Raw genomic sequence first — 56,770 nt, 5'->3', positions numbered from 1 at the left:
CGAACAGGTCTCTTAAGATCAAAGGACGTCAATTCGCCCCTTCGCGCGACACAAAAAACCGGGCCAAATTGCCCGGTTTTTTGTTTTGGGACGTCAGTTGTTGCCTAGACGGTCCGCGTATGAGCTCTAGAGAACGATGACCTTGGCGCCGACGGAGGTGCGGTCGTAAAGGTCGATGATGTCCTGGTTCATCAGCCGAATGCAGCCCGACGACATCGCTTTGCCGATCGAGTTCCACTCCGGGCTGCCATGCAGGCGGTAGCCTGAATCGCCGCCCTTGTTGAACAGATACAGGGCGCGCGCGCCGAGCGGGTTGGTCAATCCGGGGTCCATGCCCCCGGCAAATTTGGCGAGTTCCGGCTGGCGCTTGATCATCGCCGATGGCGGCGTCCAGGTCGGCCATTCGCGCTTCGCCGCGATGCGGGCGGTGCCGCGCCATTCAAAACCCTCGCGGCCGACGCCGATGCCGTAACGCATCGCCTCGCCGCCGCCCATGACATAATAGAGAAACTTGTTCTGGGTATCGACGACGATGGTGCCCGGCTTTTCATCGCTGTCGTAGCTAACGATCTGCCGGCGGTACTTGAACGGCACCTTTTCGATCGGAATGCGCGGCAGTTGATAGCCTGCGTCGGTCATCGGGCCATAGTTGTTGGTGAAGATCTGCGAGCCGATGGTGCTGCAACCGGCAATTGCCGTCGACAGCGCAAGTGCCGCGACGATTGCGAATGACTTCATGCGCATGAAAAGGTCCGATGCCCCGCCCGAAAGGTAGCGGCACGAGACGGCCGCCTTGTCGCTATCATTCATGCTGGCATTTGCTTTGCTTGCCAAGCGGGCGATGCCTATATGCAGGGGCTTACATGCCGGTAAGTCCATAGCTGTGGCTTTTCGGCAACGGCTCTCATAAGATTATCTAGGAAATTCAATGGGCGATCCGCCAGGCCGCCCGAAGTTAGGGAACCAATCATGAATGTCGGAGATGCCGCCCAGCGTTCCGGCCTACCGGCCAAGACCATTCGCTACTATGAGGAGATCGGCCTGATCCGTCCGGCGCGGGCCGGCAACGGCTACCGCGATTATTCGGGCGACGACATCCACCGGCTGACGTTTCTGCGCCGCGCGCGCAATCTCGGCTTTTCCATCGACGACTGCCGCCAGCTGATGGCGCTCTACCAGGACCGCAGCCGCGCCAGCCATGACGTGCGCGAGATCGCCGCCGCGCATGTGAGTGCGATCGAGGAGAAGGTGCGCGAATTGCAGTCGATGCGCTCGACCTTGCAGAAGCTGATCCATGCCTGCCACGGCGATGACCGGCCGGACTGCCCGATCCTGGACGATATCGCGGGGGCGGTTTTGCCATCTGGCAAAGTCGTTCCCGCACAGGTGTGAAGGTTGCGTGGCGTCGCCAGCCGTTTTCCAGGTTAGGTTTCAGCGATCAATCGGCACCATCGATACGCTCAAGGCGACAATCGAGAAGAACGCCGCACGGGCGATTTCCTTCTTTGACGCGTTCGGGTTCCTGGCCGCTTTGATCAATTGCCTGGGTGCCATGTCAGGCGTCACGACCGGATAGGCGTCGGCCACCGCCTGCATCTCGTCCGCGTTCATCATCCAAACTCCCTAAACCCACCCGCATTCGCACAATATCTCATATTACTAATGTATGAAGACGTGAATTAGGAGCCATTGTTCTCTTTGTCCGCTCACTGAGTCGAACGCGCTAAACTGTCGGGTCTTTGATCAAATATACAATCACCTTAGGAAAGGCGCTTATTTGTTCGACAATACGCCTTGGCACCGGCAACAAATCATGATTCAAGTGCGGTTGTCTTGGGGGAAACACATGATCCGCATAGCCACCGCTATAGCCGTTGCCGTCGGTGCATCGGCATGCACCAGTCAGGCGAACGTTCCTTATGATACGAGTAAAAAAACCTGTCGAATCTATGTTGAGCCAGGGACAGGTGAAAAGCGTGAACTTTGCCTGCCAGACACTCCAAATAAATACTGCGTGCGGGCTTATTATATAAATACACCGGGCGTAGAGCGGATAATGTGCGGCCCACTAACTGTCAAATCACCAACTGCCGCTGGCCGCGCTAGGCAGCTTGGAGGCAACAGATACCCGTAGGAAAAGGCGGGGCGACTATGGGGCTTTGGCAGTTCATCAAACGGCAGTTTCATGGCCGTCGACTTGGGTTATGTCTATGTGTCGCTTCGCGGAGCCCATTCGTTTAGGTTCTTCATCAAGCTGGATAGAGCCGACAACAAGAAATTCGTAGAATTCAAATTTTGCCATTACGGTGCGGCCGAGGCCCTGTGCAGTTTAAGCGTTGAGGAGTTCAATGACCTGGTTGACGGCGTTCTGAAAGTTAAGGCAGAGCTTGAAACGCCCCTACCCGACAGCGCGACCCAGCCATCGGGGAATGGCAGGGGTAGCGCTTAGGAAACGATGGCTCCTAAAGGAGCCATTTGATAGCTCCTAGAATTAGCACGACGATAGCTGCGATTGCGTATTCCCGCCCTGGCTTAAACCTGGGCACGAAATCGCGGGGAAATCGACCTGCCAGCAGGACGCCAACCCCGCCCCGTTCTGCAATACAGGTTGTCAAATGCACAGCTGCCATCAAGAAACGGGTTCAAACCGTGAACAAAGTCTGGCATGGTGAGCCCATGCCAATCATCTCACCTGTACCCCTCAATCCGCTGATCGACGGCCGCCAGTCGGAGCGCGCGATGCTGGTTCGGCGTGGCGTGCAGCGGCTGCTCAGGGAGATGGGCGCGCATGTGCTGCCGGAACTGTCGCTGGCGACCGGGCGCCGCGCCGACCTCATCGCGCTGACCCGCCAGGGCGACATCTGGATCATCGAGATCAAATCCTCGATCGAGGATTTCAGGGTCGACCGCAAATGGCCGGACTACCGGCTGCACTCCGACCGATTTTTTTTCGCCACCCATCCCGGTGTGCCGTCGGAGATCTTTCCGCAGGAATGCGGCTTTATCCTTTCCGACGGCTACGGCGCCGAAATCCTGCGCGATGCGCCCGAGCACCGCATGGCGGCGGCGACGCGCAAGGCGCTGATGCTGAGGATCGCGCGGGCCGGAGCAGCGCGGCTGCTCGCGGCGGAACTTGCCGGCGTGGCGGTGCCGGCGCTGGAGGGCGAGAGCGAGTAGAGGGTTTTCGGATCCCCCTGTAACCTTCGACGTTTGCGCTGCCCCTCATCTGCCTGCCGGCATCTTTTCCCCGTGAACGGGGAGAAGGGGCGCTGGCCGCAACCTCTGCACCCTTTCTGCAATGCTGGAGATTGGCGAAATCTTTTGCGAAGGCGTCTTTCTCCCCGTCTCTAAACGGGGAGAAATGATCGGGCATTGCAATGAGGGGCGGCGCAACGTTCGTCGGCTACTCTTCCTCTTGGTCCATCCCATTCGCTGCCGGCGCCATCAGCAGCACGGCGGCGCCGAGGATGGCGGCGATGAAGGAGCCGGCGAGGATGCCGACTTTCACCGCGTCCTGGAGCTCGACATTGCTGGCGAAGGCGAGCAGGCCGATGAACAGGCTCATGGTGAAGCCGATGCCGCAGAGCAGCGAAATGCCGACCATGTGCAGCCAGCCGGCATTGACCGGCAGATCGGCGAGGCCGAGCCGGATGGCAAGCGCAGAAGAACCGAACACGCCGACCAGCTTGCCGGCGACGAGGCCGGCGGCGACGCCCAGCGTCAGTGGCTCGACCAGGGTGGCAGCACTGAGGCCGGCGAGCGGGACGCCGGCATTGGCGAAGCCGAAGATCGGGACGACGACGAAGGGCACTATCCTGTGCAGGCCGTGCTCGAGCCGGTGCAGCGGTGAATGGTCTGAATCCTGGCTGATGCCGGGGGTGATTTTCAAAGGTATGGTCAGGGCCAGCGCCACGCCGGCGAGCGTGGCATGGACGCCCGATTTCAGCACAAGCACCCACAGCACGACACCAAGCAGGAGATAGGGCAGCAGCGTCAGCACCTTCATGCGGTTGAGCACGATGAGCAGAGCGATGACCGCGAAGGCGGCGCCGAGATAGGCGAGCGACAGGCCGCTCGTATAGAACACCGCGATGATGATGACGGCGCCAAGGTCGTCGATGATGGCGAGCGCGGTGAGGAATACCTTCAGCGACCCTGGCACGCGGCTGCCGAGCAGCGACAGCACGCCGAGCGCAAAGGCGATGTCGGTGGCGGTCGGGATCGCCCAGCCGGACAGGGCGGCTGGATTGTCGCGGTTGATGGCGACATAGACAAGTGCCGGCACCAGCATGCCGCCGGCAGCGGCGATGCCGGGCAGAGCGCGGCGTGGCCAGGTCGAGAGCTGGCCGTCCAGCATCTCGCGCTTGATCTCCAGGCCGACCAGCAGGAAAAACACCGCCATCAGGCCGTCATTGATCCAATGCGATACGCTGAGCGGTCCCAGATAGGCGTGAAGGGCGTCGAAATAGGTTTTGGCCAGCGGCGAATTGGCGACGACCAGCGCCAAGGCCGCGGCTGCCATCAGGACGATGCCGCCTGTCGCCTCGCTGGCCAGGAATTCGCGAAAGGTGGAAGTCGGCCGCGGCTTCTGGTCCTGCATGTCGTCTCCGTCGTGTCGCCTACCAGCCGGCAGGGACAACATCACCCTGTGCGATGATGCGCAACCGCCGATGGCAGGGCAGTTCTTACAGTGCCACGCGACCTTGGCGCGCGCAAAGGACGGTCAGGCGTTAGCGCGGCGCGCGTTTGGCGAGTATCCGCTGCAGCGTGCGGCGATGCATGTTGAGACGGCGGGCCGTCTCGGAGACGTTGCGGTCGCACATTTCGTAGACGCGCTGGATGTGCTCCCAGCGCACGCGATCGGCCGACATCGGGTTTTCAGGCGGTGCGGCGCGTTCGCCCGCAGTGCGGGTAAGAGCCGCGAAAACCTCGTCGGCATCTGCCGGTTTCGACAGATAGTCGATGGCCCCGAGCTTCACCGCCGTAACCGCGGTGGCGATGTTACCATAGCCGGTGAGAATGACGGTGCGGGCGTCGTCGCGCTTCTCGCGGATGGCGGCAACGACGTCGAGGCCGTTGCCGTCGGCGAGCCGCATGTCGACCACCGCGTAGGCTGGCGGATTGGCGCGCGCCTTGGCCACGGCCTCCTCGACGCTCTCGGCCGTCTCGACCACGAAACCCCTGGTCTCCATGGCGCGGGCAAGGCGCGTGAGGAATGGCCTGTCGTCGTCGACGATCAGCAGCGAGGTGTCCTCGCCCTCAACCATTGCGCCAATCGTTTCGTCGCCATTCATCGTCTTGACATTCCTGCTGCCCGAATTTTACGCAGATATAGTTTTGGAGCGCTATTGTCCAATTCAAGCCGTGTCAAACATGGTGGCCGAAGCCGATTCAGGATTGAGGAAGACGCTGCGCGGCCACGATATCCGCACGACGGCGCCCTCGCCCGGCTCGTTTGAATTGCGAAAATCGAGCGTGGCGCCCGAGCGTTCAAGCAGGGTCTTGGCGATGAACAGCCCCAGTCCAAGCCCGCCGCCGGCCTCGGTGCCCTGGCGTGTCGACATATAGGGCTCGCCGATGCGATCGATGATTTCGGGAGGAAAGCCCGGCCCGTCGTCGGTGATCGAGAAGGTGACCGTTGCCTCGTTCCAGCTCCAGCGCACGGTGACGCTCTTGCGGGCAAAATCGACGGCGTTCTCGACCAGATTGCCGAGGCCGTAGATGACGCCGGGATTGCGCCGTCCCACCGGTTCGGGGCCGATGCGCTCGCCGGGGCGAAGCTTGATCGAGATGCCAAAATCGCGGTGCGGGGCGGTCATCTCCTCGACCAGCGAGGTCAGCGGCAGGCGGGAGAGATGCGCCTCGCCCTCGGAGGACAGGCTGGTCAGGCGTTTGAGGATCTCGCGGCAACGCTCGCTCTGCGAGCGCAGCAGCGTCACGTCCTCGCCGTATTTCGGGTCATTGCGGAGCGCCTTCTCCATCTCCTTGGCAACAAGCGTGATGGTGGCGAGCGGCGTGCCGAGCTCATGGGCGGCGGCGGCGGCAAGGCCGTCCAGCGCCGACAAATGCTGTTCGCGCTGCAGCACCAGCTCGGTGGCGGCAAGCGCGTTGGCGAGCAGCCGGGCTTCCTCGGCCACGCGGAAGGCGTAGATCGCGGTGAAGGCGATCGAGGAAAACACCGCCATCCACATGCCAGCGACGTAAATGAACGGCATCTCCAGCGGCGCGCCCTCGTACCAGGGCAGCGGCAGATGGAAGAACACCAGCAGGCTCGCCGTCACCATCACCAGCGCGCCGAGGATGGCGGTCAGGCGCAGCGGCAGCGACGTCGCCGAGATGACCACGGGCACGGTGACCAGCACTGAAAACGGGTTGGTGAGGCCGCCGGTCAGGTAGAGCAGACCGGCAAGCTGCAGGCTGTCGATGGTCAGGATGGCGAAAGCCTGCAGCGGGGTCAGCCGATGCGCCGCCGGATAACGGAAGGTCAGCAACAGGTTCATCCAGGCCGAACAGGCGATCAGCGCGAAGCAGAGACTGACCGGCAGCGGGAATTTCAGCCCGTAGGCAACGACAAGAACCGTCAGACTCTGGCCGACAATGGCAAGCCAGCGCAGCCTGATCAGCGTGTTGAGGCGCAGCCGCTGGCTTTGCTGGAAGTCGGGCGCCCGCAGGATGTTTATCATGGCCAAGGATTATAGCCGGAAAAGGAGAAAGGCTAGGTCCCCCGCGGTTTGGCGCGGCTGGTGGCGGTGGCGAGAAGCGGGTTCTCCGGCCAGACATGCCGGGGATAGCGGCCACGCATCTCGGCTCGCACATCGGCCCAGGAGCCGCGCCAGAAACCGGGCAGGTCACGCGTCGTCTGGATCGGTCGGTGCGCCGGTGACAATAGCTCGAGCGTCAGCGGCACCGCGCCGTTGGCGATCGCGGGATGCCGGTCGAGACCGAACAGCTCCTGGACGCGGATCGCCAGCACCGGCCATTCACCGTCATAGCGGATCGGCACGCGGCTGCCGGATGGAGGGTCGAAATGGGTCGGCGCCAGCGCCTCGATCCGGCGCTGCAGATTGTGCGGCACCAATGCCATGAGGCCGGCCGAAAGCACGCCCGGATCGATCGCGGCAAAGGACGCCGCGCCGGAAAGGAAGGGCAGCAGCCAGTCGTCGAGGCGGTCGATGAGCGCCGCATCCGAAACATTCGGCCAGGGCGCGCCAAGACCGCGATGCAGCCAGCCGAGCCGTTGGCGCAGCGTTTCGGCCTCCTTGCCCCACGGCAAAAGCGACAGCCCGTGTTGGCGCAGGGCGTCAAGGATGGCGCGATCGGCGGCGATGCCGGCCGGCGCCGGCAGCATCCGTTCGGACAGGGTGATGGCGCCGAGGCGAACGGTTTCACGCACACGCACCGCACGCCTGTCGCGGTCGAAACTGGTTTCGCGGTTTGTCTCGATCTTGTCGGCGAGCGAAGCGCGAATGTCGGCTTCGTCTATCGCCGCCGCTGCCGTAATGCGGGCGTTCTGCGCCTTGCCCTGCAGATCGGCGACGACAAGCCAGGTTTCGCCCGCCAGCGGGTCGGCGGCGTCAAGCATGGCGCCTGAACCGTTGGCCAGCACGAAACGGCCGCGCTCTCCGCGCGCCCTGGCGACGCGATCCGGCCAGGCGTGGATGAGGAGAGCGCCGGCGCTGCCCTCCCCCCCGAGGGGAGGGTCGGCCAGTGAGCCTTGCCCAGCGAGGCGAGGGAGACGGGGTGGGGTCGGCGATGACGTGCCCGACCCAACCCCACCCCGATCTGCTTCGCGGATCGACATACCGGGGCGAACCACGGGTCTCGCCCGTCCTTCGGCCCTCCTCGAGGGCGAGGGTGAAGCCTGTTTCGCCAGCCGCTCGGCGAGCTGCCGGGCGGCGGTGGCGCGCGGCGATCTTTCGGATCGGAACCGAAGCAGCCGCCGTTCGAGGTCGGCGCCGTCGCCGCCCAGGCCACGCTCGGTGAGCAGCACGGCGAGCATGGCCGCTTCGAACGCCCGGCCGGTGTTTGCCACCTCGGTGACCATGTTAGCCAGCCGCACCGGCAGTGCCAGCCTGCGCATCGCAGCACCCGATTGCGTCAGTCGCCCTGCCTCGTCAATGGCGTCGAGCGCACGAAGCAGCGCCCTTGCCTCGCTGAGTGCCGGGGCCGGCGGCGGATCGAGGAAGCAGAGGCTCGACGGGTCGGCGACACCGAAGGCTGCACAATCGAGCAGAAGTCCGGAAAGGTCCGCCTCGAGGATTTCCGGCGGCGTGAAGGCGGGAAGTGCCGCGGTCTGCTCGGTCCGCCACAACCGGACGGCGACGCCGGGCTGCGTGCGGCCGGCGCGGCCGGCGCGCTGGTCGGCGGAGGCTTTGCTGACCCGCACCGTCTCCAGCCGCGTCAGGCCGCTGGCCGGCTCGTAGCGCGGCAGGCGCGACAAGCCGGAATCGATGACGACGCGCACGCCGTCGATGGTAATCGAGGTCTCGGCGATCGAGGTCGCCAGCACCACCTTGCGGCGGCAGGACGGCGCCGGCTTGATCGCTGCGTCCTGCGCCTTGTTGTCGAGCATGCCATAGAGCGGCACGATGTCGGTGTCGGCACTGACGCGGCCTTGCAGCCGCTCGGCGGTGCGCTCGATCTCGCGCTGGCCGGGCAGAAAGGCGAGCACGCTGCCGCTCTCCTCGGCAAGTGCCGCGCGGATCGCCTTGGCCATCGCGTCCTCGATGGCGATGCCGGCCGGCCGCTCGTCGTAGCGGATGTCGACGGGAAAGGCGCGGCCTTCGCTCTCGATCACCGGGGCGCCGGAAAGCAGCCGAGCGACGCGCGCGCCGTCGAGCGTCGCCGACATGACCAGCAATCGCAAATCGGTCCGCAGCGCACCTTGCACATCGAGCGCCAGCGCCAGACCAAAATCGCCGTCGAGCGAGCGCTCGTGGAACTCGTCGAAGAATACCGCCGAGACACCGGGCAACTCCGGATCGTCGAGGATCATCCGCGACAGCACGCCTTCGGTGACGACAAGAATTCTGGTCCTCGCAGAAGTGCGGTTCTCCATCCGCATGGCATAGCCGACCGTTTCGCCGGGCTCCTCGCCGAGCAGTTCCGCCATTCGGCGGGCGGCTGCGCGGGCAGCGAGCCGGCGCGGCTCGAGCAGAATGATCTTCCCCGTGCCGAGCCAAGCTGCATCGAGCAGCGCCAGCGGCACCAGCGTCGTCTTGCCGGCGCCGGGCGGCGCCACCAGCACGGCACTGTTGCCATGGCCGAGCGCTTCACCGAGCGCCGGCAGGACGGCGGAGACCGGAAGCTCTGGCAAGGGTTTTCTGGTCATTGTTTCAGGGATGCATCCATCCAATCGCGGCAGGTCGGTCGCGCCCCGCATATCAGCGGTGGCGGTCGCCGCGCAACCGGGCAACGGACCAACTCAAAGTGGGTCCACCTACTCGCCATGGTCAAAGGCGGGAGCCACCGACCATGGCGCGGCCGAGGAGCGACAGGAAGTCGGGATATTTCCTGATAGAACGGCGCGGCCAGGATCACCGCCCAGATACAAGCAAATTATGCTGCGGCGCAGCGACGAATTCGCTTGCGTTGTTTAGTAAAAATTGCATCACTAAACAAATTACTAAACATCCGCCGCTTAACTGCGTCGTCATGTTTAGACCCCTGAGGAGGGGGTTGAGGTTTTGAAACCGTCATCCGGGCGCGTTTCGCAAATGGGAGGAAGGCATGAAATCGACCTTGAAACTGACGTTGGGACTGACATCGGCGATGTTTGCGTCGACCGCCGTTTCGAATGTCGCGCAGGCTGAAGATCTGACGCTTTGCTGGGCAGCCTGGGACCCGGCCAACGCGCTTGTCGAATTGTCCAAGGATTTCACCAAGGAAACCGGCATCGGCATGAAATTCGAATTCGTGCCGTGGACCAACTATGCCGATCGCTTCCTCAACGAACTGAATTCCAAGGGCAAGCTGTGCGACCTGATCATCGGCGACAGCCAGTGGATCGGCGGCTCGGCCGAGAACGGCCACTACGTCAAGCTGAACGACTTCTTCGACAAGGAGAAGATCAGCATGGACGACTTCGTGCCAGCGACCGTCGTCGGCTACTCCGAATGGCCGAAGAACTCGCCGAATTACTGGGCGCTGCCGGCCATGGGCGACGTCGTCGGCTGGACCTATCGCAAGGACTGGTTCTCCAAGCCGGAACTGCAGAAGGAATTCAAGGAAAAGTACGGCTGGGATCTCGCAGCGCCGACGACCTTCGACCAGCTGAAGCAGATCGCCGAGTTTTTCCAGAAGCGCGAGATCGACGGCAAGACGGTCTATGGCGCATCGATCTATACCGAGCGCGGCTCCGAAGGCATCACCATGGGCGCCATGGACGGGCTCTACAGCTTCGGTTTCAAATATGAGAATCCCGACAAGCCATACGAGATGGACGGCTTCGTCAACTCCGAGAAATCGGTGAAGGGTCTTGAGTTCTACAAGGCGCTCTATGACTGCTGCACGCCTCCCGGGGCTTCCAACAGCTACATGGGCGAAGGCGTCGACGCCTTCAAATCCGGCCAGGTGGCGATGCACATGAACTTCGCCTTTACCTGGCCAGGCCTGCAGAAGGACGAAAATGTCGGCGGTGACAAGATTGGTTATTTCGCCAATCCCAAGGGGCCCGACGGCGATCAATTCGCCCAGCTTGGCGGCCAGGGCATCTCGGTGGTCTCTTACTCCGACAAGCAGGAGGCTGCGCTCAAATACATCAAGTGGTTCGCCAACAAGGATGTTCAGGCCAAATGGTGGTCGCTCGGCGGCTTTTCCTGCCTCAACGCAGTCGTCAAGGATCCAGGCTTCCCGGCCAGCCAGCCTTACGCGCAGACCTTCCTCGACTCCATGGCCATCGTGAAGGATTTTTGGGCAGAGCCAAGCTATGCGCCGCTGCTGCAGGCGTCGCAGAAGCGCTTCCATGATTATGTCGTCGCCGGCCAGGGTTCGGCCAAGGATGCACTTGATGGCCTGGTCAAGGACTGGACCGAGGTCTTCCAGGACGACGGCAAGATGTAGTTGGGGCAGTATCCAATCGGCTCCTCCCGAGCCACGACCGCGTGTCCCGTGCCACCCTTGGCACGGGACACAGCTCAGATAAATTCCACTGTCGAGACGACCCAAGTGACCGAAGCGGGACTGACCATGCTCAATCGGACTGCGGACAGCGTCGCCCGGGCTACGCCTGAGCCGTTGGCCCGCAAGGTCCGAGGCATCAGCGACAAGGGCCTCGCCTGGCTGTTCATCTCGCCGACGATCCTGTTGCTGCTCGCCGTCAACATCTTCCCGCTGTTCTGGGCGATCTATCTGTCCTTCACCAATTACCGCGCCAACCGTCCCAACGAGGTGGTCAGGAACGTCGGCCTTGCCAACTACAAGCGCATCCTCGGCGACCAGGACATCTGGATCGCCATGCAGACGACGGCGCATTTCGTGTTCTGGACCATCCTGCTGCAAACGCTGATCGGTTTTACCCTGGCCTGGCTGATCGATCGAAAGTTTCGCGCCCACGCCTTCTGGACGACCATCATTCTGGTGCCGATGATGCTGTCGCCGGCAGTGGTCGGCAATTTCTGGCGCTTCCTCTACGAGCCGCAGATCGGCCTGTTCGCCTATGCCATCTCATTCGTCACCGGCATTCCGGCAACGCAGATCGGCATGCTCTCCAACGTGTCTCTGGCGCCGTGGTCGATCGTCGTCGTCGACACATGGATGTGGACGCCTTACGTGATGTTGATCTGTCTCGCCGGCCTGCGCTCGATCCCCGAATACATCTATGAGGCAGCCGAGGTCGACCGCGCCTCCAACTGGCGGCAGTTCTGGTCGATCACGCTGCCGATGGCGCTGCCCTTCATCATGCTGGCGGTGCTGTTCCGCGGCATCGAGAACTTCAAGATGTTCGACATGGTCAACCTGCTGACCGGCGGCGGACCGGGATCGACCACCGAGGTCGCTTCGATCACGCTGAAGCGGCAGGCCTTCGAAAGCTGGCGAACCGGCTATTCCTCAGCCTTCGCAATCATCCTGTTCGTTGCGGTGTTCGGGCTGGCCAACATCTATGTCAAGGCGCTCAACAAGGTGAAGCAGAGATGAGCCTGACGTCAGCCCATTCTGTTGTCGCACCCTCGGCGATTTCGAAGCGCGTCGCCGGCACAATTATCGTGCTTTACGCGCTGATCTCGATCGTGCCGCTGCTGTGGATCTTCGCCACCAGCTTCAAGACGCCGCCGGACTCGATCGCCTATCCGCCAAAAATCCTATTCCAGCCGAGCCTCGAGGGCTACTGCAATCTGTTCTCGACCCGCACCCGGCAGACACCGGAATACATCAACGCGCTGGGACCGGCGACGGGCATCTGCGATGAGACAGTGCGCAAGCGCAACATGGTGATCGCCGGCCCGTCCAATTTCATGCCGCGCTTCGTCAATTCGCTGATCATCGCCTTCGGCTCGACCTTTTGCGCGGTATTCCTCGGCACATTGTCGGCCTATGGCTTCTCGCGCTTCAAGGTGCCGCTGGCCGACGACCTGCTGTTCTTCATCCTGTCGACGCGGATGATGCCGCCGATCGCGGTCGCTATTCCCATCTACCTGATGTATCGCGAGATTGGCCTGTCGGACACCGCGCTCGGCATGATCCTGCTCTATACGGCGGTCAATGTGTCGCTCGCCGTGTGGCTGCTGAAGGGCTTCATCGACGAGATCCCGCGCGAGTACGAAGAAGCGGCGATGATCGACGGATATACGCGGCTGCAGGCCTTCTGGCGCACCGTGCTGCCGCAGGCGACCACCGGCATTGCCGCGACCGCCATCTTCTGCCTGATCTTCGCCTGGAACGAATATGCCTTCGCCGCACTGCTGACCTCGGGCACGGCGCAGACCGCACCGCCCTTCATCCCGACCATCATCGGCGAAGGCGGCCAGGACTGGCCGGCGGTCGCCGCGGGCACGACGATCTTCCTGGTGCCGATCCTGGTGTTCACCATCCTGCTTCGCAAGCAGTTGCTGCGCGGCATCACTTTCGGCGCGGTGCGCAAATGAGCATGACCCAACCCGCAAAACGCAAGTCGCGCTGGCCGGTCTGGGCGAGGCGCGGATTGATGGAGAATATCGCCACGGTAATCATTGCCATTGGCTTCCTGATGCTGTTCCAGCCGTTCGCGCTGCCGCTCTACACCTATTCCTTCATCACCATGCTGGCCGGCACGGCGATGTTCATCATCGTCTCGAAGTTTCCGGAGTAGACGATGGCGGAGATCAGGGTCGAGCATCTGAGGAAGGCATTCGGCGATTTCGTCGCCGTGCAGGATTCCAACTTCGTCGTCGGGGATGGAGAGTTCTTCGTCATGCTGGGGCCGTCGGGTTGCGGCAAGACGACGACGCTGCGCATGATCGCCGGCCTGGAATTGCCGACCGGCGGCAAGATCCTGCTCGGTGGCGAGGACGTTACCATGCGGCGTGCCCGCGAGCGCGACATCGCCTTTGTCTTCCAGCTGTTCGCGCTCTATCCGCATATGAATGTGCGCAAGAACATCGGCTTCCCGCTGCTGGCGCAAGGCACGCCAGGCATCGAAATCCGCCGGCGCGTCGAAGAGACGGCGAAGCTGTTGCGCATCGACCATCTGCTCAACAAGTCGGTCTCCGGTCTTGCCGGCGGCGATCGCCAGCGCGTGGCGCTCGGCCGCGCCATCGTGCGGCGGCCAAAATGCTTCCTGATGGACGAGCCGCTCGGCACGCTCGACACCGAATTCCGCGATCTCATGGTGCATGAGCTGCGCGAACTGCACAACCGCATCCACGCCACCACGGTCTACGTCACGCATGACCAGATGGAAGCGATGTCGATGGCCGACAAGATCGCGGTGATGAACCACGGCGTCATCGAGCAGTTCGGAAGTCCACGCGAAATCTACGACCGGCCGGCGACGATGTTTGTCGCCGATTTCATCGGCTCGCCGCCGATGAATTTTCTCGGCTTTGGCGGCGGGCTTACAAAGGGCGCCAGCGAGATTTTGGTGCAAGGCGCCAAAGTGGCGGTGCCGGAGGTGCGCGAGGACATCGCGCCGGCCGACATGGCGCTCGGCATCCGACCGGAACACATCCGCTTCGACGACGCTTCGAAGCTGCGCGGCGCCATCTATGGCACCGAATATCTCGGCACCACGCAGATCGTTGCGGTGGAGACATCCGGCGGCATCATCAAGGCGCGGGTGCCGGCCGAAATCCGGCTCAATGCGGGCGACCATGTCGGCCTGGCCCTGAGCAGCGCACGGCTGTCGCTGTTCGAGAAGGGCTCCGGCCGCGCGGTGCGAACCGCAATCCATGACGGGGCTTCCCAGGGAAGAGCGCATCATGGCTGACGTGCAGATCAATGGCGTGACCAAGAGCTTCGGCGAACATGTCGCCGTGGACACTCTCGATCTGCACGTCGCCGACGGCGAATTCGTCGTGCTGCTCGGCCCGACCGGGGCCGGCAAGACGACGACGCTCAGACTTATCGCCGGATTGGAACGGCCGGATACGGGCTCGATCCATATCGGCGGCCGCGATGCGACAATGCTGTCGCCGGCCGAGCGCGACACCGCCTTCGTCTTCCAGCAATATTCGCTCTATCCGCATCTGTCGGTCTACGACAATCTGGCCTTTCCGCTGCGCTCGCCGGCGCGGCGGCTGAGCGAGGACGCGGTGCGCCGCCGCGTCGAGGATGTGGCCAAGATGGTGCGTATCCACCACAAGCTGAACAACCGCTCCACCAAACTTTCCGGCGGCGAGATGCAGCGCGTCGCCATCGGGCGCGCGTTGGTGCGCAAGCCCTCGATCTATCTGATGGACGAGCCGTTGTCGTCGCTCGATGCCAAGCTGCGCGCCGACCTCCGGCTCGAACTGAAGCGCATCCAGGCCGAGGTCGGCGCCACCATGCTTTATGTCACGCACGACCAGATCGAAGCGATGACGATGGCCGATCGCATCGGCATTCTTGCCGACGGCGTGCTGGCGCAGATCGGCACGCCGCGCACCATCTACTCGGAGCCGGCAAACCTTCATGTCGCCGCAAGGCTCGGCCAGCCGGCGATCAATCTGTTGCCGACCGGCCTGCTGCCGGATGGCGACATGCCGGCGGGAACCAAAACGATCGGCGCGCGTACAGAACATCTGTCGATCGGCAAGGCATCGAATGGCCCCGCCGACGGCGTTGTTAACTGGGTCGAGCATCTGGGCGACCAGAACCACCTGCATGTGACGGTGGGAAGCAGAAAGCTGGTGACGCTGACGGACCCCGACATCCAATTGGAAAAAGGCGACAGGGTGATTATCCGCTACCGGGCGCCGCTGTTCTTCGACCAGGCCGGAAACAGGATTGCAAACCGATGAGCCCCGGGACATTGGAAAAGAACGGGACACTGGAAAAGAGCGGGTCACTGGACAAGACTGCGACACTGGACAAGACCGGGACGATGGACAAGTTCGACCTGAAGACGCTGATATCCGTCACCGCCGACACGATTGCCGCTCACGCCGAAGAGCTGACCAGGCTCGACCAGGCGATTGGCGACGGCGACCATGGGCTCAACATGAAGCGCGGCTTCGAGGCAGTGCGCGCCGAGGCCGACACGTTCGCGACAAAGCCGCTGCCGGACGCTCTGAAGGCGATCGGCACCAAGCTGGTAATGACCGTCGGCGGGGCTTCGGGCCCCTTGTTCGGGACGCTGTTCATGGCGCTCGGCAAGGAAATTTCCGCAGAGCCAGATCGCGCCAACCTGATGTCGGCGTTCGGCAAGGCGATCGAGGCGGTGGCAGCCAGGGGCAAGTCGCAGGTCGGGCAGAAGACCATGCTCGACGTGCTGCAACCGGTGCATGACGCCCTGCTACAGGGAAAGACCGGATCGGAAATCGCCGATGTCGCGGACAGTGCTGCCGATGCCACCGTGCCGATGAAGGCCTTGCGCGGGCGCGCCTCATTTCTCGGCGACCGCTCCATCGGCCATATGGATGCCGGGGCACGCTCGACCGCGCTTCTGGTGCGGGCTGTCACCGAGACCATCGAGGGGCAAGCATGAGCAATGTCGGCATCGTCATCGTATCGCATTCACCGCTGGTCGCCGAGGGCACGGCCGACATGGTGCGCCAGATGGTCGGCGACGAAGTGCCGCTTGCATGGTGCGGCGGAAACGGCCATGGCGGGCTGGGAACCAATGTCGAGGCGATCATGGGCGCGATCAACAAGGCCTGGTCGGAGGCAGGTGTCGCTATACTTGTCGATCTTGGCGGCGCCGAAACCAACAGCGAGATGGCGGTCGAGATGATCGGCGAGCCGCGCGCGCACAAGATCATCGTCTGCAACGCGCCGATCGTCGAGGGCGCGGTGATGGCGGCGACGGAGGCGTCCGGCGGCGCCTCGCTCAGGGAAGTGGTGGCGACGGCACACGAATTGTCGCCATCGTGAATGAACAGGAATTTTGACTCAATGTCCGCATCCGCAGAAGCCACCGTTCTGATCACCCATGAGGTCGGCCTGCATGCGCGCCCTTCGGTGAAATTCACCAAGCTCGCCAAGACGTTTTCGGCCGAAGTCGAAGTTGCGCTCGCCGCCAACGGTCCTTGGTTCGACGCCAAGAGCATCGTCAAGGTGATGGCGGCCAAGGCGCCGAGAGGCACGGTGCTGCATATCAGAGCCAAGGGCGACGGTGCCGGCGAGGCGGTCGGCGCGCTCGTCGAACTGGTGCGGCGCGACTTCGACGAGGGCGTGGACCATGCCCGAACCGCTTAAGCTGCAGGGGATCCCGGCTTCGGCCGGCTATGCCGAAGGGCCGCTGTTCAACCTCGACCCGGTCGTCGCGCGCTATAAAGGTAAAGCGACCGCCGCTGACGAGAGGCTCGCGCTCGAAACGGCAATCGGCACAGCGACAGGCCGGCTTGCCAAGCTGATCCAGGCAACCGACGGCGATGCCGCCGACATTCTCGAATTCCAGCTCGCCATGCTGGAGGACGATGCGCTGACCGGCCCGGCCTTTGCCGCGATTGCCGCCGGCCAGCAGGCCGATGCGGCATGGCGGCAGGCGCTTGACGCCGAAATTGTCGGCTATGAAACGTCGGATCAGGATTATTTCCGGGCACGCGCCGCCGACATGCGCGACATCAGAGACCAGGTGCTTCGCGCGCTGACAGCGGACAGCGCGGCTGCCGCGCCGACAGGCGCCATCTTCTACGGCGAGGACATCGCGCCGACGCGCTTTCTCGAAACCGACTGGAGCGCCGGCGGCGGCATTGCGCTGAAGGCAGGCAGTACCGCCAGCCACGTCGCCATGCTGGCGCGCTCGCGCGGCGTGCCTATGATCGTGGGGCTCGGTGCTTCGCCGGCTGATCTTGCCGGCGTCGCCCTGCTCGATGCCGAGCACGGCGGCATCGTGCTGAGGCCAACAAGGGCAGAGGTCGAGGCGTTCCGGCAATCGTCGTCGTCTTTCGCGGCACGTCGCGACAGGGCGGAAACTTTTTTGGCTCGGTCGGCGGTGACGAAAGCCGGCACTGCGGTGCGGGTGCAGGTCAACATCGCCGATCCGTCCGATGTCGATGGTATCGATGTCTCGACCTGCGATGGCGTCGGGCTGATGCGGACCGAGTTCCTGTTCGGCAAGACGCTGCCGGACGAGGAATCGCAGTATCGCGCCTACCGCAAGGTGCTCGAATGGGCCGGCGACAGACCGGTGACCATCCGCACCATCGACGCCGGCGGCGACAAGCCGGTGCCGGGTTTCACCGTCAAGGAGGGTAATCCGTTTCTCGGCCTGCGCGGCATCAGGCTATCGCTGGCGAGACCGGAGGTTTTTCGGGTGCAGATCAGGGCGCTGCTGCGCGCCGCCTTGCATGGCAATCTCAAGGTGATGTTCCCGATGGTCGCCGTGTGGGACGAGTATCAGCGAGCAGCCGCGCTCTTCGCCGAAGAGCAGGCCGCGCTTGCCGCGCGCGGCGTCGCGCAAAAAATGCCGCCGCTCGGCATCATGGTCGAGGTGCCGTCGGTGGCGATCGCTCCTGAGGCGTTTGCCGAGGTCGCCTTCTTCTCGATCGGCTCGAACGACCTGACCCAGTATGTGATGGCGGCGGCGCGCGACAATGCCTCGGTCGCGCATCTCAATTCGATCAGGAACCCGGCCGTGCTTCGGCTGATCGCCTCGGTTGCGGCGTTCGGCCGCGCGCAAAAGATTCCGGTCAGCCTGTGCGGCGACGCCGGCGGCGATCCTGCGGCGATCCCGGCGCTGATTGAGGCCGGTCTGCGGGACCTTTCCGTGGTTCCCGCCCAGCTCGCAATGGCCAAGGTGGCCATTGCGGACGTCTCGATCTAGGCACCGGCATGGCCGAAACCAAGAAGACGCCTGAAGCCGGTTCCGAAGAGGCGATCCGCGCCTATAAGACGATCCTGTCGCAGGTCCTCGACCAGCGCCCGTCCGGCATGCGCCAGCGCCTCGCCGACGCGTTGGGCAAGCATCGCAGCTTCGTCACCCAGATTTCCAGTCCGGCCTACTCGATCCCGATCCCGTCAAAACATTTGCCGGCTATTTTCGCCGTCTGTCATTTCAGCCCGGCCGAACGCGACCATTTTCTTGCCGCCTACCATCAGGCGCATCCGGGAAAAATGTCGCTGGCATCCGGCATGCGCAAGACGCGGCATGTTTCGCTGATCGTTCCCGATTTCGGCGACGACAAACAGAACGCGGCGCTCGACAGGGCGGTCAACGATTTCATCCAGAAGATCACCAGCATCGCCGGCAAGGGCGGGACATAGTCGCGCCACGTTCAGCTATTTCGGGAGAGACGGCCATGAAGAAGTTTCTGAATTCTGTGGACACGGTGCTGACCGAAAGCCTCGACGGCTTCGTTGCCGCCCATGCCGACATCCTTGTGCTTGGCGACGAGCATAAATTCGTGCGCCGCAGGACACTCAAGCCCGGCAAGGTAGCGCTGATTTCCGGGGGCGGCTCTGGCCACGAGCCGCTGCATGGCGGGCTGGTCGGGCATGGCATGCTGGATGCCGCCTGCCCCGGCCAGGTGTTCACCTCGCCGACGCCGGACCAGATGATGGCGGCCGCGGAGGCGGTCAACACCGGTGCCGGCTGCCTGTTCATCGTCAAGAACTACGAGGGCGACGTGATGAATTTCGACATGGCTGCTGAAATGTCGGAGGGTGTGATGCAAGTGGTGACCAATGACGACGTCGCGGTCGAGAACTCCTCCTACACCACTGGCCGACGCGGCGTTGCCGGCACGCTGGTGGTCGAGAAGATCCTCGGCGCCGCGGCCGAGCAAGGCATGGCGCTGAAGCCGTTGAAGGCGCTTGGCGAACGCATCAATGGCGCGACGCGCTCGATGGGCGTTGCGCTGACCAGTTGCACCGTACCGGCCGCCGGCAGGCCGACCTTCGATATCGGCGACGGCGAGATGGAATTCGGCGTCGGCATCCATGGCGAACCCGGGCGCCGCCGCGACGCGTTGAAGAGCGCCGACGCCATCGCCGAGGAGATCTGCGCGGCGATATCTGGCGATCTCGGTGACAGGGCAAAAGGCCCGGCGCTGCTTTTCGTCAACGGCTTCGGCGGCACGCCGCTGATGGAGCTCTACCTGATGTACAACAGCGCCCGGAAAATCTTCGAGAAAAACGGCGTGACGGTCGCCCGTTCACTGGTCGGGTCCTATGTGACATCGCTCGACATGGCCGGCTGCTCGATCACGCTGACCATGTTCGACGATGAGACGACCGCATTGTGGGACGCACCGGTGCATACGGCTGCGCTGCGCCGGGGGATGTAGCACGGCCAACACCGCGCCACGGCTATAGCAACAGTATTAAGCAAGCAGGCGCTTTCTACGACCTGGCCGGTTGCGGCGATAAAGCGGCGGTCACGTCCATTTCGACCAAAGCGAGGTCGCCAAGACGAATTTGCACGTGCTTGCAAAAACAGCATACGCTATTTCCAAGGACAGAAACGTTCCTGGGAGAAAGCTGGATGGCGTCACGCTACCACGAGGTCTATGACGGCTGGAAACGCGATCCGGAAAAATTCTGGGCGGATGCGGCCAAGGCCATCGACTGGTTCTCGCCGTTCGAAACGGTCTTCGATGCGAATGCCGGCGTCTATGGGCGCTGGTTTGGCGGCGCCTCCTGCAACACCTGCTTCAACGCCGTCGACCGCCACGTGGCGGGTGGCCGCGCCGATCAGATCGCGCTGATCCATGACAGCGCGATTTCCGGCACGGTCAGGAAATTCACCTATGCCGAATTGAAACGCGAGGTGATCGCGCTGACGTCGGTGCTGAAGAACCGCGGCGTCCGAAAAGGCGATCGGGTCATCATCTACATGCCGATGGTGGCGGAAGCTGCGTTTGCCATGCTTGCCTGCGCCCGTATCGGCGCCGTACATTCGGTCGTCTTCGGCGGCTTTGCTTCGCACGAGCTCGCCACACGCATCGACGACGCCAGACCGAAGCTGATCATTTCCGCCTCTTGCGGCCTGGAGCCCGGGCGGGTCGTCGCCTACAAGCCGCTGCTCGACAAGGCGATCGAGATGTCGCGGCACAAGCCCGAAGCCTGCCTCATCCTGCAGCGCGATCAGCTGCGCTGCGAGCTAAAGGAGAACCATGACATCGACTATGCCGACGCCGTCGCCCGCGAGCGGGCCGCGGGCGCCAATGTCGACTGCGTTCCGGTGCTCGCCACCGATCCGCTCTACATCATCTACACGTCCGGAACGACCGGCCAGCCCAAGGGCATCGTGCGCGACAATGGCGGCCACATGGTTGCGCTGAAATGGTCGATGGAGAACGAGTTCGGCGTCAAGCCGGGCGAGGTGTTCTGGGCGGCTTCCGACGTCGGCTGGGTGGTCGGCCATTCCTACATCGTCTACGGCCCGCTGCTGCATGGCTGCACGACCGTCCTGTTCGAGGGCAAGCCGGTCGGCACGCCCGACGCCGGAACCTACTGGCGGGTGATATCAGAGCATGGCGTGGTCGCGCTGTTCACCGCGCCGACCGCATTCCGCGCCATCAAGGGACAGGACCCCAAGGGCGAATTCGTCCCGAAATACGACCTGTCGAAATTCCGCACGCTGTTCCTCGCCGGCGAGCGCGCCGATCCGGAAACCATCAAATGGGCGGAGCAGAAATTGAACGTGCCGGTTATCGACCATTGGTGGCAGACCGAGACGGGCTCGCCGATGACGATCAACCCAGCCGGATTAGGGCTACTGCCGGTGAAATACGGCTCGCCCGGAGTGCCGATGCCCGGCTACGACATCCGTGTGCTCGACGATGCCGGCCACGAAGTGCCGCGCGGCACGTTGGGCAATGTCGTGGTCAAGCTGCCGCTGCCGGCCGGCTGCCTGCTGACGCTATGGAATGCCGATGACCGGTTTCGCCAAGCCTATCTCGAGGAATTCCCCGGCTGCTACAAGACGGCGGATGCCGGCATGATGGACGAGGACGGCTATTTGTTCGTGATGGCCCGCACCGACGACATCATCAATGTCGCCGGCCACCGGCTGTCGACCGGCGCCATGGAGGAGGTGCTGGCCGCGCATCCGGACGTTGCCGAGTGCGCTGTCATCGGCGTCGCAGATGCGATGAAGGGCCAGGTTCCGCTCGGCTTCGTCGTGCTGAATGCCGGTGTCACGCGTGACAGCGCCACTATTGAGACCGAGGTGGTCACGCTGGTGCGCGAGCGGATCGGCCCGGTCGCCGCCTTCAAGACGGTGGTCACGATCAAGCGCCTGCCCAAGACGCGCTCCGGCAAAATCCTGCGCGGCACCATGCAGAAGATTGCCGACAAGGAAGACTGGACAATGCCGGCGACTATCGACGATCCGGTCATTCTCGACGAAATCACCGCAGCGCTGCAGGGACGCGGAATCGGGCTTTAGCTGCTTTCGGAGCGCGGCAGGCGGATCGCGGCTTCGGACGAATACGAATTCATCCTGCACTGCAATCGTCTGTTGTGCAATGCAGCAATAGCCCTTAAACCTTTGCGTGGGGGGCCATTCCGAGGCACGGCATGGCTCAGCAAAAAACAACATTCGGCGGCGTCGACATCCTGCGTTTTGTCGCCGCTGTCCTCGTGATGGTCTACCACTACGGCTTCTGGGTGTGGGCGTTCCCCGAGGGCGTTTCGGCGCGTGCGACGGGCGGCATCCCGCCGCATCCGGAAATAGGCGGACTGGTCCAATTCGGATGGGTCGGCGTCCAGATATTCTTCGTCATCAGCGGCTTCGTCATCGCCTTCAGCGCCGAGCATTCCACACCGCTGCGGTTTTTCGAGGCAAGGGTGAAACGATTGGCGCCGGCCGTCTGGATTTGTGCGCCGGTCACCGCGATGGTGCTGCTTCTCGTCGATCTCAGTTGGCCGACGGACGCAGTCACCACGCTCATACGCACCGTCCTGTTCGTTCCGTTCAACCCCTGGGTCGACAGCGTCTACTGGACGCTTGGCATCGAGATCGCCTTTTACGCCATCGTCTGGATCCTGCTGCGGCTCGGCCGCTTCGACCTGATGGAAGCGGTGGCAGTTGCGCTCGGCGCTATCAGCACGATTTTCTGGTGCCTGTACTATCCATTCGACTGGACGGACCTTGCCGAGGCGCGCTGGCTCGACCTGCTCCTGGTGCATCACGGATGTTTTTTCGCGACAGGTGTGCTGTTCTGGCTGATGCGTTTCAAGGCAGTGACGCCCGCCCGCCTTGTCTTCTGCGCCTTGTTCCTGGCCGGCGGCGTGCTGCAGATCATAAGCGCTGTCGACGTCCGCAGCATCAAGGTCGAAGCCGCGATGCCCTACGGGCCGCCGATCGTCCTGTTCCTCGCTGCCATGGCGCTGATGGCGTGGTCGTTACGGCTCGATCTGTCCTGGCGCGGCTGGCGCCGGATCGGCCTGATGACCTACCCTCTCTATCTGATCCATAATGTCGTCGGCGCAGCCATTCTCGGAGCCTTGGTGCGTGCGGGAGTGCCATACCTGCTTTCGGTGGTCATCGTCGGGGCGACCATGATCGCCGCGAGCTGGCTGATTGCGATCGAGGCCGAACCGCGCATCCGGCTTCTGCTCGACCACACCATCTTCCGCTACCGTCTCAAGGCGGCGTAACGCGCCAGCGTCGTCACGCCGGTTCCTGGCTGCAAACGTCCTACGGTGGAATGTCCGGCACAAAGCAGGGTGCGAACGCTTTTGCGCGACCCGTCGTGGCTCGGCGACCTGATCAAGCGAGGAAATCGACCGGCACCCTAAGGAACGTCATTCTTCACCGACCCTACCGGCTCGTGCACAGGCTGCCTGTCATGGTCTGTTCGAGGGGCATTCGTCTTCGCTCACGACGGCCTCGGCCCGGTATCGGCCTGACGGCGCAAGACGACGATCTGCTCAATATCGGTCCTACAGACCGGCCTCAGCTGTTCACCTTCGTCCGCGCTTCCGACTTCTCCAGATAGTATGACGAATATCTGTCGAAGAATTTTTCCGAGCCGCCGATCGATCCATACTTCGCCAGCTTCTTCAAATCGACCTTGTTGAGGACGACGCCGACGATCTTGTTGGCGATATAGGATTCCGAACTCAATATGGATTGCACCATCGCACGCGGCGTGCGCCCCCACTCGGTCACGAGCACGAAGCCGTCGGCAAGCGGCGCAAAGGCCTTGGCATCGACCACGGGGCCGAGCGGCGGCAGATCGACGACGATGTACTGGAAGGTCTCCTTGGCATTGTCGATGAAACGCCGCATCCCGGCCGACGACAGAAGCTCGCTTGTGTGCGAGAAATGACCGCGCGGCACGGCGGGGACGATCGCCAGCTTGGTCTGCCGGTCGATCTTGCCGACGGACTGCCAGGTCTGCCCGCTCACCACCGCTTCCATCAGGCCTTGCTCGGCTTCCATGCCAAGGCTGCGGCTGAGGCCGGGGTTACGCAGGTCGCCGTCCACCAGCAGCGTTTTCGACCCGTTGGCGGCAAGCAATCCGGCCAGATTCGCCGCCACGGTCGACTTGCCCTCGCCGGGAAGGACCGAGATTACGCCGATGACCCGGCTGCCCTGCCCTTCCATCACCACGTCGAAGGCAATCTTGGCGCTGCGCAGCGTCTCGGAAAACATCGATGCCGGGGCGTCGATGCTCACCCGCATGCGCGCGCGTCTTTCAGCCGCCGACGCTGATTGGGCGGTTTTGATATCCGCCTGACCGTCATCGCGCTTGTCGTCCTTGGCGACCTTGCTGCCAATGATCGGCAGGTAGCCAAGGAATTTGAGGCCGACGCGATCGCGAACGTCTTCGCCGGTCCTGAAGAACCGCTCCCTGAACTCATTCAGGCCACCAACCCCGGCTCCCAACATCACGCCAAGCACGAGCGAAAGTCCCAGCACTATGGACGTGCGCGGGGTTGCCGCGGACTTCGGCAGCGTCGCGTCCGAGATGACGCGGATCTTGCCGACCGGGAAGGACTGCTGCTGGGAGGCTTCCTCGTAGCGGCCAAGGAACGTTTGATAGAGCGTCGAGAGCGCCGTTGCCTTCTGCTCCAGTTCGCGCAGCTTGACCTGCGACTGGTTGTCGATGGAACTCTTGCCAGCCGCTAACGCGACATTTGCACGGAGCGCCGTCTCGCGCGCGAGAGCGACTTCGTATTCGTTGCGGTAGCTTTCGGTCAATTGCTTCAGCTCGCCGAATATCTGCGCCGATATGTCGGCCCTTTCCTTGGCAAGTGCGACCGCCTGGGGATGCTCAGCCCCGAAATTGGCTTCGATATCCTGCTGCCGCTTGGCGACAGTGAGATAGCGGGTCTTGAGCGTTGAAATGATCGAGTTGCTCGGCTGGTCGGCGGATATCGCGGCGTCCCTGAATGCGTTGTCCGAACCGCTTTCGACGATCGACTTGTATTGCTGGTAGCGGGCGCTGGCGCGGGCGGTGTCGGCCTGCGCCTCAATGAGCTGGCCATTGAGGTCCGACAGTTGCTTGTCACTGATCAACTGGCCGTCATCGACGGCCAGCCCATGTTCGGCCCTGAACTTCTCGACGGCGAGCGCCGCTGCGTGGGAGCTTTCGCGAAGCTCCGTCAGCCGACCTTGCAGCCAGACCGCCGCCCGCTCGGTCGCATCGAAGCTCGCATCGAGCTGATCGGCGAGATAGGCGTCGGCATAGGCTTTGGTAACCGCGGTCGCAAGTGCGGGGTCCGTGGCCTGGTAGGCGATGGAGATCACATAGCTGCGACCGATGCGCTCGGCTTGCACCTCGTCCTGCAGTTTGAGGATTGCGTAATCGCGCCGCGACGAGGCAATCATCGCGTCACGCGTCGCCGGGTCAAGCTGAGTAACATCGGCCGTACCCACGGCGGGGTTGGGACGGAAATACCGGACCACGCCGCGCACAAAACCGGCAGCCTTCGACACGGCCGACGTCGGAGGGTTCATGAAAGCGTCGTTCTGATCGAGCTTCTGCTTGTCGACGACCACCGCCGCCAGTCTCGCCGAGTGGAGTATTTCGATCTGGCTCAGAATGGCGGAGTCGGTCTGCATGCTGACCGACGCCGCCGAGACCTCGTCAACGACCTTGTTCAATCCTTCATCGATCAGCACACGGCTCGTAGCCATGTAGGTGGGAGGCGTGGTCTGCAAATAGAGCACGCCCAGAAAAAGTCCGATGGCAGCGCATGCCGCAACCACCTTTGCCTGCCTTGCTGCCATGCCGAGCAGGCGCTCGACATCGATGAAATCGTCGGCGCTGACTGGGTCCGAACTCGGCAATGGTTTCCTCTTGTCGAGAGGAAAATTGGCATAATTCATCTTCGGTCCAATTCAAGTTTGCATCTAGAGCGGCGGTCTCTCAAGTCGAACGCGCCGCCGCTCTATTTTTGTTTGAGCCTCGGAAACCCTGTCTCCACTCGGGTCCGCTGCTCTCGTTTGCAGGCGCTAGAGCGGGAGCATCAGCATATGCCCAACGCAAGCTTCATGCCAGCCACCGCGAGACCTGGGCAGTCAAACATATCGGCATGTCTTGCGTCACCATTCATATGCTTGCTCCCAAAAAATGGGCTTTATGCGGCTTCCACCCGGCGCTCATGCAACCGGACGAACTCCTGAAGCATCTCGAAGATCGGTCCCTTCATGTCGTCGCGCGCCAGCGCGAAGGCGACATTGGCCTGGATGAACCCTTCCTTCGAGCCACAATCGAACATCCGGCCGTTGAAGGGCTGCGCGAAGAAAGCCTGGCTTTGCGCAAGGCGGACCATGGCGTCGGTCAGTTGGATCTCATTGCCGGCGCCGCGCTGCTGATTGCCGAGCAGCCCGAATATTTCAGGCTGCAGGATATAGCGGCCGTTGATGTAGTAGTTCGACGGCGCATTCGCCGGAGCCGGCTTTTCGACCATGGCGGTGACCTCGAAGCCCGAGCCGACATCGGCGCCGCAGCCGACGATGCCGTATTTGCTGGTCTCGGTCGGGTCGCAGCGCTCGACGGCGATGACGTTTCCGCCGGTCTGCGCATAGAGGTCCGCAATTTCAGCGAGACATCCGCGACCGCCGAAGGACACCATGTCCGGTAACAGCAATGCGAAGGGCTCGTCGCCGATGACTTCCCGGGCGCACCATACCGCATGGCCCAGACCTTGCGGTGACTGCTGCCGGATGAAGCTCGTCGCACCAGCCACGGGAAGCAGGCTTTCCAGCGCCTGAAGCTGCGCCGTCTTGCCGGTTTGCTCCAAAGTTCCGATCAATTCTGGATGCAGGTCGAAATAATCCTCGATGACCGCCTTGTTGCGGCCCGTCACGAAGACAATGTGCTCGATGCCGGCTTCGAACGCCTCGTCCACCGCATATTGCACGACAGGCCTGTCGACGACCGGCAGCATTTCCTTCGGCATCGACTTGGTCGCCGGCAGGAATCGCGTTCCAAGCCCCGCTACCGGTATGACTGCCTTCCTGACTTTCTTCATTGCATATTCCTTCTGAGGAGATCGACTTCAACCTGTCGCAGGCCGCGAAAACTATTTTTCAGCTGCCTGCACCCTTCACCTCCCCCGCACCCACGGCAAATTGCGCCGCCACCCTTCGCAGCCGAACGGCGATCGGCATGCCCATATGCCAAACCGCCGCCGGATCGCTGAGCGCCGTCCACACCGCCTTGAGTGGGGACCGCGCCTTGATGTGCTGGACCAGAGAAAGGAACGACGCCGCCTTGCGCAGGCTGCGCGTGCGCCTTGCGAAAGCGGCTGCGGCCTTTGCGTCCATCGAATGGGTTCTGGCGAAAACGAGGTCGGCCTTACGCATCGCCTCGACGTGATGAGGTTCGAGCACGCGGGAAATGGAGCCGGTCCGGATATGGTAGACATAGCCGGTCGTCGGCTCGACCACGCACTTGCCGCCCTTGGCCAGAGCACTGGCCAGCAAGATGTAGTCCTCGCCGATGATCAGGCTTTCGTCATAGCGAAGCCCGTTTTCGTTCAGAAACCGGCGCTGGAAGATCGGTTTGAGATAACCGAGATTGAACCTGGATTCGAAGACCACATTGCCGGCAATATAGTCCGCCAGCGAGATTTCACTCAAACCCTCGAGATAGTCGGCCGGGAACATCGTCTCTTCGGCAACACCGTCCTCGCGAACCACCTGGAGATTGTCAACTGCGATCGCGGCGCCCGCTTTCTCGGCGCGGTCAATCATGGTGCAGATCCGCCCGGGATAGACCGCGTCGTCGGAATCGAGGACCGCCACCCACCTGCCGCGGGCAAGCTCAAGGCCGACATTCCTGGCGCCGCCTGGACCGCGGTTTTGCTCAAGTGCGACGACGCGGACGATGTCTTCGGGGTAGGATCGCGCCAGATCGAGCGTCCGGTCGCGCGACTGGTCGTCGACGACGATCACCTCCACGCTGACATCGCGCTGGGCGATGGCGCTGGCGATCGCCCGCTCGATGGTCAGCTCCGAATTGTAGGCGGCAATGACAAAGGTGACGTCAGGCTGCACGCTTGCCCCCTTCCTGCGGCGAGGGCAGGCCGTATTGGCGGATTTCACGCACGCCGACAAGACCGCTCACGACGCCGACATGCATGATGCCGCGAAGCACGCTGCGGTTCCTGCGCACGGGACTGATGGCGACCGGGATTGCCGATGCGAAACAAAAAACCGCCTTTGCCGAGGCGAGGCCGACTTGCCTGACCAGCGCGAGGCCATGCGCGTCGCGCCCCAGCAGGTGCCCATGCGTCTGCCCGACGCGGAACCGGCGGCGACGGAGCCAGTCGAAGGCCGCCCTGGCGCGCGGCACCACTTCATCGACCCAGGCCTGCGGCGAAAAGGCGATGCGACCGCCGGCCTTGACCATGTGGTCGAAGAATTCGGTGTCCTCGCCGCCGGTCTGGCCACGCGCCAGGCTGAATCGCCGGCCGCGGAGGCTGTCGGCGCCCATACTGAGCAGGACGTTGCAGGTGTAGCCGGTGCGGATCTCGCCGCCCACCCAGACGGGCAGTGTGGAGTGAAAATCGCCGCGGCGCATCCAGTTGGGCGCATCCGGCCGATAGCGCGCCCGCACTGGCCCGAGCACGGCGGCAGCGCCACTCAAGTCCGCCGTTGCAACCAGTTCGACGAGCCATCTCGACGATGCCGTTTCGTCATCGTCGAGGAAGGCGACGAAATCCGCCGTGCTGGCGTCGAGGCAAGCATTGCGGGCGATTGAGATGTTGCGTGCCGGGCAATGACGATAGCTGATCGGCAGCTTCAGCGTCTCCGCCAGCGTCGCCACCAGCAGTTCGGCCGTTGGCCCGTCATCATTGTCGGCGACGATGACGCGGATGTCGAATCCCGAAGGCACGTCCAGGGCGGCTACCGAGCGAAGCGTGTCGGCAAGCTCCGGCCGCCTAAACGTGCAGACGCAGACGTCGACGCTGCGGTTTTTTTCGGCCACACCCATCACGCCACCCTTCTACGTTGCAATCGCGGTCCAAGCAGTTGCAGCCAGAAACCGACGGACCAGCCGAAATGCATGACCATCGCCGAAATCCCGGCAAGGGCGCTGTCCGGATTGCGCTGGCTGATCGCAATCCACACGCCATAGCCGAGACAAACCGACGCCCACACCAGAATCGGCATGACTGCCAGCCAATGCACGAAGAAAAAGGCAGAGAGGAGGACGACAGGGAACACCAGGAGCGGCACCACCTGCCGGACCTTCGGTATCATGCGGTGCTTGAGAACGTTCTTTGCCCGGCCGCGGCCATAGCCGAGATACTGGAAATAGAGGCCGGCGAGCGACGAGCGCGGGTAATAGATCATTTGCGTCTTGCCGCTCATCCAGATCCGGTAGCCGGCCTTGCGCAGCCGGTAGTCGAGCTCCGCATCCTCGTTGTGGCTGAACGTCTCGTCATAGCCGCCCACCGCCTTGAACGCCGAAATCCGCATCAGCGCATGGTGACCGTGGTCGACCCACTCTCCCGCCGAGAGATGCCGGTGCTTGGAGCCGCCCGTGCCGAGCTTGGAATTCTGTGCAGCCGCAACCGCGTTCTGCACTGCGCCGCTGCCGCTGGTCAGCATCGAGACGACGACCGAATCAGCGCCGGTGGCCAGCGCCTCTTCGACCAGCCGATCGCAATAATCCGGAGGGTAGCCGCCATGCGCGTCGATGCGAATGAAATATTCAGCCCCATCGCCGTACCTGGCGATGGCGAGATTGATCGCCGCGCTCTGGAGGCGCTTTTCATTGTCAAGAAGGATGATCATAGTATCCTTCCTGGCGATCTCCTCGACGATCGCCCTGGTGCCGTCCGTGCTACCGCCATCGGCAACGATGATCCGGGCGCCGAGCCTTTCGGCGGCCGGTCGAAGCTCGTGAACAAGCGCACCGATGTGAGCCGCTTCGTTCAGGCACGGAATCACGATCAGGTTGGACGGCATTTCGGTCTGCATCATCGACCCATCTCCTTCCCTAGCCATCCTAAGCCAGTGCCTCGGCAGCATATGAACCGGGCGCGACCGTCAATCCGCGAAGCTTCTCGACGAGCGCCCGGCAATCGCTGCGATCGTGGCTCCAGGTTCGCGGATTGCGGGCAAGAACACGCGCCCGCAATTTCCCGAAACGATGCTCCTCCAACTCGCCCAAGGCAGCCTCGAGTGCCTCGGGAGTGGCTTGAGGCAAGAGAACACCGATTCCCTGCTGGTCGAGGAACCGGCCGGTTTCGGTGTGGCCCATCGAGATCGGCACGGCGCCGAAGCGGCAGCCCTCGTAGAGGCGGTTGGGCAGCAGCCATTCAGAATTCAGCCCCTGCTCGAAAAAATCGATGGCCCAGGAAAAATGAACCTCACGGTAGATCGTCGCCATATCTTCGGGATTCCGATAGGGTCCGCCAAACGAGAGCCAGGGCTCAGAGTCGACGAAACCGTGGAAATCCGGAAATTCGGAAAGCGCCGGACGGCCCCTGAGGACGATTTCGAAGCGGCCCTCAAGTCGTCGGGAAAATTCGGCCAGCAACTCCAGGGAGCGGCGGCATCGGAGCGCGCCGAACCAGCCGATCCGCCAAGGCGGAGCGAAGGGCTCCGCCGCCGCGCGATCATTCAGCGAAACCGCGGCAGGCTCGAAATATTTGTTTTCGAGCAGTTCGACCGGCGCGGCAATCTGCCCGAACGGCTTGAAATAGTTTGCGATGAAGGCCGGCGAACTGGTGACTAGCAGCTTTACATCCCTGGCCAGATAGCGCTCCGCGCCACGCATCGCCTTGCCCAGAAAATCGTCGCGAAGCATCAGACGATGGATGTCGAGACACTCATAGACGATCGGCACGGTTGCCTGGAATGCCGATTTGGCACGCCGGGCAAGCGCCAGCATTTCCAGATTGCGCGCGATGATGAGGTCGGGTCTCGGCATCGAACCGAGTTTCGACCCGATCGAAACCGCCGCCTTGGTGACCGCTGCCAGCCGTTGGGCGAATCGGCCGTCGCGCGTTGCGCCAAGATCGATCGGATGCAAGCCCTCGACCTCGGCGATCGGGCTTGCTGACCGGCGAAAGCCCGCCAGTGTGACCTGGGCGCCGCCTGCCTTGAGCATTATGATCCGCCGGCGCACTGCCGGGTCGGAGACGTCGTGCACCAAGTACAAGACATGCAGCATGAAAAACTCGACCGCTGTTGGCCCACCCGAAAGAATCCTAGTACAGCTCGTGCTGCATCGCAACATTTTTGGTGCAGCATAGCAGGGATCGACGTTTTTTGTGTCGACGTTTTTTGTTGCGCTGCAAAATTATTGCCGTAGTTTGGTGGCAGCATCGGGCATGGGTCGGGACTCCGGACCGGCACGAAATCAGGGACCCTGAATTTGCAAGCCAATGCATTCGACCCGCCAGAGGGCTCTCTCCGCAGATCGGTCGGACGCGGCGCTATCATTACGGCTTTGGCGCAATCGGTGCGGGTTGCGACACAGATCGTCTCCGTCATCGTGCTGTCGCGCCTGCTCTCGCCGCAGGACTTCGGCGTCGTGGCGATGTGCGCGCCTGTGCTGGCTTTCATCGCGCTGTTCCAGGATTTCGGCCTGACCCAGGCGACGATTCAGAAAAGCGGAATCAAGCATGAGGAGGTCAATTACCTCTTCTGGGTCAATGTCGCGGTTAGCGCATTGCTCGCCTGCGTGCTTGCCGGCGCGGCGCCTCTGGTCGCCGCCTTCTATGGCGAACCGCGGGTGTCAGGCCTGGTGGCAGCACTCGGGCTGCAGATCATAGCCTATGGGCTGGGCGCCCAGCATCTGGCGCTGCTGACACGCCGAATGCAGTTCGCCCGCTTGGCCATCATCGACGTCGCAAGTGCCATTGTCGGCCTCGCCGTATCGATCGCCTGGACTTTCATAGACCGTTCCTATTGGGCGCTTTTTGCCGGCACCCTGACAGCAGCCGTACTGCCCACGCTTTGCTACTGGGCAAACTCGCGATGGCGCCCCAGCCTGCCGCGCAAGGTCAACGGCATTAGCGAGCTGATCAATTTCGGCGCCGGCATCACCGGGTTCAACTTCGCCAACTTCTTTGCCCGAAATCTCGACAATGTGCTGATCGGAAAATACTGGGGCGAAGCGCAGCTTGGACTCTATGACCGCGCCTACAAGCTGCTTCTGTTTCCGTTGAGCCAGATCACCAACCCGCTGTCGAAGGTCATGGTGCCGGCTCTTTCCAGGCTGAAGGACGAGCCGGATCGCTACCGCAGCGCTTACCTTCGCGTCATGCCGCTGATATTGCTGGTCGCACTTCCAGGTGTTGCCTTCGCCATCGCCATGGCCGACGTGCTGATACCGTTCGTGCTCGGCGAGCAGTGGCGGCAGAGTTCCAGCATCTTCCTGGCGCTCGGTTTTGCCGGGCTGCTGCAGCCGCTCAACAACCCGGCGGGATGGCTTTTCATCAGCCAGGGCCGCTCGGGCGATTTCATGCGCTGGGGCATCATAACAGCCTTGACGTCGGTGCTGGCCTTCCTGATCGGCCTGCCCTATGGCGCGCTGGGCGTGGCGATCGCCTATGCGGTCAGCGAGTATCTCAGAACGCCTTTTCTGTGGCTGTATATCGGAAAGACCGGGCCGCTGCGGGCAAGCCATATGCTTCGCGCGGCAACGCCCTTCGTGCTTGGCGCGCATCTGGCGCTTGCCGCGATCTGGTTCGCCAAGCCGTTGCTGCCGCAACAGCACATCTTCGCGATGGCGAGCGCGGTGGCGCTGTCCTACATGATCACGGTCATGACCGCGCTGGCGTTTGCTTCCGGCCGCGAGGCGTTGCGGGAGGCCCTAAAACTGTTGCCGGCACGGGCGCCTAAGGCAGCGCCAAGCGAGGCAAAGTAACTTGCACGGACATCCATACGAGGACCAGGTCTGATCCCATGCACTATCGATCGATCTCCGACATGAATGACGCGATTGTCAGGAACCTTCACCGGTTGCCGCGCGACATCGACCTGGTGGTCGGGGTCCCGCGAAGCGGCATTCTCGCCGCCACCCTGCTCAGCCTAACGGCGAACATTCCGATGACCGACCTGGACAGTTTCCTAGCCGGAAAGATCTATTCTTCGGGCGTCACCAAACGCCGCGCCGCGCTCGACCGCCAGGCGACCGATATGCGCAAGGTCCTGGTGATCGACGACAGCGTCAGCGGCGGCGCTGCCATGAGAGAGGCGCGCAGCCGGGTAGAGGCCGCCGGCATCAAGGCGGACTTCACCTTTGCCGCGGTGTTCGGCCTGCTGCCCCAACACGAGGAAACCGACATCGTCCTCGAGGTCGTGCCGCATCCAAGGATGTTCCAATGGAACTTCATGCACCACAAATTCCTCGCGCAAAGCTGCGTCGACATTGACGGCGTGCTTTGCCTGGACCCGACCGAAGCAGAAAACGACGACGGCCCCGCCTATGAGAAATTCCTGGGCGAAGCGCTGCCTCTGTTTGGCCCGACCCGCAAGATCGGCTGGCTCGTCACCAGCCGGCTCGAGAAATACCGCGCGCTTACCGAAGCATGGCTGGCAAAGCACGGCATAGAATACGACAAGCTGATCATGCTTGACCTGCCGAGCAAGGCAGAACGGCAACGGCTTGGCGTGCATGGCAGTTTCAAAGCCGATTTCTACCGCAAATCCGATGCCATCCTGTTCATCGAAAGCGAGCACCAGCAGGCCCTCAAGATCGCCGAGCTTTCCGGCAAGCCGGTGCTGTGCGTTGAAACGCATCTGGTAATTTATCCCGACACGCTGTCACTTCCGGCACTTGGACAGGCGGCGCGCAACCTTCCGGGTAGGTTAAGGCAAATCAGTTCGCCTGACGGGCGCAAGACGGCAATCAAGACCGTCGCGCGCACGCTGCTTGGCGAACGCGGTTACGAGACGCTCAAAAGCCGGGTCAAACGACCGGCTTGAACCCGGTTTCGGGACTTAAAGCGCGTCACGCGACGCGCGCTTTAATTTTTTTTATGCGGTCGTTGTCGCAAAACCGCTACGCACCCCCGGGTCAGGCCCGAGGGCATGCTTTTGGGCGACATGCGTTAGGCGGCTTGCCGCGAAGGCTGTTGTGTCGCCCTCTCCAGCATCGAGAAGAAGGTCGCGAATTGACCCGCCGGATCGAGTTCCGGGCGCTCGGAGAATGCACGCGCCGCCGCTGAAAGCCGCCCATATTCCTGGCTGTCGGTCCACAGACGCCTGACCACGGCCACCCAGTCGGCGAGTGGGGCATCGTAATCCAGCACCACGCCACCGGAGCCGATCGCTTCGGGCAGGCCGCCACGACGCGAGCCGACGACTGGAATGCCGCTGCAATGGGCTTCCGACGCCACCCGACCCCAGGCCTCTTCCCATTTGCTGGGAGCCAGCAGGATTTTCGTGCGGCCGTAGACCGTCTTCATGTCGTTGGTCCGGCTCTCCAGGGTGACGTTGCCGACCGGCGCGATCGTCTGCTCGATCCGGGCCCGATGATCATCGTCAAGCTTCCAGCTTTCGACGAACAGGAACGGGATTTCAGAGCAGGCGGCGGCGATGCGCACCGCAAGCTCGAAACCTTTTTCCTCATAGGGGTTGATCAGCGTGACAAACTCGCCTGTCGTCGGCGTGCGGTAGAGCGCGGGATTGATGGTCGGCGGTATAACCGTCGAATCGATATCGAATTTTGCCTTGTAGGTGCGCGCCGTGAACTCGGAATTGGCTATGTAGAGCGCAGAATGCAGCTCGCGCAGATCGCCGCCCAATTCGTGGAACTCGACATTCCTGAGATAGACGACCAGCGGCACGCCTTCGGCCTGCAGCGCCTTGCCGATCGGAACCGACTTGTGGCACTGGACCACGGCGACATCCGGCCTCAGCTTTTCGACGGCGAAACCCGCCGCCTCCCAGGGAAACCAGGCGCGCACGACCGGATAGCCCGGAAAGCTGTCGATGACAGCGCGCTGCCTCAAAAGCTTCATCTTGGCGCGCGCCTTGTAGCCGAAGACGCCCTGGCCGAATAGGGCGGCGAGCACCGAAGCCTCATGCCCGTGCTCGCGCAACTGTTCGGCAAGGTGATGGGTGCTGGACTGGACACCGCCGCTGAACTGGGGCGTGTAACCGTTACCGCCTGCAAAAAGCACTTTCATGGTTTCGGCTCCTTGTCGCATTCTCAAGTTTACGGGCAATGACGCACGCTTATTTACGGATGCTGGCTTGCGACCCGCTTCAAGCATCCTGCTGCGTCTCCAAATTGGCGAACGGATTGGTACAAGGCTGCCATCCGGTGAACCGGACCGGGTCGGCTGGCGAACTGCGCCGGGCGTAGTCGGTCAGCATATGGAACTCGGCAATGACCCAGCGGTCGAAATGCCTCAGGTCCTCTTTTTTCTGTTCGGGCAGAAACCGGCGTGCGGCGCCCAATTTCAGCGCCTCAAGCACAGTGACAGCATCGCCCAGCTTTGTGTTTGGAAATATCCAGGGGTTCCGCTTCTGGAATTCCAGGACGAACTGCTGCAAATGTTCGATGCGCATGTTCAGCCTGCCGAAATATCTTTCGAGCGTGACGCGCACCAGGTCTTCGTCCGAAAGCGAGGAAACGGTGGCGTAGGCGATGCCGGTCGAAGCAACTCCGCCAGCCATGATGGCCAGTGCCGCGCGTCGCGAAACCTTGGTCATCCGGCCATTTCCTTTCCTGCTATCCGGCTCGCCGCCCGCAGGGAGAGGGCTGCCGCCGTCAGGCTCGGGTTGGCGCAGGAACAGCTTGGATATGTGCTTGAGCCGACGACAACCAGGTTCCTGAGCTGATGGTGGATCATGTCCCGATCGACCACCGAATCCGCCGGGCTCGAGCCCATCCGTAACGTGCCCTGGACATGCGACTCGGTGCGCCGGATGCCGCGATCGAAGATCTCTTCGACCGGCAGCGGCGCCAGAAGCGCCGCTAATTTCTCCTTTGCCCGCGCCATGCCCTTGACCGCATAGTCGGATGCTCCCGCGAAACTGACGAAGGCGTTTTCATCCTCGTCGAGAATCACGAGATTTTCCGGGTCGAGCAGGTCTTCGGTAACAATGATGATGGGAAGCGTCTGACGGACACGTCCCTTTTCAGGGCGCATCCCGTGCTGCCAGCGGTTTTCGAAATAGACCAGCGCCGCCGCATGGTCCGATCTGTGAGCGCCGTCATAAAGGCCGAAATTCAAGCCGGTGGTGATGGTGCTTCCGTCGAAATTATCGACACCGTCGAGATAGGCTTCGAAATTCCATCCGTAGGATTCGTGCAGGCCGCGCCCGACGAATTCGCCCGACAGGCCGGACCGCAACATGATCGCCGGGCTCTGGATGGCATTGGCGCCCAGTATGAAAAGATCGCCGCTGACCGAATATTCCTTGCCCTCATGCACGAATGCGACCGAACGGACCGAACCGCCGATATGGTCGAGCCGGCGCACTTCAGCGCCAAGGCAGACGGAAACGTCGGGATGCTCGAAGACGTGCATCAGGCCATTGTTGGCGGTGAATTTGGCATCGACCGGGCATAATCCGCACCGCAAGTTGGCGCAGCAAGAAGACCGTTGCGCGGTCGGCACGCGCGCGCGGGCTGTCGGCATGACAAAATGCTGGTCCGGCTGCGCCGCTTTCATCATCCGGTCCGGCGTCGACATGTGATGCGGTGGCTGGGGAAATGGCCTGGAACGCGGCATCATCGCCGCCATGTCGCGGTCGCCTGAAATCGACATGACGTCCTCTGCATCGCAGTAAAACGGCTCGAGCTCGTCATAGCTGATCGGCCAGTCGTTACCGACGCCGTAGAGGCTTTTTAGCCTGAAGTCGTTCGGGTGAAAGCGCGGCGTCTGGGCGAACCAGCAATTCGTTCCGCCACCCAATCCGATGGTGTAATTCCACGGCTTGTCAGAGTTGGTCTTGTAGGTGGTCTTGTCCTCGATGTCGGTGTTGACGTTCTGCTCGAGCTGCCATTCATGCGTGTTGTGCCCGCCCCATTCCAGAACCAGAATGCGTGCCTTTCGCTGCTTGGCGAACGCATGCAGGAAGAAGGCCGAACCGAAACCGGAACCGACTGCGACAAGATCGAAATGCTCGTTGGCGATCTGTTCCGGCCTGATGCCCAGCACCATCAGAGAAGACCCCTTGTTGACACGAGCGCGTTCATCGAAGCCTTCGCGATCGTCCTTGATGTCCTGGCCACCGGCCTGTCCCGCCTGATCTCACGCCGCCATCCTGCCGATCGAGTGATATTCGATGCCGTAGCGAGCGATGACCTTGGGGTCGTAGAGGTTTCGACCGTCGAAGATGATCGGCGTGGACAGCGCATCCTTGATCGCGTCGAACGACGGTGCCTTAAAATTCTTCCACTCGGTGGCGATCATGAGCGCATCGGCGCCACGCAGCGCTGCCTCCTTGGTCCCGCACAAGAGCAGATCCTCGCGCAGTCCGTAGACGGCCTGGCATTCCTGCATCGCCTCGGGATCGTAAGCCTGCACTTTGGCGCCGGCCTTCCAGAGCGCTTCCATCAAGACCCGAGCCGGCGCCTCACGCATGTCGTCGGTATTGGGCTTGAACGCCAGGCCCCACAGCGCAAAAGTCTTGCCCTTCAGATTGCCGTTGAAATAGCGGTTCACCTTATCGAACAGGACCGATTTCTGTTCGTTGTTGCGTTCCTCGACGGCGCGCAGCAGCTTGGCATCGAATTTGACGCCTTCGGCGGTCTTGATCAGGGCGCGCACGTCCTTGGGGAAGCACGAGCCGCCATAACCGAGGCCCGGATAGATGAAGTGGTAGCCAATGCGCGGATCGCTGCCGATGCCCTTGCGGACCTCCTCGATGTCGGCGCCGAGTTCCTCGGCCAGATTGGCCATTTCGTTCATGAAGCTGATCTTGGTCGCCAGCATGCAATTGGCCGCGTATTTGGTGAACTCGGCGCTGCGCACATCCATCACGATCATCTTCTCGTGGTTGCGGTTGAATGGAGCGTAAAGCTCACGCATCACCGCCTCGGTGTCCTCGCTGCCGGTGCCAACGATAATGCGGTCGGGCTTCATGCAGTCGGCCACCGCGGAGCCTTCCTTGAGGAATTCCGGATTGGAGGCGACGTCGAAAGTAAGATCCTCGCGGCCCCGCGCCTTCAGCGTCACGGCGATCCTGGCCTTAATCTTTTCGCAGGTGCCGACCGGCACGGTCGACTTGCCGACGACGATCTTGGGCGCATCCATCTCCCGGCCGATCGCCTCGGCAACGGCCAGCACATATTTGAGGTCGGCCGAACCATCCTCGCCCGGAGGCGTGCCTACAGCGATCATCTGGATCTGGCCATGCTTGACGGCGGCCGCGGCGTCGGTGGTGAACTTGATGCGGCCGGCCGCATGGTTCTCCTTGACGAGGTTTTCGAGCCCGGGCTCGAAAATCGGAATGAGGCCCTGATTGAGCCGCTCCACCTTTTTCACGTCGATGTCGACGCATAATACCTGATGGCCGACTTCGGCAAGCACCGCCGCTTGCACCAGACCGACATAGCCGATTCCAAAGACCGTCAAATTCATTTGATTTCATTCCTGTTCAAGACTTCGGAGCGCTTTCGGCCCGGCCGGTTCAGATTGGTCTTTATTTAATGCTGCATGCCAGCGATTCCGGAAACTGGCATGGCTGGCCGAGCGCCGTGAATGCGATGCGATCCACTTGCAAGGTAAGCTTGCGACCCGGATCCGAAAACGGCCCCAGCCATTCCTTCATCGTGTCGCTGCCCCAGAGGCTAAAAAATATCTTTTGCGCATGGCTGGGCAGCTTTGCCGGATCGGTGATCGTGTTCACCAGCTCGCCATTGACGTACCAGCGCAGCCGGTCCTTCTCCCAGACGAAGGCGTAATCGTTAAAAGCCTTGTCGGTGCCGCCAGCTACATCCACCACTTTCTCGTTATTGCCCTTGCCGGCGATGTAGGCGTTGACCTGCACTTTGGAGGTGTCCTTGGTCAGCACCTCGAAGTCGATTTCATCCCACGGCTGCTTATCGGTGGGGCCGATGTAGGTGAAGAAGGAGGCGTTGATGCCAGAGCCCGAATCGGTTTTCATCCGCGCCTCATAGGTGCCATAGCCGAAGCGCTGCTTGGATTGGACCTCGCCGCAGGCAAAGTCGCGATCCTTCATTTTCTGCTTTTCGAAACCGAGCGTCAGCATGCCATTGGAAAGCTTGACCTGCTTTTTGGACCAGATGCAGTTCTGATACTTGCCGTTCGCCCAGCCGTCGGCAATGTACCAACGCGCCCGGTCGAAGCTGGTGAAATCATCGACGAACGATGGCGCAGTCGGGATGTCCTGCGAACGGGAAGGGGTCGGGCCCGCAACCAGGCTGCCGAGTGCGACCAGCAGAAACGCTCCGCCCGAACATAGCTGCCTCAGTTTCCCTTGCCTCATCATGTGCGTGAACGGCCGGTCGCCGGTTGCTCGGGTGGACGTGCTTTTCGAATCCGCGTTCATACCAAACTCACCTTGTGCTGTGCGCCCCCCCAACCCAAATCGATGTTCAAAACCATGACGAAACGAGCTGATCTTGACCTTCTGCCGGTAGCTTCCCCGGTTGCCTGCTTCTTGCCCAGTGGCGCCACCCAGGCTCTTTGAAATTTCACCCCGCGTCGGCGGCCGGGTTGGCGAAATCGGCCTTGTTGGCCGAGCCAGGTTGGGCGCTTTCGTCGAAGATAGCATCCAGCGAATGCCGGAGACCCTTCATCAATTCGTTCTGGCGGGCGAGCGCCGCGATGCGCCGCTCGTAATTCAGGATCGACTTCGTCAGTTCGCTGACCTCGGAGGATCTACTGGAGGAGGCCGCGCCATTTTCGATCGCCTCGACCAGGAAGGCGGCGTTGGTGGCCTTTGTCCGGTAGCGATTCTCAAGCCCGTTTTTCTCCGCCTCGATCTCGGCTGCGATCTGGTCAAGCAGCTTTGCCAGGCGGTCAAGGCGCGAGATATCGGTCTGCCTGTCTCGAGCCGGATCCCTTGATCTGAAGCCAAATATGGAGGCCATGCGCTCAGTTTCCTGTCATAGCTGGCCTAAGCTGTCCCTTGTGCCCGGCCGGGCCAAAAAAAGTTCTTGTCGCATCGTCCAGCTCCTCTCACAGGCGGACATTTTCGGCCGATTCAAACAGCCAATCAAAATTGCTGCACCGCAACATACATGCCATTCCCAAAGCGAGTAGGCAACCACCTAGTGCGGCGAATCGGAAATTCGCATCGTTTTAAGGCAGGGTAAGGACCTGTTGACATGATCGGTGTGGCGCGCCGGCGGACCAGCTCAAGCCTCGCCGACCGGGCTGGTTGCGGCCATGAGAAAGCGCCGCGACGGCACAGGCTGTTTCGAGCCAAAGCCGGCGCGGCGAAACAGCGCATCCAGCTTGTCGGCGGCCACGCCGCGAACGATGGGGATGAGATTGGATTGGCTGGCCAGGGCGTAGGCCGCAGCCGCTGTCAGCCCTCTCTCGTTCTTCACGTCGAGGAAGTTTCGCAACCGATATTTGTCGCGCACCTGCCGTTCGTGCTTTCTGAGCACGGCCTTGGAGCCTTCCGGCAAACTGTCGATCGCCAGCAGCGCCAGATCCGCGTCGGCCAGACGCTTGAGATCCTGCGTCCTGTGCTGGCCGCTCAGCGAATCCGCGCGAACGATCGCTCCGTAGCCGCAGGACCTGATGACCTTGAAGCGCGCCCCGCAAGCAACTGCGCGCGCGTAGAGTTCATAGTCTTCGCCCAGCCGCAGGTTTTCGTCATAGCGCAGCCCATGCCGGTCCAGAAAAGCGCGGCTGATCACCGGCTTGAGGAAACCCAACTCACCTCTCTGCACACGACGACTGGAGATGTTGCCTTCGATGAAGCGCTCGAAATCGAGAAATTCCGGATCGGCCGCAAACCGCGGAGCGGTGATTTTCGAAACGTCGGTCGCCGCATCGTCCCTGATCATCATGATGTTGTCGGCAGCGAAATCCCAATCGGCGCTGGCGAACAACTCGCGAAATCTGCCCTCGAGAAAAAAATCGTCGGCGTCCAGAATGCTGATGAACGGCGATTTGGAGCTGGCGATCGCGGCGTTGCGGGCCAAGGAAGGACCGCCGTTGACGTCGAGCCGGATGACGGAAAGCCTGCCGCTGCCATCGTCGGCCGCCCGAACGACTTTCGCGGTATCGTCAGTGGAGGCGTCATCGACGACGACGACTTCGGCCACCTCCGGCTCGCGCAAGGCCGATGCGATGGCAACCGCAATTGTCCGCGCCGCGTTGCGAGCAGCAATGATCACGCAGACTTCCGGTTCTGTCATCAATTCGCCTCTCGACTGCACAGGTAGCTCCGAATTTTCTCCCCCAATGCAGCTCTCGTTCTCACTGACTGCGCGGCTGTACGAAACATCAGCCGGCGCTTATGCTGCGAGTGCGAAGCATCGTGAAAATCACACGCTCCGTCCAGTCTTTCCTTTCGGGGTCGTCATGGCGCAAATCGACGGGCGGTGAAATGCCAGCGGATAGGCGGGCCGCTTCGCACACCGTCCCTGCGCATTCTGGATGGGGTCAGCGCACTCGAATCGCTGATCACCAGGTCGATCGACAGGGTTTAGGCAGTGGTGGCCGAGTCAGAGGATCCGAGGCTGAAGGGGAAATCACAAGTCGGTTGCCCAGGATGCTGTCGGGCGAGCAGTGCGCCAGGGACCCCGACGCTACCTGCCGTCAGGTCAGTGGAGGCTTCTCCTGGCACTGAACTTCTCGCCATCGGCCGCTTCGGTCGAACTCAGCCTTCGTTCGACGTCGCGAATCTTGTCAGCCGACGTCGGGGTATTTCTGGCAACCATGGCGAAAACGAGCAGAAAGTAGCCCAATTGAATGACAATGGCGCAGGCTATAGCGCGAAGTAGCGTTGCGCCTAGCGAAGCGCCGTCGAGATAAGACCAGGCGACCACGATCGCCAGCGCGAAAATCATGCCGATAATGAATTTTGGTAGCGACATACCCGACAGCCCGTCAACCTGCTCGGGCAAAAATCGATGATTGACCATCCCGAGCCTCCCTTCGCCATGCGAGCTGGTTGAGGCCACCCGCTTTTTTTTGGCCGGTTGCTTCCAGCCTTCCCACGCTGTCCATACTCTGACAGAAACAATTTGCAACTCTATTAAGGTGTGCAATAGCGGGCAAGGCCAGCCGCAGATTATTTTGCATAAGTTCGGGGGATCGACTCTGCCATGTTGCGACGCACACCCCGGTATCACGACCAATCACCCGGTCTGGACTCACTTCAGTAAGAACAACAATATTAACCAGTATTTTATTATAACAGCGCGCTATATTTTACAAAGCTACAGCGCGATATTTCTCAAGCACGCGGCACAAAGAGCGATGCGCCCAAAATCAGCCTCAAAAAGGCACTAAATTTTTTAAGGTTGCCCATAATTTGTCATGAACGCGCCATAAAAGGCCAAAATTTGCGCAGGATCGGTTTATTATTTAACCAATGCATGACGCGATTATTTCAGGCGCTCAACGAATTGTGTGTTGCGATGCAGCATTTTTTTGATATCGTGCGGCAAACCATCCGTTCAACGTATGGAGTTTACGCATGAGGGACGTAGCCAAGCCGGCCGACGCGAATTTTCCGCAGGCCGGTATCGACTTTCCACCAATCGGCGGCCTGCTTAAACGCAGCTTCGATATCGCCGGTTCACTGATTGGCCTGGTTGCTCTCAGTCCGCTGTTTGTGATGGTCGCGCTGCTTGTCAAGTTTTCCGACGGCGGCCCGATTTTCTACGGTCACAGCCGGATCGGGCGGGGAGGACGGATTTTCCCGTGCCTCAAGTTTCGGACTATGGTACAGAAAGGCGAACAGGTGCTGGCGGCATACCTTGCCGCCAACCCGGAGGCCAAGGCCGAATGGATAGCCACCCGCAAGCTCAAGAACGATCCACGCGTCACGCGTGTCGGGGCCGTGCTGAGGAAGCTCAGCCTCGATGAACTGCCGCAGATCATCAATATCCTTCAGGGTGACATGAGCCTTGTCGGTCCTCGCCCGGTGGTGCGCGACGAGCTCGAAATCTATGGCAGTTCGGCCGTCTATTACCTGAAATCGCGCCCTGGCCTGACCGGGCTCTGGCAGGTCAGCGGCCGCAATGACGTTTCCTATGACAGCCGCGTCGCATTCGATCGCCACTATGTCGAGAACTGGTCGCTGTTCGAGGACATTCGCATTATCATCAAGACCGTGCCTGCCGTCTGGATGTCGCGGGGCTGCTATTGACGGGCCGGGAGCCGGTTGTGTGCGGAGGAGTGACTGTCCAGACGCCAAGCATTCTGCAGCAAGCTTCATCGGGCCGGGCTAGAGCGAATCGGAAAACGTACAGTTGAAAACAAACATCTTCGACATCTCCTGGGCCGGCACGGTTAGCAATCGCATGCGACGGATGCGGCTTAAGACCACTTGCCTCGCGCTGGCGCTCGCCGTTCCCCAACTCGCCGCGGCCGACGAGTACCGGCTTGGATCCCAGGACAAGCTGACCATCCGCGTGGCCGAATGGCAGACCGTTGAAGGCACGTTCCGCGACTGGACGGCCGTCAACGGAGAATACACGGTCGGCCCGTCTGGAACATTGTCCGTGCCGTTCGCCGGCGAAATGCCGGCATCCGGCAAGACCACATCCGAGATCGCGGCAGCGATCAGCCAGGCGCTCCAGCGCAAGCTCGCTCTGGCCGACCGGCCGGAAGCCTCCGTCGAAATGGCGCAGTACAGGCCGTTCTACATTTCCGGGGAGGTCCAGACGCCGGGCCAGTATCCCTACGTGCCCGGCCTGACCGTCCTGAGGGCGATGAGCATCGCCGGCGGCGTCCGGCGGGCCCCCGAAGGACAGCGGTACGCCCGCGACATAATCAACGCCAAGGGCGAGTTTGACGTTCTCCAGGACCAACGGGTCCGACTGATCGTTCGGCGCGCGCGCATCGAAGCGCAGATTGCCGACAAGCCGACATTCGACGTGCCGAAGGAGGTGGCCGAGGATCCGAAGCTGGCAAGCATCGTTGCCGACGAGATGGCGATCCTGACGGCCGATCAAAAGAATCTCAAACTGCGCCTTCAGGCGCTCGACGATTTGAAGAAGCTATTGCAGAGCGAGATCGATTCGCTGCAGAAAAAGATCGTCAACCAGCAGCGGCAGGTCGACCTGGCAAAGGAACAGCTCAGCGGCATCGGTTCGCTTGCGCAAAAGGGCCTTGTCGTCAACACTCGGGTTCTGACTTCGCAGCAAACGATCGCCGACCTGGAAGGAAAAATCTTGGATTACGAAACGGCTATCCTCACCGCCAGGCAGTCGATCAGCAAGGCCGACCAGGACGCCATCGACCTGGAGAACACCCAGAATGCGGATCTCGCCACCGGCCGGCAACAGGCAGAAGCCGATCTCAGCGAAACAATGCTCAAGATGAACATGCACACCGGCCTGATGGCCGAAGCCATGTCGGGGAGCCCGGCGCTACAACGCTATCGCGACGGCGAAGAGCCAACGATGTCGTTTGGCCTGGTTCGGGTTGTCGACGGCAAGACCAGCGAAATCGCTGCCAGCGAAGATACGCCCGTGCTGCCTGGGGACGTGATCAAGGTGAAGCTGGTGCCAATGGCAAGCCAGTAGGCATTGGAGCGATCGGCCGATCCGACCGCGCCGTACAGATTCGATCTGCAAGGAGTTCGACCCGGACGAGTTCGACCTTGAACTCGTCGACACTGTGCTCGCCGCCCCGACAAGCTGGCCTACCGCCAACTCGGGACGTGAGTAATTGCAGCGCAAGGAGATGTTGTGCTTTAGTTGCAACTTAAATCCGAGGAGGACTTCGTCATGCACAGTGAAAGGGACGAAATCGTCAGTCGAGAAAGAGAATTTCACAATCTCAGATTCAGTCAGGAGGAGGATCCAAGAGGAAGCCTGGACAAGTGGTATCGAACAATTCGTCACGGCGCTGAACGTCAAGACGAGCAGATAAAACGGCTTTCGAAAAACGCAGACGTGCTCGAGTACGGTTGCTCCGATGGGGGGTGGTCTCTGCATTCCCTGCACCTGCCCGATCTTTGCCGATCTCTGACGGGGATCGATATTTCGGATGTAGCAGTAAACAAGGCGAACGAACGGGCGAGCACGCTTGGAAGCACGAACGCTACATTCCTGGCGATGAATGCGGAAGCCATGTCGTTCGAGGACAACAAGTTCGACCTGGTGTATGGACGCGGGATCATCCATCACCTGGACCTGGACCGGTGTTTTTCCGATGTGGTCCGTGTCCTGAAGCCGAACGGCGTGGCGTCCTTCTACGAGCCGATGGGACACAATCCGCTCCTGAATGCCTACAGAAATCGGACACCCCTCATCCGCACCGCTGATGAACATCCCTTGCTAATTTCGGACTTCGCTTTGGCCCGCCGCTATTTCAGCAATGTCCAGGTGGACTATTTCGGCCTGTGCTCCGTAGGAAGCGCGCTGATGCCGCGAACCATCTCGGAGACCGTCTACAAAGTTGGCAAAGCTGTCGATTCAGTACTTTTGACGCTTCCCTTTGTGAAGCGGTTCGCATGGTATGCGCTCCTGACCCTCAGGGCCTGATCAATAGGCAGCAAACCCAACTCGGGCGAGGCTCGCCTGCTGCCTGTGAGATGAAATGATGCTTGGCCTTGGTGCTGTCAGGCGGCGTTTTTGTGCGCGGCACCAAAAATCAAGGTAATATTTTAGCCCTTTGCTTAGCGCCCCGCGGTTTCTGGTTCCGCGAGGTCGGCCGCGGTCCATCTGGGACGGGCGACATGCACCCTGACCAGCCTGAAGTAGCTGTAATACAGGAGGAAGGAGCCCATGATGTAGGGGTTGAAGGTGTCGATCTCAACGAAGGACCGGATGAGCAGAAGCACCATCACGCCGCCAAGAATCACCGACTCGGCTTGCCATGTCCTGAATATCAGGGCCGATATATGGCCCCATAGCGTGCGCACGATGATCAGCGAAATCATCGTCGCCCCGACATAACCTAGCTCGACGAGGGCTTCGATATAGGTGTTGTGGAAGTGGAAGCCGCTTCGGGTGGTGATGTAGAATTCGTTCCAAAGCCGCTCGGCCTCGGCGAACCCCTGCACCCAATAGGCCGCGTAGCCGACGCCGAGGACTGGCGCCTGCTGCGCCGCTTCCCAGCCCTGCTCCCAGAGATAGGTCCGTCCGGTGAGGGTGGAATCCTTTCCGAAGGCGCCAAGGACGAAATCCAGAAGTCCTGCAAAGGCAACCGCGGTGACCACGACCAGCCCGCATGCGCCGACCACGAAAATCACCCGTCGGTAGCGGAGTGGAAGCTTCTTGGCCATGGCAAGCAGAGCCACCAGAGCGAGAACTGCCGGTATCGAAGCCGTCGAGGTGGCGGAATGCGCCATGATCAGAAGATAGGCCGATAGGACGAAGATGGGCGCCGTCAGGATAAAGCTTATCCGGCCGCGCCTGAGAAAGACCAGGAAGACAATGCAAAAATAGATGCCAAGGGAGGCGACAAAGCCGAGCTGGTTCTTGGAGCTGAATGCGCCGACGAAATTGTACGTCCCGTCGAGCATATCATAGGAATATCCCCCGACCTTGAGCGAATAGAGCAGGACGACAAAAATCCCGATCAGTGAGCCTATCGTCAACGTCCGGACGCTGACGGTGCGCGCAGCGATGTAGGCGCAGGCGATATGGGAGCAATACTGGATTGACGTCCTCAACGTGATGCCGGGGGCATCCGACCAGAACACCGAGAGGCAGACATAGAATGCAAACGCCAACGGCAGCCACGCGCTGGAGGCATGCCGCAACAGCCGCCGGTAGTCTACCAGAACCAGGGGAAGCCAGACCGCATAATAGGCCAGGATCAGGATCGGGCCGAAAACCGAGGAGTAGGAGAACGCCCAAATGGAGATGGCAACAGCAAATGCGCCGTAGACCGTGCTCTTCTCCGGGTCGACCAACAGAGATTTTGGAATCTTCATCTCGGTAGCGAATTCCCGTCCATGCAGTTCAATGCCGATTCGCCGCCGCGCCATGCGCGAACGCTTCTATTGTGCACTGCAATATAACCCATCCCCCGCAGCGTGTCACCCAAATCAGGCAAAAACAGTCCTAAGGCGCCCCGGGACGGCGGCAAAAGGCCACGACAGGCGGTGCGTGCGGCAAGAAGCCGAACATTCCGGCGCAGGGCTGAGCATCGCCTTCGGCGCCGTCAAAAACCATCGCCGCCGCATTTAACGCGAGGCTCGGCATCACCACCGCGCGGAACTGTTTTTGCAGTTCTTTTCAGCACCGGACCGAAAAATGGCAGTCGGCATTCGTTGCATCCGTTGCAATGAATGAGGCCCTCCGCGTACGCTATCTCGGGGGCAACCAGACGATGGCCACACCAACAACTGGCAGGCCCTGGTCGTCCCCGGTCTGCTGGGTTGGAGCAAACGGATGGACAAACCTCGAATCTTCCTGGGCTCCTCGGGGAAGCAGAAAAAACTGCTGCAGGCGCTGACACGCGGTCTTGAAGAGATCGCGCATGTGGAACCCTGGACGACGTCCTTCAATCCGGGGACAACCACCCTGGGGCGCCTCCTCGAGCTTACGCGTGAGGTCGACTTCGCCGCTTTCGTCTTCGCCCAGGACGACTGGACGAGTGTAAGCCTGCCAGCATCATCTGCTTCTGTATCCGCTCAAGCTTCTCCGCGAGACAATGTCGTCTTCGAAGCCGGCCTTTTTGGCGGAGTCCTTGGAATGCGCCGAACGTTTATCCTTCATGCCAACGGTTCCAAGCTTCCAAGCGATCTCCTGGGCCTGACATCCGTGAGGTATGGCGAAGCGGCGACCGCCGCGGAGATGAGAGCGGTCAACCAAAAGCTGCGAAAAGCTATTGAAAATGAAGGCCGCGTCGCCCGAATAGAGGGCCTTTGGTGGCAGTTTTCCCTGTCGGAGCGGACCGTAAAGGAACCTTCCGCCGTGAGCCTCCTGCGTATCTCGCGAGACCGCGATGGTGCGCTGGAGTTGGCCGGCCGCTCATGGCAAGAGAATGGCAGCCTGTCAGCCAGATACTGGAGCGAGGCGGTAAAGGAGAGAAAGGAGCCTGCCGGCATCTTCTACTTTTGGAATGGAGAACGGCCCTTGGATGCGGACGCGTCGCAGTTGTACGGGACGGGAGAGATCCGGCTGGAGTCCGCCGATCGCGCGTCCGGGTACTTTACCACACGCGCCGACACACAGCCAAAACTGAACGCGCGCACCTCAGGCGTCTACTTGCGCGCCGAACCGGAGGACTTGAGCATCCTGGACGGGCGCGACAACCAGCGACGGGTGGAGTTGATCGCGGAGCGGCTGAGCCATTGGAAGTCGATCAAGAACGTTTGAACTGTGCGCGTGGAAGTCGCCTTGCAGCGACGGCAGCATCGAATGGACAGGTCGTATAGCCAAGAGCGGCTCTCAACCGCCTGCTTCTGGCCCGCCATGAACCTGTTCGAGGCTCCAGTCCCCGGCTTGAACTTCTCCGCTGTTGACTTCACATTCGCCGCCGGCGGTGTCGCCAGCGCCCGTCGGGGCGGGCAAATGAGGGAGACCATATGCCAATGCGTTTTGCGGGACGGTTTGCCGGACGATCGGCCGTGGTCACCGGTGGCGCCTCAGGCATCGGCCTGGCCGTCGCGCAACGAATCGTTGAAGAGGGCGGGCGCGTTTGCGTCTGGGATCGCAACTCCACCCAGATCGAGCAGGCCAAGGCTGTCATCGCCGACTTGCACGGCGTGACCGTCGACGTCGCCGATCCTGTAGCGGTCGCACAGGCCGCCCGGCAGACGATCGAAGCCCTTGGCGCGGTCGATATCCTGGTCACCAGCGCGGCCATCACCGGACCGAACATGACGACCTGGGACTATTCGGTGGAGGATTGGCATCGGGTCATCGACATCAACATCAACGGCGTCTTCTACTGCAACAAGGCGCTGGTTCCGCACATGCTCGAGCGCAATTACGGCAGGATCGTCAACATCGCTTCGATCGCCGGCAAGGAGGGAAACCCGAATGCCTCTGCCTACAGCACCTCCAAGGCGGCGGTGATCGGCCTGACCAAGTCGCTGGGCAAGGAACTGGCGAAGACCAAGGTGACGGTGAACTGCGTCACGCCGGCAGCGGTGCGCACCGCGATCTTCCAGCAGATGAGCCAGCAGCACATCGATTTCATGCTGTCGAAAATACCAATGGCGCGGTTTGGCGAGGTCGAGGAGGTGGCGGCGCTGATCTCGTGGATCGCTTCCGAGGAATGTTCCTTTACGACGGCTGCCGTTTTCGACGTTTCCGGCGGCCGGGCGACCTATTGAAGCAACTGGAACGATTTGCAACCACGGACGCCAGACTGGAGTTCCCGTCGTTTGCTTAGGATCGAACCTCCACAGTCCGACGAAGAACTGCTCGACCGCTTCCAGCGCGCCGCCTTCGGCTATTTTCTGGAAACCGTGAATGCGGAAAACGGACTGGTTGCCGACACGTCGCGGCCAAATTGGCCGGCAAGCATCGCGGTCGTCGGCTTCGCCCTGTCCTGCTATCCGGTCGGGGTCGAGCGCGGCTGGATAGCACGAGACGCAGCCGTGAACCTGACGCTTGCCGCACTGCGTTTCTTCTGGAACAGCCGGCAAGGCGATGGCGACGACGTCACCGGCCACAAAGGCTTTTACTACCATTTCCTCGACATGCGGACCGGCCTGCGCGCCTGGCGATGCGAGTTGTCAGTGGTTGACACGGCGCTGCTGATGGCCGGCGTGCTCACGGCTGGCGCCTATTTCACAGGCGACACTGACGACGAAACCGAAATCCGCGAGCTGGCGGAAATGCTCTACCGACGCGTCGACTGGCGATGGATTCAAGGCAGCAGACCGATCTTGCGACAGGGCTGGAAGCCGAAGAGCGGTTTTCTGCGTTATGGCTGGGAAGGCTACAACGAAGCGACGATCCTTTACGTCCTGGCAATGGCCGCCCCCGACAAACCCGCCTCGGACGACAGCTATGCCGGCTGGACGGCGACATATCAGTGGGAAAACATCTACGGCTACGACGTGCTCTATGGCGGCCCGCTGTTCATGCACCAATTCTCGCATGCCTGGATCGACTTCGATGGCATCCGGGATGCGTTCATGCGGGACAAGAACTCGGACTATTTCGAAAACAGCCGCCGCGCGACCTACCTTCACCGGGCCTATGCGCGGCACAACCCCTCTGGCTATGACGGCTACGGCGAAGCACTTTGGGGACTTTCGGCGGGTGACGGACCCGGCAAATTCCGCGCGCGGATCGAGCGGCGGCCGCGCAAATTTTCCGGCTATGCGGCGCGTGGCGCACCGTTCGGCCCCGATGACGGAACGATTGCGCCGTGGTCGTATCTCGCATCGCTGCCCTTCGCACCGGAAATCTGCCTGCCTGCGCTGCGCCACCTCAGAGAACGCCACCCTGAGGTGGTCGACGGTTTCAGGATGCCGAGCGGCTTCAACCCGACGCTGGCGAACCGGCGGAAGTTCGGGCCGAGCGGCTGGATATCGGATGCGCACTATGGACTGGACCAAGGCATCGCCGTGCTGATGATTGAAAACCACCGCTCGCGGCTGATCTGGGAGCTGATGCGGTCGAGCCCGCATATCCGTCGCGGCCTGTGCAAGGCCGGGTTCTCCGGCGGCTGGCTGTCGCAGCCGGCGAGCCCTTCTCGCAAGGACCCTGCTGAATGACGGCTAAAACGCGCCGCGTTTGACCGGCCTCCTGCGACGCGCTTTAGGTTGCTGTTTCATGCATGTGCGCGACATGCATTAGCGCCCAGTGGTCGCTGTCGTTTCGGCCGCGAAAAAGTTCGCCTTCCCGGCAACTCGCGCCCGCCGGGAAGGCCGTTCGATTTCGTCTGGCTTGATTTACTTAGCCGGCGAACGTGTAGGCGGTCTTTACCGTAGTGTAGAATTCCGCTGCGTAGCGGCCTTGCTCGCGCGGGCCGTAGCTCGATCCCTTGCGTCCGCCGAAAGGCACGTGGAAGTCAACGCCCGCCGTCGGCAGATTGACCATCACCATGCCGGCCTCCGAGTTGCGCTTGAAATGCGTGGCGTGCTTGAGGCTCGAGGTGCAGATGCCCGACGTCAGCCCGAACGGCGTGTCGTTGGCCATCGCCAAGGCCTCGTCATAGTCCTTGACGCGGATGACGTTGGCGACCGGCCCAAAAATCTCCTCGCGTGAAATGCGCATGGCGTTGGTGGCTTGCGTGAACAGCGCCGGTTGCAGGTAGAAGCCGCGGGTTTCGCGATCGAGCCGCTCGCCGCCGAAGGCGAGATCGGCGCCTTCCTGGCGGCCGATGGCGATATAGTCTTCGTCCTGTTTCAACTGGCTCTGGTCGACGACGGGTCCGATCTGGGTTTTCGCATCGAGGGCGTCGCCGACGACCAGCTTGGCGAGGCGATCCTTCATCGCATCGACGAAGCGGTCATGGATGCCGTTCGTCACGACCAGGCGGGACGACGCCGTGCAGCGCTGGCCGGTCGAGAAATATGCGCCATTGATCGCGCAGTCGACGGCGACGGCAAGGTCTGCATCGTCGAGCACGACGAGCGGGTTCTTGCCGCCCATTTCGAGCTGGTACTTGCGCATGTGCTCGACGCTGGCGGCAGCCACGCGCTTGCCGGTGCCGACCGAGCCGGTGAAGGTGATGGCATTGAGGTCAGGGCTGTCGAGCATGGCCTGGCCGACTACCGAACCCTTGCCCATGACGAGATTGAGCACACCCTTAGGCAGGCCGGCGCGGTGCAATATGTCGACAATGGTCCAGGCGCTCTCCGGAACCAGCTCGGCCGGCTTGAAGACGATGGTGTTGCCGTAGGCCAGGGCAGGAGCGATCTTCCACGCCGGGATGGCGATCGGGAAATTCCACGGTGTGATGATGCCGACGACGCCGACCGCTTCGCGTGTGATCTCGACACCGACGCCGGGCCGCACGCTTGGAACCAGCTCGCCCGACAGGCGCAGCGTCTCACCAGCAAAGAAATCGAATATCTGGGCGGCCCGCACGGTTTCGCCAATTCCCTCGACCAGCGTCTTGCCCTCCTCGCGCGCCAACGCCCGGCCGATTTCATCTTTCCGCGCGGTGATCTCGTCCGACGCCTTCCTCAGCACCGCATGGCGTGCAAGCAAGCCCGATCGGGACCACGCAGGAAATGCCGCTTTCGCCGCCGCGATGGCCTGCCGCGCCTGCTCGGCGTCGCCCGACGCATATTCGCCGACCACGTCGTCGAGATTGGAAGGGTTGATGTTGCGGGAGCCGGCATCGCCCACCCACTCGCCATCGATGAGGTTCTTTCGAAACGGGATCATGTCGCTGTCTTCCTTGTCCTTCGATTGCCGTCTATCTGGACCACCAGCCGCCACACCGCAAGGCCGCCAGCGGCAAAGTTCTGCTCCTCGACAGGCATGTGCTAAGCAGATTTCGGAAAAGTGTTCGATGGTTTTCCGATAAAAACCTGCGACAAACACAAACCCGGCAGGCGAAGCCCGGCAAGCCTGCTTGGGTGTCGAGGTGGTAAACCATGATTCTAGTGCGGCGCGACGCGGATCGCGCCAGGAGGAGGCTGCCATGTCCGACAGCGCGTTGCCCCTGGTGATCAGCGCGCCCGAGCCACGCACGCTCGACCTGATTTTCACGCCCGAGGCACTGGCGAGATTCCGCGCCAGATACCGTATCGTCGAAACGTCGCCAGAAGGCGTCGCGGCCCTGCCACACGATGTGCTCGCGGAGGCGCGCTACATCGTCGGCCAGCCGCCGATCGCGCCGGAGACGCTGGAAAGGTTGACAGTGCTGCGTTGTGTCTTCAATGTCGAGAGCAACCTCATCAACAACATGCCGTATGAAACGCTGTTTTCGCGCGGCATCCATGTCGTCACCACCGGCATGGTGTTTGCCGAGCCGGTGGCCGAGCTCGGTCTTGCCATGGCGCTCAACCTCGCCCGCGACATCGTCGACGCCGATCTTGCGTTTCGTCAGGGCAAGGAGCTGTGGGGCGGCGAGGGTAACCGGGCGGCGCGGCTTCTCTCCGGCGCGGATGTCGGTATCATCGGCTTCGGCGATCTCGGCCGTGCGCTCAACCGGCTGCTGTCGGGCTTTCGCACGCGGACCAAGGTCTTCGATCCGTGGCTGCCGCCCTCGATCCTGATCGAGAACGGCGTCGAGCCGGCTTCCCTCGACACGGTTTTGTCGAGTAGCGATTTCGTCTTCGTCGTCGCTTCGGTGACCAGCGAAAACCAGGGTTTTCTCGGCACTGAAGCCTTTGCCAGGATGCGCAAAGGAGCCGCCTTCATCCTGCTCAGCCGCGCCGGCGTGGTCGATTTTCCGGCGCTGATGGATGCAGTTCGCAGCGGTCACATCGTCGCCGCCAGCGATGTGTTTCCGCAAGAGCCGCTGGCGCAGGATCATCCTGTCCGCACGCTGCCCGGCTTCCTGCGCTCCGCCCACCGGGCCGGCGCGCTCGACATCGCTTTCAAGCGCATGGGCGACATGGTGCTGGAAGACATGGACCTGATCGACCGCGGCCTGCCGCCAATGCGTTCGAAGCGGGCCGAACGCGAGACCGTTTCGCGCATGCGCTCGAAGCCGGTCGACAAGAACTGAGCCGTCAGGCCCAGCGGCTGCGAGTTTCTCAGATGGTGAACGACCAGAACAGGCAGGCGAGCATCGCTGCGGCGAAGACGACAAAGAACAGGCTTCTCAGCAGGATATTGCGGCGCAGTTCGTTCATGAAGAGATGGCAGCCGACGACGGCCACGACAAACAGGAACCGCCAATTCAGCAGTGCCGGCAGGACATTGCTTCGATCGAAAGCCCATCTGGCGGCGAGGCCGCCAATGATGGCCGCGAACAACACGATGACTGTCCAGAAGATCGCATCCGCGGCATGTGTCAGGACGATGCCGGCGACCCTGATCGGCAGGATCATCATCAGCAGCGCGCTGAAGAAGTACACGCCCGCGAGCGGGATAAACGTCCCGGCATCGGCGACGTCGTCCAGGCGTTCTGCGCCAATCGCACCAAAGGGATAGCCATGCCTGGCCACCGCCAGGCTGAGTGCCATCAGCAAAGCCGTCAATACGGCCACCAATGCGAATGAAGTGAGGGCTTTGCTCATAATGGTCCTGCTCGGAACGAATCGGATAAGGACGTTGGTAGCCCACGGTTTGTAAATTGCTGGTAAGCGTCGCGGCGCGCTTTGGACGCCCTCACTCCGCCGCGTGAAGGCGCCGCGCCTCGATGATGGTCCTGATCTCGGCGCGGCAGGAGCCGCAATTGGTGCCGGCATGCAAAGTGGCGCCGATCGCTTCGACGCTTACGCAGCCTCCGCGCACCGCTTCGGCGATCTGATTGGCGCCGACCCCGAAACAGGAGCAGACGATGGCGCCGCGATCGACGCTGTTGCCGCCCGGCCGCCCCGCCACGATCGCCAGTCGCCCGCGCCGATCGGCATGGTCCGCGCTCAACTGCTCGACCGCCCAGCCGCGCGACACCGCGACCGGCCTGGGCGCAAGATAGAGCGCGCCAGTCAGCCGGCTGCCGGCAAAGCGGGCGAAGCGATAGTGCCCGCCGGCGACATCATGATAGGCGAGCGTCTCGCCTGGCGCGTCCGCCCCGAAAAGCGAGGCCGCGAAACCCGGCCAGTCCCGGTCGGCTTCCAGCGCAAGCTCGAGACGCCAGCCGGCGGCGCAGCGGGCGAGGCTCCAATAGTCGGCGTCGATCGAGGCTGGCCGTTCGGCAAGCACCGCGAAGCCGAACGCGACGGCAGCGAAGCGTTCCACCCGGGCGGCAACATTCTTCGAGGCCGGCTGTCCTGAAATCGGATCGGTGATGGGCGCCACCAGCGCATCGACACGAGCCCGCGCGGAAAACTGGTCCGTCCAATGCATCGGCACGAAGACCGAGCCTGGCCGCTGCCGCGCCGTCACCAGCGCACGAAGCAGCACCTCGCCATGCTCGGTTGAGACGCGGACGATGTCGGCATCGCCAATGCCGAAGTGCTGCGCGTCCGCCGGGTGGATTTCGGCGAACGGCTCGGCCAGGTGCTGCGACAGCCGCTGGCTTTTTCCCGGCGCCGTCATTCTCGAACGCCGACAGCGCGGCGTGCTCGGCGAAGATATCGGCTGGCGACGGATGCGAAAACGCTTCGTCAAAACCCATCCGCTTGGCGACTTCGGCGACGATCCACCAGTCGGCCCTTGCCTCTCCGGGCGTGGCCAAAAAGGCGCGCTGGCGCGAGATGCGGCGCTCCGAATTGGTGACCGAGCCGTCCTTCTCGCCCCATGCGGCGGCGGGCAGCCGGACGTGGGCGTGGCGGACCGTGTCGGTCTTGGCCAACACGTCCGACACCACGACAAACGGGCAGGCCTTGATTGCCGCCTCGACGGCATCGGCGTCCGGCATCGAGTCGACCGGGTTGGTAGCCATGATCCACAGCGCCTTGATGCGCCCATCGGCTACCGCCTGAAACATCTCGACCGCCTTCAGACCGGGCTTTTCGGCGACGGCCGGCGCACTCCAGAACCGCTGCACGCGGTCGCGGTGCTCGGGGTTTTCGATCTCCATATGGGCGGCCAGCATGTTGGCCAGGCCGCCGACCTCCCGACCGCCCATGGCGTTGGGCTGGCCGGTCACCGAAAACGGTCCGGCGCCGGGCTTGCCGATGCGGCCGGTAGCGAGATGACAGTTGATGATGGCGTTGACCTTGTCGGTGCCCGAGGACGACTGGTTAACGCCCTGGCTGTAGACGGTCACGGTATTCGTCGTCGCGGCGAACAGGCTGTAGAAGCGGACAAGCTCGTCCTCGCCGAGGTCCGTGGCAGCGGCGATGCCGGCAAGGTCGAGCGCGGAAGCGGCAAAAAGGGCTTGCCCGAAGCCGGTTGTGTGCGCCGTGGTATAGGTGCGGTCCAGCGCGTTGTGCTGGCCGAGATAGGCGAGCAGCCCTGTGAACAGCGCGACGTCGCCATCGGGCGCGATCGCCAGATGCATGTCGGCAATGTCTGATGTCATCGTGCGGCGCGGGTCGACCAGTACCACCTTCATGTCGGGCCGTTTTTCCCGGGCAGCGGCAATGCGCTGGTAGAGCACCGGATGGCACCAGGCGAGATTGGAGCCGACCAGCACGATCAGATCGGCGAGTTCCAGATCCTCGTAGCTGCCCGGCACCGTGTCAGAGCCGAAGGCGCGGCGGTGGCCGGCAACCGACGAGGCCATGCACAGGCGCGAATTGGTGTCGATATTGGCCGAGCCGAAGAAGCCTTTCATCAGCTTGTTGGCGACATAATAATCCTCGGTCAGCAACTGACCGGAGACGTAGAAGGCGACCGCGTCGCGACCGTGCTCGGCGATGGTCCGCGAGAAGGTCGAGGCGACGAGGTCGAGCGCTTCGTCCCAGTCCGTGCGGCGACCGTGGATCTCCGGATAGAGCAGCCGTCCGTCTAGGTCGATCGTCTCGGCCAGCGCTGAGCCCTTGGAACAGAGCCGGCCGAAATTCGCCGGATGGTCAGGGTCGCCGCGAACGGTTACCTCTCCGTTAGCGGCGCCCATAGCCACCCCCCCCCACCCCCCCGCCAACCGCCCACACCCCCCCCCGCCCCCACCCCCCCCCCCCCCCCCCCCGCCCCCGCGGCCCCGGGGCGGCGCCGTTGGCCTCCCCCCCGGCCCCCCCCCCCCCCCCCCCCCCCCCCCCCCCCCCCCCCCCCCCCCCCCCCCCGCAAGGCCATCCGAAGAACATCAC

50 protein-coding genes and 1 pseudogene (1 of these 51 running past the window's edge) are annotated in these 56,770 nt (G+C 62.1%); 27 read left to right on the top strand and 24 right to left on the bottom strand.

Annotated features, from left to right (window positions below; genetic code table 11):
* A protein-coding gene (locus tag AC0L2Z_RS05910; protein WP_023796710.1) for a NifU family protein crosses the window boundary here: on the top strand, positions 1–16 show its final stretch. Its footprint begins 554 nt before the window's first position; only the last 16 of its 570 coding nucleotides appear in the window; its start codon lies beyond the left edge, outside the window; the stop codon is at positions 14–16.
* A 110-nt stretch (positions 17–126) separates the two neighbouring features.
* Here the strand turns inward: AC0L2Z_RS05910 and AC0L2Z_RS05905 are convergent, their stop codons facing one another.
* On the bottom strand, positions 127–744 hold the full coding sequence (locus AC0L2Z_RS05905; RefSeq protein ID WP_023796711.1) for a L,D-transpeptidase: 618 nt from the start codon (positions 742–744) through the stop codon (positions 127–129).
* A gap of 225 nt (positions 745–969) precedes the next feature.
* Here AC0L2Z_RS05905 and cueR point away from each other — a divergent pair, with 225 nt between their 5' ends.
* Complete coding sequence (gene cueR, locus AC0L2Z_RS05900) at positions 970–1,392, top strand: Cu(I)-responsive transcriptional regulator (RefSeq protein ID WP_128168327.1); 423 nt, start codon at positions 970–972, stop codon at positions 1,390–1,392.
* A 39-nt stretch (positions 1,393–1,431) separates the two neighbouring features.
* Here the strand turns inward: cueR and AC0L2Z_RS05895 are convergent, their stop codons facing one another.
* Entirely contained in the window at positions 1,432–1,614 is a 183-nt protein-coding gene (locus tag AC0L2Z_RS05895; RefSeq protein WP_306454924.1) for a hypothetical protein, read from the bottom strand.
* Positions 1,615–2,185: 571 nt separating this feature from the next.
* On the opposite strand from AC0L2Z_RS05895, the gene AC0L2Z_RS05890 reads away from it, so the two are divergent.
* Together AC0L2Z_RS05890 and AC0L2Z_RS05885 are read left to right on the top strand one after the other, a co-directional pair.
* On the top strand, positions 2,186–2,449 hold the full coding sequence (locus AC0L2Z_RS05890) for a hypothetical protein (RefSeq protein WP_473627046.1): 264 nt from the start codon (positions 2,186–2,188) through the stop codon (positions 2,447–2,449).
* Positions 2,450–2,676: 227 nt separating this feature from the next.
* Positions 2,677–3,177 (top strand): MmcB family DNA repair protein, encoded by a 501-nt coding sequence (locus AC0L2Z_RS05885; RefSeq protein WP_473627045.1) that lies wholly within the window; start codon positions 2,677–2,679, stop codon positions 3,175–3,177.
* A gap of 226 nt (positions 3,178–3,403) precedes the next feature.
* Here AC0L2Z_RS05885 and nhaA read toward each other — a convergent pair whose 3' ends face one another.
* From nhaA to hrpB, 4 genes are all read right to left on the bottom strand, one after another.
* Positions 3,404–4,600, bottom strand: coding sequence for a Na+/H+ antiporter NhaA (gene nhaA, locus AC0L2Z_RS05880; protein ID WP_128168330.1), 1,197 nt, complete (start codon positions 4,598–4,600; stop codon positions 3,404–3,406).
* 130 nt (positions 4,601–4,730) lie between these two features.
* Positions 4,731–5,294 carry an ActR/PrrA/RegA family redox response regulator transcription factor gene (locus tag AC0L2Z_RS05875; protein ID WP_128168331.1) on the bottom strand — a complete coding sequence of 188 codons (564 nt, stop codon included), beginning with the start codon at positions 5,292–5,294 and terminating at the stop codon, positions 4,731–4,733.
* A gap of 63 nt (positions 5,295–5,357) precedes the next feature.
* Positions 5,358–6,683 (bottom strand): ActS/PrrB/RegB family redox-sensitive histidine kinase, encoded by a 1,326-nt coding sequence (locus AC0L2Z_RS05870; protein WP_287226932.1) that lies wholly within the window; start codon positions 6,681–6,683, stop codon positions 5,358–5,360.
* Between the two features lie 32 nt (positions 6,684–6,715).
* A complete protein-coding gene (hrpB, locus tag AC0L2Z_RS05865; protein ID WP_473627043.1) occupies positions 6,716–9,331 on the bottom strand; it encodes an ATP-dependent helicase HrpB in 2,616 nt (871 codons plus the stop codon).
* A 398-nt stretch (positions 9,332–9,729) separates the two neighbouring features.
* Between hrpB and AC0L2Z_RS05860 the strand changes: the two genes are divergently transcribed.
* From AC0L2Z_RS05860 to AC0L2Z_RS05795, 14 genes are all read left to right on the top strand, one after another.
* Complete coding sequence (locus AC0L2Z_RS05860; protein WP_023796720.1) at positions 9,730–11,061, top strand: ABC transporter substrate-binding protein; 1,332 nt, start codon at positions 9,730–9,732, stop codon at positions 11,059–11,061.
* A gap of 126 nt (positions 11,062–11,187) precedes the next feature.
* On the top strand, positions 11,188–12,135 hold the full coding sequence (locus tag AC0L2Z_RS05855) for a carbohydrate ABC transporter permease (RefSeq protein ID WP_473627074.1): 948 nt from the start codon (positions 11,188–11,190) through the stop codon (positions 12,133–12,135).
* Positions 12,132–13,082 (top strand): carbohydrate ABC transporter permease, encoded by a 951-nt coding sequence (locus tag AC0L2Z_RS05850; protein ID WP_128183364.1) that lies wholly within the window; start codon positions 12,132–12,134, stop codon positions 13,080–13,082. The genes AC0L2Z_RS05855 and AC0L2Z_RS05850 overlap by 4 nt, the downstream gene beginning before the upstream one ends.
* Positions 13,079–13,285: a hypothetical protein gene (locus tag AC0L2Z_RS05845; protein WP_473627042.1), complete on the top strand. Its 207-nt coding sequence runs from the start codon at positions 13,079–13,081 to the stop codon at positions 13,283–13,285. The genes AC0L2Z_RS05850 and AC0L2Z_RS05845 overlap by 4 nt, the downstream gene beginning before the upstream one ends.
* A 3-nt stretch (positions 13,286–13,288) precedes the next feature.
* The gene (locus AC0L2Z_RS05840; RefSeq protein WP_473627041.1) at positions 13,289–14,401 is read left to right on the top strand and encodes an ABC transporter ATP-binding protein; all 1,113 of its coding nucleotides are present in this window, start codon (positions 13,289–13,291) and stop codon (positions 14,399–14,401) included.
* The gene (locus AC0L2Z_RS05835; protein WP_473627040.1) at positions 14,394–15,413 is read left to right on the top strand and encodes an ABC transporter ATP-binding protein; all 1,020 of its coding nucleotides are present in this window, start codon (positions 14,394–14,396) and stop codon (positions 15,411–15,413) included. Before AC0L2Z_RS05840 ends, AC0L2Z_RS05835 begins: the two co-directional genes overlap by 8 nt.
* Before the next feature lie 83 nt (positions 15,414–15,496).
* Complete coding sequence (dhaL, locus tag AC0L2Z_RS05830; protein WP_473627073.1) at positions 15,497–16,099, top strand: dihydroxyacetone kinase subunit DhaL; 603 nt, start codon at positions 15,497–15,499, stop codon at positions 16,097–16,099.
* On the top strand, positions 16,096–16,485 hold the full coding sequence (gene dhaM, locus AC0L2Z_RS05825) for a dihydroxyacetone kinase phosphoryl donor subunit DhaM (protein WP_123146397.1): 390 nt from the start codon (positions 16,096–16,098) through the stop codon (positions 16,483–16,485). Before dhaL ends, dhaM begins: the two co-directional genes overlap by 4 nt.
* A 21-nt stretch (positions 16,486–16,506) precedes the next feature.
* Positions 16,507–16,809: an HPr family phosphocarrier protein gene (locus AC0L2Z_RS05820; RefSeq protein ID WP_287171369.1), complete on the top strand. Its 303-nt coding sequence runs from the start codon at positions 16,507–16,509 to the stop codon at positions 16,807–16,809.
* Entirely contained in the window at positions 16,793–18,379 is a 1,587-nt protein-coding gene (ptsP, locus tag AC0L2Z_RS05815) for a phosphoenolpyruvate--protein phosphotransferase (RefSeq protein WP_473627039.1), read from the top strand. The genes AC0L2Z_RS05820 and ptsP overlap by 17 nt, the downstream gene beginning before the upstream one ends.
* Before the next feature lie 8 nt (positions 18,380–18,387).
* Complete coding sequence (locus AC0L2Z_RS05810) at positions 18,388–18,819, top strand: hypothetical protein (protein WP_023796729.1); 432 nt, start codon at positions 18,388–18,390, stop codon at positions 18,817–18,819.
* Between the two features lie 35 nt (positions 18,820–18,854).
* The gene (dhaK, locus tag AC0L2Z_RS05805; protein WP_128168336.1) at positions 18,855–19,841 is read left to right on the top strand and encodes a dihydroxyacetone kinase subunit DhaK; all 987 of its coding nucleotides are present in this window, start codon (positions 18,855–18,857) and stop codon (positions 19,839–19,841) included.
* Between the two features lie 197 nt (positions 19,842–20,038).
* Positions 20,039–21,946, top strand: a complete 1,908-nt coding sequence (locus AC0L2Z_RS05800; RefSeq protein WP_473627038.1) for a propionyl-CoA synthetase — start codon at positions 20,039–20,041, stop codon at positions 21,944–21,946.
* A gap of 131 nt (positions 21,947–22,077) precedes the next feature.
* On the top strand, positions 22,078–23,160 hold the full coding sequence (locus tag AC0L2Z_RS05795; RefSeq protein WP_473627037.1) for an acyltransferase family protein: 1,083 nt from the start codon (positions 22,078–22,080) through the stop codon (positions 23,158–23,160).
* A gap of 298 nt (positions 23,161–23,458) precedes the next feature.
* On the opposite strand, the gene AC0L2Z_RS05790 is transcribed toward AC0L2Z_RS05795, so the two are convergent.
* From AC0L2Z_RS05790 to AC0L2Z_RS05765, 6 genes are all read right to left on the bottom strand, one after another.
* The gene (locus AC0L2Z_RS05790; protein ID WP_128172944.1) at positions 23,459–25,840 is read right to left on the bottom strand and encodes a polysaccharide biosynthesis tyrosine autokinase; all 2,382 of its coding nucleotides are present in this window, start codon (positions 25,838–25,840) and stop codon (positions 23,459–23,461) included.
* Positions 25,841–26,091: 251 nt separating this feature from the next.
* Entirely contained in the window at positions 26,092–26,988 is an 897-nt protein-coding gene (locus AC0L2Z_RS05785) for a UTP--glucose-1-phosphate uridylyltransferase (protein ID WP_023796734.1), read from the bottom strand.
* Between the two features lie 58 nt (positions 26,989–27,046).
* Positions 27,047–28,015: a glycosyltransferase family 2 protein gene (locus AC0L2Z_RS05780; protein ID WP_236379024.1), complete on the bottom strand. Its 969-nt coding sequence runs from the start codon at positions 28,013–28,015 to the stop codon at positions 27,047–27,049.
* Positions 28,005–28,955, bottom strand: a complete 951-nt coding sequence (locus AC0L2Z_RS05775; protein ID WP_473627035.1) for a glycosyltransferase family 2 protein — start codon at positions 28,953–28,955, stop codon at positions 28,005–28,007. Before AC0L2Z_RS05775 ends, AC0L2Z_RS05780 begins: the two co-directional genes overlap by 11 nt.
* Positions 28,955–29,947 carry a glycosyltransferase family 2 protein gene (locus AC0L2Z_RS05770; RefSeq protein ID WP_473627071.1) on the bottom strand — a complete coding sequence of 331 codons (993 nt, stop codon included), beginning with the start codon at positions 29,945–29,947 and terminating at the stop codon, positions 28,955–28,957. Before AC0L2Z_RS05770 ends, AC0L2Z_RS05775 begins: the two co-directional genes overlap by 1 nt.
* Positions 29,948–29,975: 28 nt before the next feature.
* Positions 29,976–31,145, bottom strand: a complete 1,170-nt coding sequence (locus tag AC0L2Z_RS05765; protein ID WP_473627034.1) for a glycosyltransferase family protein — start codon at positions 31,143–31,145, stop codon at positions 29,976–29,978.
* Between the two features lie 204 nt (positions 31,146–31,349).
* Between AC0L2Z_RS05765 and AC0L2Z_RS05760 the strand changes: the two genes are divergently transcribed.
* Together AC0L2Z_RS05760 and AC0L2Z_RS05755 are read left to right on the top strand one after the other, a co-directional pair.
* A complete protein-coding gene (locus tag AC0L2Z_RS05760) occupies positions 31,350–32,846 on the top strand; it encodes a lipopolysaccharide biosynthesis protein (RefSeq protein ID WP_353682530.1) in 1,497 nt (498 codons plus the stop codon).
* Positions 32,847–32,884: 38 nt separating this feature from the next.
* A complete protein-coding gene (locus tag AC0L2Z_RS05755; protein WP_023796740.1) occupies positions 32,885–33,907 on the top strand; it encodes a phosphoribosyltransferase family protein in 1,023 nt (340 codons plus the stop codon).
* Positions 33,908–34,032: 125 nt separating this feature from the next.
* On the opposite strand, the gene AC0L2Z_RS05750 is transcribed toward AC0L2Z_RS05755, so the two are convergent.
* The 8 genes from AC0L2Z_RS05750 to AC0L2Z_RS05715 all read right to left on the bottom strand — a co-directional run bounded on the left by AC0L2Z_RS05750 (position 34,033) and on the right by AC0L2Z_RS05715 (position 42,005).
* Positions 34,033–35,112, bottom strand: a complete 1,080-nt coding sequence (locus AC0L2Z_RS05750; RefSeq protein ID WP_473627032.1) for a glycosyltransferase — start codon at positions 35,110–35,112, stop codon at positions 34,033–34,035.
* Positions 35,113–35,191: 79 nt separating this feature from the next.
* Positions 35,192–35,641, bottom strand: coding sequence for a hypothetical protein (locus tag AC0L2Z_RS05745; RefSeq protein WP_091592804.1), 450 nt, complete (start codon positions 35,639–35,641; stop codon positions 35,192–35,194).
* The gene (locus tag AC0L2Z_RS05740) at positions 35,638–37,098 is read right to left on the bottom strand and encodes a GMC oxidoreductase (RefSeq protein ID WP_473627031.1); all 1,461 of its coding nucleotides are present in this window, start codon (positions 37,096–37,098) and stop codon (positions 35,638–35,640) included. Before AC0L2Z_RS05740 ends, AC0L2Z_RS05745 begins: the two co-directional genes overlap by 4 nt.
* A gap of 90 nt (positions 37,099–37,188) precedes the next feature.
* Positions 37,189–38,520, bottom strand: coding sequence for a UDP-glucose dehydrogenase family protein (locus AC0L2Z_RS05735; protein ID WP_128244485.1), 1,332 nt, complete (start codon positions 38,518–38,520; stop codon positions 37,189–37,191).
* Between the two features lie 61 nt (positions 38,521–38,581).
* Complete coding sequence (exoK, locus tag AC0L2Z_RS05730) at positions 38,582–39,451, bottom strand: endo-1,3-1,4-beta-glycanase ExoK (protein WP_473627030.1); 870 nt, start codon at positions 39,449–39,451, stop codon at positions 38,582–38,584.
* Positions 39,452–39,596: 145 nt separating this feature from the next.
* On the bottom strand, positions 39,597–39,995 hold the full coding sequence (locus tag AC0L2Z_RS05725; RefSeq protein ID WP_473627028.1) for a hypothetical protein: 399 nt from the start codon (positions 39,993–39,995) through the stop codon (positions 39,597–39,599).
* A 267-nt stretch (positions 39,996–40,262) separates the two neighbouring features.
* Positions 40,263–41,276 (bottom strand): glycosyltransferase family 2 protein, encoded by a 1,014-nt coding sequence (locus AC0L2Z_RS05720; RefSeq protein WP_128244486.1) that lies wholly within the window; start codon positions 41,274–41,276, stop codon positions 40,263–40,265.
* A gap of 408 nt (positions 41,277–41,684) precedes the next feature.
* Entirely contained in the window at positions 41,685–42,005 is a 321-nt protein-coding gene (locus AC0L2Z_RS05715) for an exopolysaccharide production repressor exox (RefSeq protein WP_245277567.1), read from the bottom strand.
* 557 nt (positions 42,006–42,562) lie between these two features.
* On the opposite strand from AC0L2Z_RS05715, the gene AC0L2Z_RS05710 reads away from it, so the two are divergent.
* The 3 genes from AC0L2Z_RS05710 (at position 42,563) to AC0L2Z_RS05700 (ending at position 45,581) form a co-directional block, all read left to right on the top strand.
* Positions 42,563–43,237 carry a sugar transferase gene (locus AC0L2Z_RS05710; protein ID WP_473627027.1) on the top strand — a complete coding sequence of 225 codons (675 nt, stop codon included), beginning with the start codon at positions 42,563–42,565 and terminating at the stop codon, positions 43,235–43,237.
* 154 nt (positions 43,238–43,391) lie between these two features.
* A complete protein-coding gene (locus AC0L2Z_RS05705) occupies positions 43,392–44,618 on the top strand; it encodes a polysaccharide biosynthesis/export family protein (RefSeq protein WP_473627069.1) in 1,227 nt (408 codons plus the stop codon).
* A 204-nt stretch (positions 44,619–44,822) separates the two neighbouring features.
* Positions 44,823–45,581 carry a class I SAM-dependent methyltransferase gene (locus AC0L2Z_RS05700; RefSeq protein WP_077376849.1) on the top strand — a complete coding sequence of 253 codons (759 nt, stop codon included), beginning with the start codon at positions 44,823–44,825 and terminating at the stop codon, positions 45,579–45,581.
* Between the two features lie 134 nt (positions 45,582–45,715).
* Here the strand turns inward: AC0L2Z_RS05700 and AC0L2Z_RS05695 are convergent, their stop codons facing one another.
* On the bottom strand, positions 45,716–46,978 hold the full coding sequence (locus AC0L2Z_RS05695; RefSeq protein ID WP_128168407.1) for an O-antigen ligase family protein: 1,263 nt from the start codon (positions 46,976–46,978) through the stop codon (positions 45,716–45,718).
* Between the two features lie 460 nt (positions 46,979–47,438).
* Here AC0L2Z_RS05695 and AC0L2Z_RS05690 point away from each other — a divergent pair, with 460 nt between their 5' ends.
* From AC0L2Z_RS05690 to AC0L2Z_RS05680, 3 genes are all read left to right on the top strand, one after another.
* The gene (locus AC0L2Z_RS05690; protein ID WP_473627026.1) at positions 47,439–48,368 is read left to right on the top strand and encodes a TIR domain-containing protein; all 930 of its coding nucleotides are present in this window, start codon (positions 47,439–47,441) and stop codon (positions 48,366–48,368) included.
* 209 nt (positions 48,369–48,577) lie between these two features.
* Positions 48,578–49,330, top strand: coding sequence for an SDR family NAD(P)-dependent oxidoreductase (locus AC0L2Z_RS05685; protein WP_473627025.1), 753 nt, complete (start codon positions 48,578–48,580; stop codon positions 49,328–49,330).
* A gap of 51 nt (positions 49,331–49,381) precedes the next feature.
* Positions 49,382–50,725: a glucoamylase family protein gene (locus AC0L2Z_RS05680; RefSeq protein ID WP_473627023.1), complete on the top strand. Its 1,344-nt coding sequence runs from the start codon at positions 49,382–49,384 to the stop codon at positions 50,723–50,725.
* A 181-nt stretch (positions 50,726–50,906) separates the two neighbouring features.
* Here the strand turns inward: AC0L2Z_RS05680 and AC0L2Z_RS05675 are convergent, their stop codons facing one another.
* The gene (locus AC0L2Z_RS05675; RefSeq protein WP_473627068.1) at positions 50,907–52,343 is read right to left on the bottom strand and encodes an aldehyde dehydrogenase family protein; all 1,437 of its coding nucleotides are present in this window, start codon (positions 52,341–52,343) and stop codon (positions 50,907–50,909) included.
* Positions 52,344–52,605: 262 nt separating this feature from the next.
* Between AC0L2Z_RS05675 and AC0L2Z_RS05670 the strand changes: the two genes are divergently transcribed.
* Positions 52,606–53,637: a hydroxyacid dehydrogenase gene (locus AC0L2Z_RS05670; RefSeq protein WP_473627022.1), complete on the top strand. Its 1,032-nt coding sequence runs from the start codon at positions 52,606–52,608 to the stop codon at positions 53,635–53,637.
* A 28-nt stretch (positions 53,638–53,665) separates the two neighbouring features.
* Here the strand turns inward: AC0L2Z_RS05670 and AC0L2Z_RS05665 are convergent, their stop codons facing one another.
* A complete protein-coding gene (locus AC0L2Z_RS05665; protein ID WP_473627021.1) occupies positions 53,666–54,151 on the bottom strand; it encodes a hypothetical protein in 486 nt (161 codons plus the stop codon).
* 91 nt (positions 54,152–54,242) lie between these two features.
* Positions 54,243–56,580 (bottom strand): annotated as a pseudogene (locus AC0L2Z_RS05660) (nitrate reductase).
* Positions 56,581–56,770 lie beyond the last annotated feature (190 nt).

The organism is Mesorhizobium sp. WSM4850 (assembly GCF_055811735.1).
This window is presented reverse-complemented; position numbering and strand designations above follow the sequence as displayed.

Bases quoted from the DNA above. Each gene is read 5' to 3' on its own strand.
- AC0L2Z_RS05860 (WP_023796720.1), top strand. From the start codon at position 9,730: ATGAAATCGACCTTGAAACTGACGTTGGGACTGACATCGGCGATGTTT.
- AC0L2Z_RS05820 (WP_287171369.1), top strand. From the start codon at position 16,507: ATGTCCGCATCCGCAGAAGCCACCGTTCTGATCACCCATGAGGTCGGC.
- AC0L2Z_RS05705 (WP_473627069.1), top strand. From the start codon at position 43,392: ATGCGACGGATGCGGCTTAAGACCACTTGCCTCGCGCTGGCGCTCGCC.
- AC0L2Z_RS05750 (WP_473627032.1), bottom strand. From the start codon at position 35,112: ATGAAAGTGCTTTTTGCAGGCGGTAACGGTTACACGCCCCAGTTCAGC.
- AC0L2Z_RS05720 (WP_128244486.1), bottom strand. From the start codon at position 41,276: ATGACAGAACCGGAAGTCTGCGTGATCATTGCTGCTCGCAACGCGGCG.
- AC0L2Z_RS05670 (WP_473627022.1), top strand. From the start codon at position 52,606: ATGTCCGACAGCGCGTTGCCCCTGGTGATCAGCGCGCCCGAGCCACGC.
- AC0L2Z_RS05715 (WP_245277567.1), bottom strand. From the start codon at position 42,005: ATGGTCAATCATCGATTTTTGCCCGAGCAGGTTGACGGGCTGTCGGGT.
- AC0L2Z_RS05685 (WP_473627025.1), top strand. From the start codon at position 48,578: ATGCCAATGCGTTTTGCGGGACGGTTTGCCGGACGATCGGCCGTGGTC.
- nhaA (WP_128168330.1), bottom strand. From the start codon at position 4,600: ATGCAGGACCAGAAGCCGCGGCCGACTTCCACCTTTCGCGAATTCCTG.
- AC0L2Z_RS05890 (WP_473627046.1), top strand. From the start codon at position 2,186: ATGGCCGTCGACTTGGGTTATGTCTATGTGTCGCTTCGCGGAGCCCAT.
- AC0L2Z_RS05695 (WP_128168407.1), bottom strand. From the start codon at position 46,978: ATGAAGATTCCAAAATCTCTGTTGGTCGACCCGGAGAAGAGCACGGTC.
- AC0L2Z_RS05765 (WP_473627034.1), bottom strand. From the start codon at position 31,145: ATGCTGCATGTCTTGTACTTGGTGCACGACGTCTCCGACCCGGCAGTG.
- AC0L2Z_RS05740 (WP_473627031.1), bottom strand. From the start codon at position 37,098: ATGGTGCTGGGCATCAGGCCGGAACAGATCGCCAACGAGCATTTCGAT.
- AC0L2Z_RS05795 (WP_473627037.1), top strand. From the start codon at position 22,078: ATGGCTCAGCAAAAAACAACATTCGGCGGCGTCGACATCCTGCGTTTT.
- AC0L2Z_RS05775 (WP_473627035.1), bottom strand. From the start codon at position 28,955: ATGGGTGTGGCCGAAAAAAACCGCAGCGTCGACGTCTGCGTCTGCACG.
- AC0L2Z_RS05790 (WP_128172944.1), bottom strand. From the start codon at position 25,840: ATGAATTATGCCAATTTTCCTCTCGACAAGAGGAAACCATTGCCGAGT.
- AC0L2Z_RS05690 (WP_473627026.1), top strand. From the start codon at position 47,439: ATGGACAAACCTCGAATCTTCCTGGGCTCCTCGGGGAAGCAGAAAAAA.
- AC0L2Z_RS05850 (WP_128183364.1), top strand. From the start codon at position 12,132: ATGAGCCTGACGTCAGCCCATTCTGTTGTCGCACCCTCGGCGATTTCG.
- AC0L2Z_RS05700 (WP_077376849.1), top strand. From the start codon at position 44,823: ATGCACAGTGAAAGGGACGAAATCGTCAGTCGAGAAAGAGAATTTCAC.
- dhaL (WP_473627073.1), top strand. From the start codon at position 15,497: ATGGACAAGTTCGACCTGAAGACGCTGATATCCGTCACCGCCGACACG.
- AC0L2Z_RS05855 (WP_473627074.1), top strand. From the start codon at position 11,188: ATGCTCAATCGGACTGCGGACAGCGTCGCCCGGGCTACGCCTGAGCCG.
- dhaK (WP_128168336.1), top strand. From the start codon at position 18,855: ATGAAGAAGTTTCTGAATTCTGTGGACACGGTGCTGACCGAAAGCCTC.
- AC0L2Z_RS05905 (WP_023796711.1), bottom strand. From the start codon at position 744: ATGCGCATGAAGTCATTCGCAATCGTCGCGGCACTTGCGCTGTCGACG.
- AC0L2Z_RS05785 (WP_023796734.1), bottom strand. From the start codon at position 26,988: ATGAAGAAAGTCAGGAAGGCAGTCATACCGGTAGCGGGGCTTGGAACG.
- dhaM (WP_123146397.1), top strand. From the start codon at position 16,096: ATGAGCAATGTCGGCATCGTCATCGTATCGCATTCACCGCTGGTCGCC.
- AC0L2Z_RS05770 (WP_473627071.1), bottom strand. From the start codon at position 29,947: ATGCAGACCGAAATGCCGTCCAACCTGATCGTGATTCCGTGCCTGAAC.
- AC0L2Z_RS05895 (WP_306454924.1), bottom strand. From the start codon at position 1,614: ATGATGAACGCGGACGAGATGCAGGCGGTGGCCGACGCCTATCCGGTC.
- AC0L2Z_RS05875 (WP_128168331.1), bottom strand. From the start codon at position 5,294: ATGAATGGCGACGAAACGATTGGCGCAATGGTTGAGGGCGAGGACACC.
- AC0L2Z_RS05725 (WP_473627028.1), bottom strand. From the start codon at position 39,995: ATGGCCTCCATATTTGGCTTCAGATCAAGGGATCCGGCTCGAGACAGG.
- AC0L2Z_RS05845 (WP_473627042.1), top strand. From the start codon at position 13,079: ATGAGCATGACCCAACCCGCAAAACGCAAGTCGCGCTGGCCGGTCTGG.
- hrpB (WP_473627043.1), bottom strand. From the start codon at position 9,331: ATGACCAGAAAACCCTTGCCAGAGCTTCCGGTCTCCGCCGTCCTGCCG.
- ptsP (WP_473627039.1), top strand. From the start codon at position 16,793: ATGCCCGAACCGCTTAAGCTGCAGGGGATCCCGGCTTCGGCCGGCTAT.
- AC0L2Z_RS05840 (WP_473627041.1), top strand. From the start codon at position 13,289: ATGGCGGAGATCAGGGTCGAGCATCTGAGGAAGGCATTCGGCGATTTC.
- AC0L2Z_RS05810 (WP_023796729.1), top strand. From the start codon at position 18,388: ATGGCCGAAACCAAGAAGACGCCTGAAGCCGGTTCCGAAGAGGCGATC.
- AC0L2Z_RS05755 (WP_023796740.1), top strand. From the start codon at position 32,885: ATGCACTATCGATCGATCTCCGACATGAATGACGCGATTGTCAGGAAC.
- exoK (WP_473627030.1), bottom strand. From the start codon at position 39,451: ATGAACGCGGATTCGAAAAGCACGTCCACCCGAGCAACCGGCGACCGG.
- AC0L2Z_RS05800 (WP_473627038.1), top strand. From the start codon at position 20,039: ATGGCGTCACGCTACCACGAGGTCTATGACGGCTGGAAACGCGATCCG.
- AC0L2Z_RS05710 (WP_473627027.1), top strand. From the start codon at position 42,563: ATGAGGGACGTAGCCAAGCCGGCCGACGCGAATTTTCCGCAGGCCGGT.
- AC0L2Z_RS05665 (WP_473627021.1), bottom strand. From the start codon at position 54,151: ATGAGCAAAGCCCTCACTTCATTCGCATTGGTGGCCGTATTGACGGCT.
- AC0L2Z_RS05835 (WP_473627040.1), top strand. From the start codon at position 14,394: ATGGCTGACGTGCAGATCAATGGCGTGACCAAGAGCTTCGGCGAACAT.
- AC0L2Z_RS05885 (WP_473627045.1), top strand. From the start codon at position 2,677: ATGCCAATCATCTCACCTGTACCCCTCAATCCGCTGATCGACGGCCGC.
- AC0L2Z_RS05745 (WP_091592804.1), bottom strand. From the start codon at position 35,641: ATGACCAAGGTTTCGCGACGCGCGGCACTGGCCATCATGGCTGGCGGA.
- AC0L2Z_RS05870 (WP_287226932.1), bottom strand. From the start codon at position 6,683: ATGATAAACATCCTGCGGGCGCCCGACTTCCAGCAAAGCCAGCGGCTG.
- cueR (WP_128168327.1), top strand. From the start codon at position 970: ATGAATGTCGGAGATGCCGCCCAGCGTTCCGGCCTACCGGCCAAGACC.
- AC0L2Z_RS05735 (WP_128244485.1), bottom strand. From the start codon at position 38,520: ATGAATTTGACGGTCTTTGGAATCGGCTATGTCGGTCTGGTGCAAGCG.